General features: G+C 64.6%; 51 protein-coding genes and 1 pseudogene (1 of these 52 running past the window's edge). 33 read left to right on the top strand and 19 right to left on the bottom strand.

What is annotated here, in order from left to right; translation table 11 throughout:
- Nucleotides 1-1,331: 1,331 nt before the first annotated feature.
- From ACE103_RS35695 to ACE103_RS35680, 4 genes and pseudogenes are all read right to left on the bottom strand, one after another.
- Nucleotides 1,332-1,616, bottom strand: a complete 285-nt coding sequence (locus tag ACE103_RS35695) for a GlsB/YeaQ/YmgE family stress response membrane protein (RefSeq protein WP_223977598.1) — start codon at nt 1,614-1,616, stop codon at nt 1,332-1,334.
- Nucleotides 1,617-1,718: 102 nt separating this feature from the next.
- A pseudogene (locus tag ACE103_RS35690) lies at nt 1,719-2,042 on the bottom strand (MFS transporter); the annotation flags it as partial.
- Between the two features lie 13 nt (nt 2,043-2,055).
- Entirely contained in the window at nt 2,056-4,323 is a 2,268-nt protein-coding gene (locus ACE103_RS35685) for a tetratricopeptide repeat protein (RefSeq protein ID WP_375776842.1), read from the bottom strand.
- A 394-nt stretch (nt 4,324-4,717) separates the two neighbouring features.
- Nucleotides 4,718-6,013, bottom strand: coding sequence for an MFS transporter (locus ACE103_RS35680; protein ID WP_375776841.1), 1,296 nt, complete (start codon nt 6,011-6,013; stop codon nt 4,718-4,720).
- Nucleotides 6,014-6,107: 94 nt separating this feature from the next.
- Between ACE103_RS35680 and ACE103_RS35675 the strand changes: the two genes are divergently transcribed.
- Nucleotides 6,108-6,704 (top strand): TetR/AcrR family transcriptional regulator, encoded by a 597-nt coding sequence (locus tag ACE103_RS35675; protein ID WP_375776840.1) that lies wholly within the window; start codon nt 6,108-6,110, stop codon nt 6,702-6,704.
- A gap of 70 nt (nt 6,705-6,774) precedes the next feature.
- On the opposite strand, the gene fabF is transcribed toward ACE103_RS35675, so the two are convergent.
- Complete coding sequence (gene fabF, locus ACE103_RS35670; RefSeq protein ID WP_375776839.1) at nt 6,775-8,037, bottom strand: beta-ketoacyl-ACP synthase II; 1,263 nt, start codon at nt 8,035-8,037, stop codon at nt 6,775-6,777.
- Nucleotides 8,038-8,069: 32 nt separating this feature from the next.
- Here fabF and ACE103_RS35665 point away from each other — a divergent pair, with 32 nt between their 5' ends.
- Nucleotides 8,070-8,270 carry a hypothetical protein gene (locus ACE103_RS35665; RefSeq protein ID WP_375776838.1) on the top strand — a complete coding sequence of 67 codons (201 nt, stop codon included), beginning with the start codon at nt 8,070-8,072 and terminating at the stop codon, nt 8,268-8,270.
- Nucleotides 8,271-8,536: 266 nt separating this feature from the next.
- Here the strand turns inward: ACE103_RS35665 and ACE103_RS35660 are convergent, their stop codons facing one another.
- Both ACE103_RS35660 and ACE103_RS35655 read right to left on the bottom strand, forming a co-directional pair.
- Nucleotides 8,537-8,803 (bottom strand): HGGxSTG domain-containing protein, encoded by a 267-nt coding sequence (locus tag ACE103_RS35660; protein WP_375776837.1) that lies wholly within the window; start codon nt 8,801-8,803, stop codon nt 8,537-8,539.
- Complete coding sequence (locus tag ACE103_RS35655; protein ID WP_375776836.1) at nt 8,800-9,861, bottom strand: hypothetical protein; 1,062 nt, start codon at nt 9,859-9,861, stop codon at nt 8,800-8,802. Before ACE103_RS35655 ends, ACE103_RS35660 begins: the two co-directional genes overlap by 4 nt.
- Nucleotides 9,862-9,974: 113 nt before the next feature.
- Here ACE103_RS35655 and ACE103_RS35650 point away from each other — a divergent pair, with 113 nt between their 5' ends.
- From ACE103_RS35650 to ACE103_RS35635, 4 genes are all read left to right on the top strand, one after another.
- Nucleotides 9,975-10,325 carry a hypothetical protein gene (locus tag ACE103_RS35650; protein WP_375776835.1) on the top strand — a complete coding sequence of 117 codons (351 nt, stop codon included), beginning with the start codon at nt 9,975-9,977 and terminating at the stop codon, nt 10,323-10,325.
- Between the two features lie 189 nt (nt 10,326-10,514).
- Nucleotides 10,515-12,836, top strand: a complete 2,322-nt coding sequence (locus ACE103_RS35645; protein ID WP_375776834.1) for a molybdopterin guanine dinucleotide-containing S/N-oxide reductase — start codon at nt 10,515-10,517, stop codon at nt 12,834-12,836.
- A gap of 104 nt (nt 12,837-12,940) precedes the next feature.
- On the top strand, nt 12,941-13,984 hold the full coding sequence (locus ACE103_RS35640; protein ID WP_375776833.1) for an alpha/beta fold hydrolase: 1,044 nt from the start codon (nt 12,941-12,943) through the stop codon (nt 13,982-13,984).
- A 25-nt stretch (nt 13,985-14,009) separates the two neighbouring features.
- Nucleotides 14,010-14,885 (top strand): PhzF family phenazine biosynthesis protein, encoded by an 876-nt coding sequence (locus tag ACE103_RS35635; RefSeq protein ID WP_375776832.1) that lies wholly within the window; start codon nt 14,010-14,012, stop codon nt 14,883-14,885.
- 13 nt (nt 14,886-14,898) lie between these two features.
- Here ACE103_RS35635 and ACE103_RS35630 read toward each other — a convergent pair whose 3' ends face one another.
- A complete protein-coding gene (locus tag ACE103_RS35630) occupies nt 14,899-15,411 on the bottom strand; it encodes a helix-turn-helix domain-containing protein (RefSeq protein WP_092126007.1) in 513 nt (170 codons plus the stop codon).
- Between the two features lie 205 nt (nt 15,412-15,616).
- On the opposite strand from ACE103_RS35630, the gene ACE103_RS35625 reads away from it, so the two are divergent.
- From ACE103_RS35625 to ACE103_RS35570, 12 genes are all read left to right on the top strand, one after another.
- Nucleotides 15,617-16,255: a 2-hydroxychromene-2-carboxylate isomerase gene (locus tag ACE103_RS35625; RefSeq protein WP_375776831.1), complete on the top strand. Its 639-nt coding sequence runs from the start codon at nt 15,617-15,619 to the stop codon at nt 16,253-16,255.
- Nucleotides 16,256-16,308: 53 nt separating this feature from the next.
- Entirely contained in the window at nt 16,309-17,856 is a 1,548-nt protein-coding gene (locus tag ACE103_RS35620; protein WP_375776830.1) for a class I adenylate-forming enzyme family protein, read from the top strand.
- A 51-nt stretch (nt 17,857-17,907) separates the two neighbouring features.
- Nucleotides 17,908-18,645 carry an SDR family oxidoreductase gene (locus ACE103_RS35615; RefSeq protein WP_375776829.1) on the top strand — a complete coding sequence of 246 codons (738 nt, stop codon included), beginning with the start codon at nt 17,908-17,910 and terminating at the stop codon, nt 18,643-18,645.
- A 12-nt stretch (nt 18,646-18,657) separates the two neighbouring features.
- Nucleotides 18,658-19,839 (top strand): acyl-CoA dehydrogenase family protein, encoded by a 1,182-nt coding sequence (locus ACE103_RS35610; RefSeq protein ID WP_212313059.1) that lies wholly within the window; start codon nt 18,658-18,660, stop codon nt 19,837-19,839.
- Between the two features lie 71 nt (nt 19,840-19,910).
- The gene (locus ACE103_RS35605) at nt 19,911-21,041 is read left to right on the top strand and encodes an acyl-CoA dehydrogenase family protein (protein ID WP_375776828.1); all 1,131 of its coding nucleotides are present in this window, start codon (nt 19,911-19,913) and stop codon (nt 21,039-21,041) included.
- Nucleotides 21,042-21,056: 15 nt separating this feature from the next.
- Nucleotides 21,057-22,244 (top strand): acetyl-CoA C-acyltransferase, encoded by a 1,188-nt coding sequence (locus ACE103_RS35600; protein ID WP_375776827.1) that lies wholly within the window; start codon nt 21,057-21,059, stop codon nt 22,242-22,244.
- 21 nt (nt 22,245-22,265) lie between these two features.
- On the top strand, nt 22,266-23,276 hold the full coding sequence (locus tag ACE103_RS35595) for an NAD(P)H-dependent flavin oxidoreductase (RefSeq protein WP_375776826.1): 1,011 nt from the start codon (nt 22,266-22,268) through the stop codon (nt 23,274-23,276).
- A gap of 12 nt (nt 23,277-23,288) precedes the next feature.
- Nucleotides 23,289-24,062: an enoyl-CoA hydratase-related protein gene (locus ACE103_RS35590; protein ID WP_375776825.1), complete on the top strand. Its 774-nt coding sequence runs from the start codon at nt 23,289-23,291 to the stop codon at nt 24,060-24,062.
- Between the two features lie 40 nt (nt 24,063-24,102).
- Complete coding sequence (locus ACE103_RS35585) at nt 24,103-25,263, top strand: iron-containing alcohol dehydrogenase (RefSeq protein ID WP_375776824.1); 1,161 nt, start codon at nt 24,103-24,105, stop codon at nt 25,261-25,263.
- Nucleotides 25,264-25,289: 26 nt separating this feature from the next.
- Complete coding sequence (locus tag ACE103_RS35580; protein WP_375776823.1) at nt 25,290-26,096, top strand: glutathione S-transferase; 807 nt, start codon at nt 25,290-25,292, stop codon at nt 26,094-26,096.
- Nucleotides 26,097-26,135: 39 nt separating this feature from the next.
- Nucleotides 26,136-26,837, top strand: coding sequence for an SDR family NAD(P)-dependent oxidoreductase (locus ACE103_RS35575; RefSeq protein ID WP_375776822.1), 702 nt, complete (start codon nt 26,136-26,138; stop codon nt 26,835-26,837).
- Between the two features lie 53 nt (nt 26,838-26,890).
- Entirely contained in the window at nt 26,891-28,093 is a 1,203-nt protein-coding gene (locus tag ACE103_RS35570; protein WP_375776821.1) for an ABC transporter substrate-binding protein, read from the top strand.
- A 29-nt stretch (nt 28,094-28,122) separates the two neighbouring features.
- Here the strand turns inward: ACE103_RS35570 and ACE103_RS35565 are convergent, their stop codons facing one another.
- Both ACE103_RS35565 and ACE103_RS35560 read right to left on the bottom strand, forming a co-directional pair.
- Nucleotides 28,123-29,679: a hypothetical protein gene (locus ACE103_RS35565; RefSeq protein ID WP_375776820.1), complete on the bottom strand. Its 1,557-nt coding sequence runs from the start codon at nt 29,677-29,679 to the stop codon at nt 28,123-28,125.
- 15 nt (nt 29,680-29,694) lie between these two features.
- Entirely contained in the window at nt 29,695-30,885 is a 1,191-nt protein-coding gene (locus tag ACE103_RS35560) for a glycosyltransferase family 4 protein (protein WP_375776819.1), read from the bottom strand.
- A gap of 277 nt (nt 30,886-31,162) precedes the next feature.
- Between ACE103_RS35560 and ACE103_RS35555 the strand changes: the two genes are divergently transcribed.
- Nucleotides 31,163-33,280, top strand: coding sequence for a GumC family protein (locus tag ACE103_RS35555; protein WP_375776818.1), 2,118 nt, complete (start codon nt 31,163-31,165; stop codon nt 33,278-33,280).
- A 90-nt stretch (nt 33,281-33,370) separates the two neighbouring features.
- Here the strand turns inward: ACE103_RS35555 and ACE103_RS35550 are convergent, their stop codons facing one another.
- A complete protein-coding gene (locus ACE103_RS35550; protein WP_374708098.1) occupies nt 33,371-34,696 on the bottom strand; it encodes a lipopolysaccharide biosynthesis protein in 1,326 nt (441 codons plus the stop codon).
- Between the two features lie 514 nt (nt 34,697-35,210).
- On the opposite strand from ACE103_RS35550, the gene ACE103_RS35545 reads away from it, so the two are divergent.
- A complete protein-coding gene (locus ACE103_RS35545) occupies nt 35,211-36,431 on the top strand; it encodes an FAD-dependent oxidoreductase (protein ID WP_375776817.1) in 1,221 nt (406 codons plus the stop codon).
- A gap of 135 nt (nt 36,432-36,566) precedes the next feature.
- Here the strand turns inward: ACE103_RS35545 and ACE103_RS35540 are convergent, their stop codons facing one another.
- The gene (locus tag ACE103_RS35540; RefSeq protein WP_375776816.1) at nt 36,567-37,697 is read right to left on the bottom strand and encodes a GNAT family N-acetyltransferase; all 1,131 of its coding nucleotides are present in this window, start codon (nt 37,695-37,697) and stop codon (nt 36,567-36,569) included.
- A gap of 487 nt (nt 37,698-38,184) precedes the next feature.
- Here ACE103_RS35540 and ACE103_RS35535 point away from each other — a divergent pair, with 487 nt between their 5' ends.
- Nucleotides 38,185-38,994 (top strand): WecB/TagA/CpsF family glycosyltransferase, encoded by an 810-nt coding sequence (locus tag ACE103_RS35535; RefSeq protein WP_375776815.1) that lies wholly within the window; start codon nt 38,185-38,187, stop codon nt 38,992-38,994.
- Between the two features lie 255 nt (nt 38,995-39,249).
- Nucleotides 39,250-40,470 carry an MFS transporter gene (locus ACE103_RS35530; RefSeq protein ID WP_375781253.1) on the top strand — a complete coding sequence of 407 codons (1,221 nt, stop codon included), beginning with the start codon at nt 39,250-39,252 and terminating at the stop codon, nt 40,468-40,470.
- Nucleotides 40,471-40,479: 9 nt separating this feature from the next.
- Here the strand turns inward: ACE103_RS35530 and ACE103_RS35525 are convergent, their stop codons facing one another.
- The 5 genes from ACE103_RS35525 to clpB all read right to left on the bottom strand — a co-directional run bounded on the left by ACE103_RS35525 (nt 40,480) and on the right by clpB (nt 45,722).
- Nucleotides 40,480-40,671, bottom strand: a complete 192-nt coding sequence (locus tag ACE103_RS35525) for a hypothetical protein (protein ID WP_097672779.1) — start codon at nt 40,669-40,671, stop codon at nt 40,480-40,482.
- An 83-nt stretch (nt 40,672-40,754) separates the two neighbouring features.
- A complete protein-coding gene (locus ACE103_RS35520; protein ID WP_375776814.1) occupies nt 40,755-41,570 on the bottom strand; it encodes a family 1 encapsulin nanocompartment shell protein in 816 nt (271 codons plus the stop codon).
- The gene (locus ACE103_RS35515) at nt 41,563-42,618 is read right to left on the bottom strand and encodes a Dyp-type peroxidase (protein WP_375776813.1); all 1,056 of its coding nucleotides are present in this window, start codon (nt 42,616-42,618) and stop codon (nt 41,563-41,565) included. The genes ACE103_RS35520 and ACE103_RS35515 overlap by 8 nt, the downstream gene beginning before the upstream one ends.
- Before the next feature lie 119 nt (nt 42,619-42,737).
- Nucleotides 42,738-43,007 (bottom strand): DUF2171 domain-containing protein, encoded by a 270-nt coding sequence (locus ACE103_RS35510; RefSeq protein ID WP_173638385.1) that lies wholly within the window; start codon nt 43,005-43,007, stop codon nt 42,738-42,740.
- A gap of 102 nt (nt 43,008-43,109) precedes the next feature.
- Nucleotides 43,110-45,722: an ATP-dependent chaperone ClpB gene (clpB, locus tag ACE103_RS35505; RefSeq protein ID WP_375776812.1), complete on the bottom strand. Its 2,613-nt coding sequence runs from the start codon at nt 45,720-45,722 to the stop codon at nt 43,110-43,112.
- Between the two features lie 649 nt (nt 45,723-46,371).
- Here clpB and ACE103_RS35500 point away from each other — a divergent pair.
- The 5 genes from ACE103_RS35500 to ACE103_RS35480 all read left to right on the top strand — a co-directional run bounded on the left by ACE103_RS35500 (nt 46,372) and on the right by ACE103_RS35480 (nt 49,592).
- Nucleotides 46,372-47,760, top strand: a complete 1,389-nt coding sequence (locus ACE103_RS35500) for a hypothetical protein (protein WP_375776811.1) — start codon at nt 46,372-46,374, stop codon at nt 47,758-47,760.
- 86 nt (nt 47,761-47,846) lie between these two features.
- Nucleotides 47,847-48,029 carry a hypothetical protein gene (locus ACE103_RS35495; RefSeq protein ID WP_223977317.1) on the top strand — a complete coding sequence of 61 codons (183 nt, stop codon included), beginning with the start codon at nt 47,847-47,849 and terminating at the stop codon, nt 48,027-48,029.
- A gap of 123 nt (nt 48,030-48,152) precedes the next feature.
- Nucleotides 48,153-49,055: a DnaJ C-terminal domain-containing protein gene (locus tag ACE103_RS35490; RefSeq protein WP_375776810.1), complete on the top strand. Its 903-nt coding sequence runs from the start codon at nt 48,153-48,155 to the stop codon at nt 49,053-49,055.
- Complete coding sequence (locus tag ACE103_RS35485) at nt 49,052-49,327, top strand: chaperone modulator CbpM (protein WP_375776809.1); 276 nt, start codon at nt 49,052-49,054, stop codon at nt 49,325-49,327. The genes ACE103_RS35490 and ACE103_RS35485 overlap by 4 nt, the downstream gene beginning before the upstream one ends.
- A 40-nt stretch (nt 49,328-49,367) precedes the next feature.
- Nucleotides 49,368-49,592 carry a hypothetical protein gene (locus ACE103_RS35480; RefSeq protein WP_021081495.1) on the top strand — a complete coding sequence of 75 codons (225 nt, stop codon included), beginning with the start codon at nt 49,368-49,370 and terminating at the stop codon, nt 49,590-49,592.
- A 5-nt stretch (nt 49,593-49,597) separates the two neighbouring features.
- On the opposite strand, the gene ACE103_RS35475 is transcribed toward ACE103_RS35480, so the two are convergent.
- Nucleotides 49,598-49,831 carry a hypothetical protein gene (locus ACE103_RS35475; RefSeq protein ID WP_375776808.1) on the bottom strand — a complete coding sequence of 78 codons (234 nt, stop codon included), beginning with the start codon at nt 49,829-49,831 and terminating at the stop codon, nt 49,598-49,600.
- Between the two features lie 39 nt (nt 49,832-49,870).
- On the bottom strand, nt 49,871-51,604 hold the full coding sequence (ybaL, locus tag ACE103_RS35470; protein ID WP_375776807.1) for a YbaL family putative K(+) efflux transporter: 1,734 nt from the start codon (nt 51,602-51,604) through the stop codon (nt 49,871-49,873).
- Nucleotides 51,605-51,719: 115 nt separating this feature from the next.
- On the opposite strand from ybaL, the gene ACE103_RS35465 reads away from it, so the two are divergent.
- The 6 genes from ACE103_RS35465 to ACE103_RS35440 form a co-directional block, all read left to right on the top strand.
- Nucleotides 51,720-52,385, top strand: coding sequence for an HAD family hydrolase (locus ACE103_RS35465; protein ID WP_375776806.1), 666 nt, complete (start codon nt 51,720-51,722; stop codon nt 52,383-52,385).
- 9 nt (nt 52,386-52,394) lie between these two features.
- A complete protein-coding gene (locus ACE103_RS35460) occupies nt 52,395-53,348 on the top strand; it encodes a sugar-binding transcriptional regulator (RefSeq protein WP_375776805.1) in 954 nt (317 codons plus the stop codon).
- 345 nt (nt 53,349-53,693) lie between these two features.
- Nucleotides 53,694-55,007, top strand: a complete 1,314-nt coding sequence (locus ACE103_RS35455; protein WP_375776804.1) for an ABC transporter substrate-binding protein — start codon at nt 53,694-53,696, stop codon at nt 55,005-55,007.
- Between the two features lie 137 nt (nt 55,008-55,144).
- The gene (locus tag ACE103_RS35450) at nt 55,145-56,017 is read left to right on the top strand and encodes a carbohydrate ABC transporter permease (protein WP_375776803.1); all 873 of its coding nucleotides are present in this window, start codon (nt 55,145-55,147) and stop codon (nt 56,015-56,017) included.
- 4 nt (nt 56,018-56,021) lie between these two features.
- Nucleotides 56,022-56,852 carry a carbohydrate ABC transporter permease gene (locus ACE103_RS35445; RefSeq protein WP_092116645.1) on the top strand — a complete coding sequence of 277 codons (831 nt, stop codon included), beginning with the start codon at nt 56,022-56,024 and terminating at the stop codon, nt 56,850-56,852.
- A gap of 16 nt (nt 56,853-56,868) precedes the next feature.
- Nucleotides 56,869-56,987: the 5' portion of an ABC transporter ATP-binding protein gene (locus tag ACE103_RS35440; RefSeq protein ID WP_375776802.1), read on the top strand. The gene runs 889 nt beyond the window's last position; 119 of the gene's 1,008 nt are visible here — the first part of the coding sequence; the start codon lies at nt 56,869-56,871; its stop codon lies beyond the right edge, outside the window.

Genomic DNA, 56,987 nt, shown 5'->3' with positions numbered 1-56,987 from the left:
GGCTTATCTCCAGAGAGACTTTAGTCTCGCATTATTTTCTCAGCTGCCTTGGTTCTCACGTGGGTGAATAAGGTTCCACAGTATAACGTGCGATATAGAACGCATCCTTGGCTGTCTGGCAATTTATGTCCCATCACCGCCCGGCTCGTGGCTTATATCGGTGATGAGAACGCCCGCTTTGCGCTCCCGCCCAACAGAAACAGGGAACCGCGCAATGGCTACGAAACGAAACCGATTTAAGCAGACCCAATCGCTTGAGATCCGCCTAGCCGATGAGGCACAGCGCCTCCGCCTACAAGCTGACGTCCTCGCACCTGGGCGTGACCGGGAAGCCCTTTTGAAGAAGGCCAGACAGGCTGAAACCGGATCGCATCTGAGCGAATGGCTGCGATCCTCCGAGCTTCAACCGCCGAAGTGATCAGAATCGCCGGGGCTTGGAACAGTCGGGTCGCTGGATCATTGAAGGGTCATCATCGAACGGATGACTGAGAGCGCTTCATGCTCCTGCCTGATCTGAGCGGGTGAGCTGTGTGTGAGAAATGCGCCATTGTCGGCGCCGGGATACGTCACTTGCAACAGATGAAGATAGCCGCGACACGCGTTCAAGACGCGCGTGTTGTCCAAACTCAGCTAGTGCGATCCTCCGCATTTAACCTGGGGGCCTTTGAAACTAACTCCACGGGAGGAGTTATCCCTTATGCCGATGCTTAAATCACCATCTGCTGGCCCAATGAGCATGCAGCCTATCGAGCATAGCTCGACAGCGCCAACTCACCAGCTGGCGATGACGCCAACGGCCAGCGAACAACAGAAGACGCCACCACTGAAGAAACAAAAAACAAGGGCAGACGCCGTCCGCGCTGCGATCGCCAGGATCACGCGGCGTAATTCCCTGCGGACACAGCGTGCAGCGCAGAAGCGCTAGTCGCGGCCAGCAAATTCCGCGTTCAATTGCTGGAATCGATCCTCCGATCCAGGTCGCGAAGGTACGACATGCCGTGCACTGTCAATCGGTGCTGGTCCCTCTCGCCAGCGATGTACAGTTTCATCAGATATCGGGAAAGCTGTTCACGGGATCCCTTCGTCTCGCAACGGTCGGCGAGCACGCCGTATATCCTTAGCGCGCGATCAACAGGAAGAATGTTCATTGGGTCAACTCTTGCGATCATTTCTGAAAAGGCAAGGTTGGCTGCTTCGTATTGTTCCCAAAGAATAGCCCGTCTCACGATATGATTTTGAGCGGGGGGGTCACTGTCGCTCTCCCAGCCACCAAGTCCACGGAGGGGGCATGGCAGCTCAGGATCGCGCGAGTCGGTCGCCAGCAAGCATTGTCAAATCCAGCGGCGCCTGCCGCCAAAACCGCCCCCGACCAATCGCAGGATCAGCAGAAGCACAACGGCTCCGATGAAGGCGTTGACGATCAGTGCAACGATGCCGACGCCAAGGTGGATACCGAGTTGCGGCATGAGCCAGTCACCGATGAACGCACCGACCAGACCGACGAGCAGGTCACCGATCAGGCCAAAGCCGCCGCCCGCCATGAGCCTGCCTGCTAACCAGCCAGCCACGACGCCGACCACGAGGATGACGAGCAGACCTTGATTGGAGAGATGCATGACGTTGCCTTCCCGTAACTTGATGGTAAGCAATGCTGACTGCGGCCAATAGTTCCGCCACGATTGATGGTTTCAGTTGCGCTTGGTCCTTCCAGCACATCCTCACGCCGCGGCGAGCACGGCTCGCGCCGGCCGCCGGGTGATCATCAGTGACAGGACGGCCGCGACGATGCCCGTGACGCCGGCGATCATGAAGGCCTGCAGATAATCGCCCTGCGCCGAGCGCATGAAGTCGGCGAAGAACGTGGCGCAGGCGGCGCCGAACTGATGGCCTGCCACCACCCAGCCGAACACCAGCGGTGCGTTCTTGTGGCCGAACGCCTCGTCGGCGATGCGCACGGTCGGCGGCACGGTCGCGATCCAGTCGAGCCCATAGAACACTGCGAACACCGACAGGCTGACCAGCGAGAAGTCCGAGTAGGGCAGGACGCAGCAACGATCACGCCGGGACGACGATATGGTCCGGCGCCATGCCCGCCCCGTGACGTTCATGCATCGCGGTGTAGGCGGCCTCGATATGCCGGGTGAACCGCCTGGTGTCGAACAACGGTGCCGTTAGCCGATTGGCCGCCAGCCTGGTCTTGAGCGCAGCGAGCCTCGAAGGATCGGTCGCGAGATCGACCGCCATGCGCTCGTAGTCCTCCGGCGATTCCGCAATGAGCTCGGGCAGGCCGATCGCATGGAGCAAGCTCGCCGCGACACGGCTGGCAAACGTGTCGCCGAGAATGGTCAGCACCGGCAGGCCGGCCCATAGCGCATCGCTGGCAGTCGTGTGGGCGTTGTAGGGAGTGCTGTCGAGGAACAGGCCGGCGAGGCGATGGCGTGCGAGATGGTCGGGTATCGACAGGCGCGGTGCGAACACAAGGCGCTCCGCAGCGACGCCACGCGTGACAGCCTCTCTTCGCAGATTTGCGGCAGCGCGGGCGTTGCCTTCGAGCAGCCACAACATGCTGCCCTCGACGCGGCCGAGAATCCTCATCCACCGATCGAACATCTCAGGCGTGATCTTGTGGTTATTGTTGAAGCAACAGAACACGAAGCCCGTCGGTGCCAACCCGACCTCGCCGCGCGTAAACACGCGATCGGCAATGCCCCGGTTGTCGTCGTTGGCCTGATAGCTGTTGGGCAGGGCGACCACCTTTTCGCTGTAGAATTCGCGATGATGATCCGGGATCACGGTACGGTCGGCGATGACGTAGTCGATGAACGGAGCACCGAGCGTTCCCGGATAACCCAGATAATTGACTTGGATGGGGGCAGGCCGGCGGCCAAGCACTCTGGTGCGGGATCCCGCGGTAAAGCCCTTCAAATCAACCAGGATGTCGATTTCCAATCGTCTGATCAGGTCGGCGACCTCATCGTCGTTCATGTCCCGGACCTCGACAAATCGATCGAACGACACCTCCAGCCGACGGCGCATCTCCGTAGGGTCGTTGGGCGACCATGAGATTGCCACCGTCTCGAATTTCGACCGGTCGTGGCACTCGAACATTCCTGCCATCAAAACCGCTGTCGCGTGGTTGCAAAAATCCGACGAGAAATAGCCGATCCGAATTCGATCGTGATGGTAGCGCTCGCCCCGCCAGCGCTGTCTGTCAGACGGAGGATGATTCTTGGCGGTCCATCGCGTGGCGCAGAGCAGTTGGTCGGTGACCGATGAAGGAACGCTACAAAACAGGAATGGCGGCGTCGTCGCGTCCCGCTTCCTGATCGACTCGATCAATTGGCTGCACTCGGCATCGAAGTCGACCCAGTCGCACATGTGGGACTTGGCGTGCAGACGATAGCCTTCGATGTCGGCCTGGTCCGGTTTGAGCGCGATGGCCCTGTCATAGGCAGCGAGTGCCTCGTCATAGCGCGCCAGAGTAGATAGAACCTTGCCGCGGTTGGCGTAGGCAGCCGCATCGTCGCCCTTGTGCTGGATCGCCTTGTCGATGCTGGCGAGCGCCGCCTCATGATGCATGAGCTTCAACAGCGCCGTGCCGCGGTTGTTGTAGGCCTCGGCATAGTCGGGCCGCAGCGCGATCGCCTTGTCGAAACCTGCAATTGCCTCTTCGAGACGATCCAGTTTGATCAGCACGTTGCCGCGGTTGTAACACGCGCCGGCCAGTCCCGGCGCCCGGTCGTAGCTCGCGAGCGCATCATCGAACCTTTCGAGGTCATTGAGCACGTTGCCACGATCGTTGTGTGCACCGCCATCGTTGGGCTTCAGCGCGATCGCCCGGTCCAGGCTCGCCAGGGCCTCCTCGAGCCGCTCCAGCTTTCTCAGCGCGGCGCCCCTGTTTCGATGGGCATCTGCATGCTCGGGCACGAGCGCGATCACGCGATCGTAGCTTGCGAGCGCCTCCTCGTGGCGTCCAAGCTCGGCGAGCGTAAGTCCGCGATTGTAGAGTGCAGGCGCAAGGTTTGGCTTGAGCGCGGTCGCCCTGTCGAAGCTCGCGAGCGCGTCGTCGAAGCGACGCAAATCGCGTAGCGTGTTGCCGAGGTTGTTGTGCGCGTCCGCGACGTTGCCGTTGAGCCTGATTGCTCGCCGGATCAGGTCAACGCCGCGCTCGCTGCGGCCGGTCTGGGCGGAAACCAGGCCCAACAGATGCAGCGCATCGAAGTTGTCTGGTTGCTGTCGGAGCATGTCTTCGTAGATCTTCTCTGCTGCCGTCAGCTGCCCCCGCTGATGCAGCGCGACAGCCTGCGCGAAGGCGAGCTGCAAGGCGTTCGAATTGGATTTTTGAGGTTCGCCTGTATCGGGCATCCGACTTCTTCAAACGCTCCAGGTCCGATCCGGGGTTCCAAAAGCAGTTGCAACAAGCGGGTGAAATAGCCTCAGGTCTTGGCCCTCACGTGACCAGACATGTCAGATGCCCCGCGATGTGGATCGCCCGTCCATGAAAGGCTGAAAATTGGCAGATCGCCCTCGGTTGCGCAACGGGTCCCAGGAATAGTCGGGCAATAGTCGGGCTCAAACGGGTGGTCCTTGGCCGCGTCTGCAAGCCGTTTGATATCTGCTTTGCCTCGAAGCCAACCGGCGGACGGGGGACTCCCACTCGCAATGGGCGACCTGCGCGTCCGCCGGAAAGCCGGGCTGCTTCTCAATCGGCGCGTGCTCACGCCGTGGCGAGGACCGGTTGCGCCGGGCGTCGGGTGATCATCAATGACAGCACGGCCGCCACAATGCCGGTCAAGCCTGCGATCATGAAGGCCTGCAGATAATCGCCCTGGGCCGAGCGCACGAAGCCGGCGAAGAACGCGGCGCAGGCGGCGCCGAGCTGATGGCCTGCCACCACCCAGCCGAACACCAGCGGCGCGTTCTTGTCGCCGAATGCCTCGTTGGCGATGCGCACCGTCGGCGGCACGGTCGCGATCCAGTCGAGACCATAGAACACCGCGAATACCGACAGGCTGACCAGCGAGAAATCCGAGTAGGGCAGGTAGATCAGCGACAGGCCGCGCAGCCCGTAATACAGAAACAGCAACTTGCGCGGATCGAAACGGTCGGTGAGCCAGCCCGACAGTGTGGTGCCGAACAGGTCGAAGAATCCCATCAGCGCGAGCAGGCTCGCCGCCTGCACCTCGACGATGCCATGGTCGCCGCAGAACGCGATCAGATGCGTGCCGACCAGGCCGTTGGTGGTGAAGCCGCAGATGAAGAAGGTGGCGAACAGGAACCAGAACGCCCGCGTCTTCGCCGCGCGCGCCAGGTTGCTGAATGCGGCGGTGAACGGATTGCCTTGCGCCGGCGGCGCGGCATGATCGGCATGCTGGCTGCCGTACGAGCGCAGGCCGACCGAGGCGGGCCGCTCGGGCACCAGAAAATACACCAGTGGAATCAGCGCCGCGCAGCATGCGGCCACCGTCAGCACCACCGGCTGCCAGCCGCCCCATTCCACCAGCGCCGCGAGGCCCGGCATGAAGATGAGCGTGCCGGTCGCGGTGCTTGCCGTCAGCAGCCCCATGACGAGGCCGCGATTGGTGGTGAACCAGCGATTGACGATGGTGGCGCCGAGCACGTTGGCGACGGCACCCGAGCCGATGCCGGAGAGCAGTCCCCAGCTCATGAACAATTGCCACGGCGCGGTCATGAAATAGCTCATGCCGGTCGAGGCCGACATCAGCACCAGCGCGCCCAGCACCGTGCGGCGGATGCCGAAGCGCTGCATCACGGCCGCGGCGAACGGGCCGGCGAGGCCGTAGAGGAAGATGCCGACCGCGGCGGATGAGGAGATCACGCCGACGTCCCAGCCGAAGGCTTTTTGCAGGGGCAGCATCAGCACGCCCGGCGTTGAACGCAGGCCGGCTGACGCGAGCAGCGCAAGGAAGATCACGGCGACGACGACGAACGCGTAATTCTGGCCGAACGGCCGTCTCGAGGTGGGGGCGGCTTGAATGGGAGTGTCTGGCATGTTACTTACCGGTACGTATTGCGATGGACCGTGTATACGTACCGGTAAGTAACATTGTCAAGCGTGTCGCGCTGGGAGGATCTGGATGGCTGCAATGAAGAAATCAGTCGAACCGTCGGCGGAGCGCCCGGTCCGCGCCGCCGACCGGATCCGCGCCTCCGCGGCCGAGCTGTTCTATCGCGAGGGCATCCGGGCCGTCGGCGTCGACGAGGTGGTGGACCGCGCCGGCGTCACCAAGCCGAGCCTCTATCGCAGCTTCGCCTCCAAGGACGATCTCGCCGCCGCCTACATGCGCGACTACGAGGCGAACTTCTGGGAGAAGTTCGAGAAGCCCGGCGGCAAATCATACAACGATCCGCGCGAGCATATGCTGGCCTATATCCGCGTGCTGTCGGCCAACGCCGTGGCCGAAGGCTATCGCGGCTGCGGCCTCAGCAATGCCACCGTGGAATATCCGGCGCGGGACAATCCCGCGCGGCAGGTCGCCGAAGCGCACAAGAAGATGTTTCGCAAACGCCTGCGCGAGCTCGCAGCCGGCATGGGCGCGCGCCACCCCGCGGTGCTCGGCGATGCGCTGCTGCTGCTGATCGAAGGCATCTACGTCACCGGCCAGCAGTCGGAGGAAGGGCCGGCGCAGTCGGCGCTCGCGGTGGCCAGGCTCGTGATCGATGCGAGCGTGGCGAAGGCGTGAGGCGGATGACCGACGGCAACGCCCGCCCGAATTCGCGCACGCGCTGCGCCTTGCCGAGCCGCCGGCCGCCTCAGGACCAACGTCGAAACACCAGACTGGCGTTGACGCCGCCAAATCCAAAACCGTTCGAGATCGCGTGCTCGATTTCCATCGGCCGCGCGAAATTGGCGACGAGGTCGATGCCCTGCGCGGCCGGATCGGCGTTCTCCAGGTTGAGGGTGGGCGGCGCGACCTGGTCGCGCAGCGCCAGGATCGTGAAGATCGCCTCGACGCCGCCGGCAGCGCCAAGCAGATGTCCCGTCGCCGACTTGGTCGCGCTGACGGCAATCCTTCCCTCGCGCCCGAACACGCGCTTGATGGCTTCGATTTCGCTGAGATCGCCGACCGGCGTCGAGGTCGAATGCGCGTTGAGATGCTGGATATCGCCGGGCCGCAACCCGGCCTGCCGCAGCGCCGCCTCCATCGCCCGTCGCGCGCCGTCGCCGTCTTCGGGACCCGCGGTGATGTGATAGGCGTCCGCCGTCGTGCCGTAGCCGATGAGCTCGGCGATCGGCCTCGCGCCGCGCCGCAGCGCATGCTCCAGCTCCTCGATCACGAGCACGCCGGCGCCTTCGCCCATCACAAAGCCGTCCCGGTCGCGGTCGAACGGCCGCGACGCCCGCGTCGGCGTGTCGTTGAACGACGTCGACAGCGCCCGCGCCGCCGCAAAGCCGCCGAGGCTCACGGGATCGATGCAGGCCTCCGCGCCGCCACAGATCGCCACATCAGCCTCGCCCGACCTGATCAGGCGCGCGCCGTCGCCGATCGCCTGCACGCTCGCCGCACAGGCGGTCACCGGCGCGCCGATCGGCCCCTTGAAGCCGTATCGAATCGTGATGTGCCCGGCCGCGAGATTGGCCAGGAAGGAGGGAACGGTGAACGGCGACAGCCGGCGCAGCCCGCTTGTCGCCGCGGTGCGCACCGCGTCCGCGATCGCGGGAAACCCGCCGATGCCGGATGCGATCACGGTCGCGGTGCGCTCCTGCGCATGCGCCTCGGCCGGCATCCAGCCGGCCTGCGCCACGGCCTCCGTTGCGGCGAGCAGCGCGAACAGGATGAACCGGTCCATCTTCTTCTGGTCCTTGCGCGGCGCCGCGAGATCCGGATCGAACCCGCCCTCGGCATCGGCGGCCTTGTCAGGCACCTGTCCAGCGACGCGCGCCGGCAGCGCGGCGGCCCAATCAGGCAATGCACTGAGCCCGGACCGCCCCGCCAGCAGCCGCGACCACACCAGTTCGGTGCCACAGCCCAGCGGGGACACTGTGCCCAGGCCCGTCACAACGATTCGACGCATGGTCCTCCTGTCGCGCTTTTCCGCGAGCCGGCATGGCCGGACTCGAAACTTCTCGGGCGGCGCGTTCGTTTTATATGACGATCATCATTTATTGTCTTGATGGGCCGGGCGTCAAGGTGGCGGCCTGCGCTTTTGCGATGGCGGACGCGTCGCGCTGTCATCGTCATGAGCCGCAGCCTCACGCCCGGACGCCCGTGATCCGGAAACGCGATGCCGGCCTGCTCGCCACCTGAAGGGGAAGACACTGGCCAATCTAATGCTTGACGCCATTGCGTTGACGCAGCGCTCCAGCATCCAGTTTCGAAAGTCGGAAGGGCTATTGGGAACGACATGGGTTTGTCATGGCTGCACTAGGCAAGCGGTGACAATCTCGTGCTGGCTGGCAGAGACATCTAAGCTTATTAAGGCGCAGTCTTGAATTAGCCGAAGAATCGAATTCTCGATCGTGCAGACGGGCTTATGCGCGCAAGTGAGAGGCCATTCGGGCGCGATCCGTCAATCACTTCATCCCCTCCAACACCTTCCGCACGTCTCCCAGCAACGCCCGTATCTCCCTCCGCTCTTCGATCGCATCCCTGGTGAACCGGCCGTGCTTGCGCGCGTTCCGGTTTGCCCGTGGCGCGCCGGATCCCTTGGCGCCGCCGTGCATGCGGCAGCGCGTCTTGCCGTGCACCGCCGGCGCCCGGCACGCGCCGCCGGTGCGGGTCCTGGCGCCGCAGCGCGGGCTCGCCCGTATCGCCCCGGTGGTTCTGATGTGATCGTTCATGCCTGCGCGTTTTGCCCGGCATCGGCGGCATCGTGCCGCCTGGCGCCCGCGGGCCTCATGGCCCGCGCCGCCGCCGCCGGGGTCTGGTCGGAGACGATCACGCTCGCATGCTGGGTGACATTGCCGACGATGGCGTTGCCGCCGTCCTCCACCTTCACATTCTGCACGGTGATGGCGGGCTCGCGCTGGCTGCGATAACGATCCAGCGCGTCGATCTGGGCGGGGAAGGTGCGGGTGAGCCGGCCGAGCGCGCGCGCCGCGCTGTCGTGCTGGGCGAAATCGTCGGCATGCGCAAGGTGATGGGCGCAGCGCATCGCCATCACATGCACCGACACCATCTGCGCCACCAGCATGGCCTCGACGGAATCCCGTGGGCCAATGCTCTTCACCATCGAGATCATGAAGGCGAGGTTGACTTCGCAGGGCTTGCCGCCGCTCACGCTGGCCTTGACCAATTGCCGCAGGATGCCGTCCATCGCATCGCGATCGGCGGCGCCCAGCGCGTTCGCCATCAGCGCTTCGCCGAGCTTCCGGTCGGGATGGTCGATCGCGAATCCGCGCCGCGAGAGTTTTATCCGCGGGGTCGCGGTGGCGTGGCTCTGGGCGGTTGCGACGGGCATCGTCGGCGCGGTGGTTTCAAGCACAGGTGTCATGTCGATGGTCTCCGGAACACGCGCGGCGCGCGCAGGCGATCGCTCGCTGCGGCAGCTGGTGCGATGTCGATGATGGGGAGGGGTTTGGGTCGCAAGCGCAATCATCACGCCGCTGTTGCGGCGAGGGGGGGCGCTTGCACGATTTCGGAATATTGGAAATGTACCCCTGAGTTGCCCGATGAGTCTAGTTGCCTTGTCGAGCGCCGGCAGCCGGCCACTTACTGTGCATGGGGTTGTTTTCGATATTTTGGCTGGCGTGCGATCCACATTGTCGCAGGTCCCGCACGCATGGCCTGCATGTCCGGCGACCCTGAATCCGCCGGCATCGCCGCGCAGCGACACGACTGTGTGTGACATCACAGGTGACGCGCCGCGCACGCCGTTCCGCATCGGTTGTATTTTCATCGAATTCGCCCACGGGTAGTCAGCGCGGAGGTTGCCGACTAAGATCGCTGTCCGCGGCGCGCCTTTACGCGTCGTCCGGAAGATCCAGTCAATTTCATCAATGGAGGATTGCCATGCAAGTGAAGGAAGGACGTGCGAATTTCGAATCGTTGGGGCCGGGGACGATGGTCGTCGACATGACGCTCGAGGACGGCAGCAAGTGGAAAGGACGCTTCTTCGTCACGCCCGCCGTTCGAACCAGTCTTTCCGGCGCCGTCTTCAATGGCGATTTTGATGCCGGCCGCCTGAAGGGCGGGAACCTGGTCGGAATCGGCTCGATCGTGGCGGCGATCGGACCGAACGGTCCCGTATTCCTCAGTTTTTCCGATGACGACAACCAGCAGGCTGGACGCTTCGAGGTCGGCACTGATCTCCAGGGAATTGTCGACGCCCAGGGAGGCGGGACCTGGGAGCGGATCGGCTGACGAAGGCGGCGATTGAGCGGCGGATCGGCGGATTTGATCGCGCAGGCCGGATTGGGCGCGGGGCGTCACGCCGCGCGTGGTCGCCTGCGCTTTCTGCAGCCCTGAACCGGGCGACATCGCAGCGCGGATCGTTATACTGGCGACAGATTTGTGACCGGGCTCGATCCCCGCTGCGAAGGACGCCGCTGAATGTCTGAGACCATTGGCTACCCCGATCCCGACCTCGATCTGTCCGATGGTTTCAAGCCGCACACCTCGCATTGGGGCGTGTTCTCGGCGCGGCTCGGCAAGGAGGGTCTCGAGGTCCGGCCCTATGGCGGCGATCCCGATCCGAACGGCATCATCAACAACTTCCCCGGCGCGCTGCGCCACCAGGCGCGCATCGCCCAGCCTGCGATCCGCCGCGGCTGGCTCGAGCGCGGGCCCGGTCCGGACGATCGCCGTGGCCGCGATGAGTTCGTCTCGGTCAGCTGGGAGCAGGCGCTCGAGCTGCTCGGCGGCGAGCTCGCGCGCATCCGCGACACGATCGGCCCGGGCGCGGTGTTCGGCGGCTCCTATGGCTGGTCGAGCGCGGGCCGCTTCCACCACGCGCAGAGCCAGGTGCACCGCTTTCTCAACGTCGCACTCGGCGGCTATGTCCGTTCGGTGAACACCTATTCCTCGGGCGCGTCCTCGGTGCTGCTGCCGCAGATCCTGGCCGGCTACGAGGACATCACCAAGCGCAACGTCACCTGGGAGCAGATCGCGGCCGAAACCGACATCGTGCTGGCGTTCGGCGGCATGGCGCTGAAGAACTCGATGGTGGCTGGCGGCTCGATCAGCAAGCATGTCGAGCGCGGCGCGATGGAGGCGGCGCAGCGGCGCGGCTGCCAATTCATCCTGGTCAGCCCGCTGCGCGACGATCTGCCGGTCGAGGCCGGCGCCGAATGGCTGACCGCATTGCCCGGCACCGACACCGCGCTGATGCTCGGCATCGTGCACACCCTGGTCAGCGAGGGCCTGCACGACCAGGCGTTCCTCGATCGCTACACCGAGGGCTGGCCGGTGTTCCTGCGCTATCTCATGGGCGAGGCCGACGGCGTGCCCAAGAGCGCCGAATGGGCCGCCGCGATCTGCGGCATCGATGCTGAGGCGATCAGGACGCTGTCGCGGCGGCTTGCCGGGCGGCGCGCGCTGATCACCGTGTCGCACTCGTTGCAGCGCGCCGAACATGGCGAACAGCCGGTGTGGATGGGCATGGTCCTGGCGGCGGCGCTCGGCCAGATCGGCCTGCCCGGCGGCGGCTACGCCTATTCGCTCGGCGCGATCGGTTACTACGGCCGTCGTGTCAATGCCGTGCCCGGACCGACGCTCGGGCAGGGACGCAACGGCGTCGCCGACTTCATTCCGGTGGCGCGCATCGCCGACATGCTGCTCAATCCCGGCACCACCTATCGCTACAATGGCGAGACGCGGACCTATCCGGATATCCGCCTCGTCTATTGGGCCGGCGGCAATCCATTCCACCACCACCAGGACCTCAACCGCCTGCGTAAGGCGTTTGCGCAGCTCGACACGCTTGTCGTGCACGAGCTCGCATGGACCGCCACCGCGCGCCATGCCGACATCGTGCTGCCCGCGACCATGACGCTGGAGCGCGAGGACATCGGCTATTCCAGCAACGATCCCTTGATGGTCGCGATGCACCGGATCGCCGAGCCGTTCGGCCTCGCCCGCGACGACTACGACATCTTCGCCGATCTCGCCGAGCGGCTAGGCGCCCGCGAGCCCTTCACCGAAGGGCGGACGTCGCGAGAGTGGCTGGCGCATCTCTACGAGCCGACCCGCAAGGCGCTCGCCGCGCGCGGGCTCGAGGCGCCGAGTTTCGAGGAATTCTGGGAACGCGGCAGCCTGGTCGTGCCGCAGCATCTCGACGACGGCGGCTCGCTGCGCCGTTTTCGCGAGGACCCGGTCGCGCGGCCGTTGCCGACACGAAGCGGCCGCATCGAGATCTTCTCGCAGAAGATTGCGGATCACGGCGATGCGGACTGCCCGGGCCATCCGGTCTGGCTCGAGAAGACCGATACGCCAAAGCCGGATACGCCGTGCTTCCTCGTCGCCAACCAGCCGGTGACCCGCCTGCACAGCCAGCTCGACTTCGGCGGCCACTCACTGGATGCCAAGCATCGCGGCCGCGAGGTCGCGCGCATGAACCCGCGCGATGCGAAAGCGCGCGGTATCGCCGACGGTGACATCATCCGCATCTTCAATGCGCGCGGCGCCTGTCTCGCCGCGGTGCATGTCACCGACGGCATCGCGCCCGGCGTGGTGCAGCTGCCGACCGGCGCCTGGTACGACCCGATGGATCCCGAGGAGGAGGCGCCGCTCTGCGTGCACGGCAATCCGAACGTGCTGACCCGTGACATCGGCACGTCATCCTTCGCGCAGGGCTGCACCGGCCAGCTCACGACCGTCGAGGTGGAGCGGTTCAACGGCAATCTGCCGCCGATCCGTGCGTTCGATCCGGCGTAATTTCACCGCCGGATCACGAACAAATCATCGCCGGGCGCTGGATGGCGCCCGACCGTTCGGCTACGGCATCACGACGTCGTCCCTGAGTTCTGGATTTTGCCGAGATGCACCTGAAAACCCTGTTTCATCTTGCCGTCACTGCGACCGTCGCGCTCGGTTCGTCCAGCGCATGGGCGCAATCCGCCGCCGAACCGGCCTATGGGCCGGAATTGCAGGGTTTTGACTATCCCTATCCCGTCGAGCACTACCGCTTCAGCTCGCAGGGCCAGGAGCTCGACATGGCCTATCTCGACGTCAAGCCGGCGACGCCGAACGGGCAGACCGCGGTGCTGCTGCACGGCAAGAACTTCTGCGCCGCCACCTGGGACGGCACCATCAAGGCGCTCAGCGGCGCCGGCTATCGCGTGATCGCGATCGACCAGATCGGCTTCTGCAAATCCAGCAAGCCGGAGCGCTATCAATTCACCTTCCAGCAGCTCGCCGGCAACAGCCGCGCGCTGCTGGCTTCGCTTGGAATCGAACACGCGATCATGGTCGGCCACTCGACCGGCGGGATGCTGGCGATGCGTTACGCGCTGATGTATCCGGAGGCCACCGACCGACTGGTGCTGGTCGATCCGATCGGGCTCGAGGACTGGAAGGCCAAGGGCGTGCCGTGGCTCAGCCTCGACGGCTGGATGCAGCGCGAGACGCGCGTCAGCGCGGACAGCATCCGCGCCTATGAACGCGCGACTTACTATGCCGACACCTGGGATCCGTCCTACGAGACCTGGGTGCAGATGCTGGCCGGCATGTATCGCGGGGAGGGCCGCGCCGCTGTGGCGTCGAGCTCGGCGCGACTCTACGACATGATCGCGACCCAGCCGGTGTTCTACGAGTTCGAGCAGATCAAGCCGCCGACCCTGCTGTTCGTCGGCGACAAGGACACCACCGCGATCGCCAAGGACACCGCGCCGCCGGAGATCCGCAAGACCCTCGGCAATTATCCGGTGCTCGGCAAGGAGGCCGCGAAGCGGATTCCGCATGCGCAGCTGATCGAATTCCCCGACCTCGGCCATTCGCCGCAGATCCAGGCGCCGGCGCGCTTCCACGCGGCGTTGCTCGGGTGGTTGCAGCATCCGGAAACCGGTGCGACGCAGGTCAAATAGCAACGCGAGACGAGCGGGCGACATCATGACGACAGCCGAGATGGTCAGCGTGTTCACGGTCGATGGGCAGGGCGGCAATCCCTGTCCGATCGTGGTCGATGCAAGCGGCATGAGCGCGTCCGAGATGCAGGACGTTGCCCGCCGCCATGGTCACGAGTCCGGATTCGTATTGCCGGCGCAGAGCGACGATTTCGACGCCACGTTCCGCTTCTTCGTTCCGAACCACGAAATGGAGATGTGCGGCCACGCCACCATCGGCGCGCTCTGGCTGCTGGCGCGCCATGGCAAGCTGCCGGGCGATACGGTCCGGATCTCGACGCGCAGCGGCCCCGTCACCGGCTTCATCAGCCGGGATCGCAACGGCGAGCCGAACGTCGAGATCACCCAGCCGGCCGGGAAGACCGTTCCGCTCACCGATGCGCAACGCGATGATGTGCTCCGCGCGCTCGCGGTCGGGCCGGATGCGATCGGCGGGGCTGCGCCCTGCAATGCGGTCACATCGCGGATCAAGACCCTGATCCCGATGCGCTCGCCGGAGGCGCTGAATGCGCTTGATCCCGCGACTGATGCCGTCGAAGCGGTCTGCGGCCGGATCGGATCGACCGGGCTTTATCCCTTCGCGGTGATCGACCGCGAGGCGCGCCTGTTCGAGGCGCGGCAATTCCCGCGCTCGTCCGGTTATCGCGAGGATGCCGCAACCGGCATCGCGGCCGCGGCGCTGGCGTTCGGCCTGCTCGATGCCGGCCTGGTCGCGCCGAACGACGACGAGATCCGAATCCTGCAGGGCAGGGCGATGGGGCGTCTGTCGGAGATCCGCGTCCGCATCGGCTTTGCCGGCGGCCGCGCTGTCGGCTGTTTGCTCGGCGGCAATGTCGCGCTGATGGCCGCGCCGTCGCACTGAAGCGAGCTGATATCTAGGTCGATTCCGCGGCGCGCTTGGCCCGCTCCCGCGCGCTGGCGTGCACCGGCGACGATTTCCGGGCACCGGGGCCTGGATGCACATGGACCGCCTTCGCGCTCAGCGGCTCGCCGCATTCCGAGCAAACCATGACAGGATCGAACATCTTCCCGCAGGTTTTGTGTTCGTGCAGCAACGGCCGGCCGCGCGCATCGACCATGTGGATGTTGCCCCAGTGCACGATCGACATGATGATCGGATAGAGATCGAGGCCCTTCTGCGTCAGGATGTATTCGTAGCGCTTCGGCGCCTCCTGATAAGGGATCTTGCGCAGCACGCCGAACCGCACCAGCTTCTTCAGCCGGTCGGCGAGCAGATGCCGGGTGATTCCGAGCGATGCCTGGAAGTCATCGAACCGGCGGATGCGCAGGAAGCATTCGCGCAGGATCAACAGGCTCCAGCGGTCGCCAATCACAGCGACGGTGCGGGCCAGCGAGCACGGCTCCTCCTCGAGGGTATCCCATTTCATCGGCGTCTCCTGCGATCTGCGACGGCATCGCACGTAAAATTCTAAAACAGAACTTACGTCATTTCAATAGGATGCCGACGCAATGGCTGCCGCTCAGCCATTGGATGACAAATATCATATTGACAGTTCTAAAATAGAACTTATGGTCCGGGCTACGATCAACCGGTGGCAGACGATGGCCGCCCATCGAAAGGAAGGGCGTTCCATGGCTGCTCCGCTCAAGGTCGAATTCCATTTCGATTTCGGAAGCCCCAACGCCTATCTGGCCGAACTCGCGCTGCCCGGGATCGAGAAGCGCACCGGCGTCAAGTTCGACTACATTCCGGTGCTGCTCGGCGGCGTCTACAAGGCGACCGGCAATATGTCGCCCGGCGAGTCGCTGCGCGGGATCAAGAACAAGCCCGAATACAACGCGCTCGAGACCGAGCGTTTCCTGCGCCGCCACAACGTCACGAAGTTCACCATGAACCCGTTCTTCCCGGTGAACACGCTGGCCTTGATGCGGGGCGCGGTGGCCGCACAGTTCGAAGGTGTGTTCGAGCCTTATTTTCGCGCGGCCTACAACCACATGTGGGCCGAGCCCAAGAAGATGGATGACCCGCAGGTGTTTCGCGAGGCATTCCTGTCCTCGGGTATCGACATCGATCGTCTGATCGCCCGCGCCCAGCAGGATGACGTCAAGAAGAAGCTGATCGACAACACCAGCGACGCGGTCGCGCGGGGCTCGTTCGGCTCGCCGACTTTCTATGTCGGCAACGAAATCTTCTTCGGCAAGGACAAGGTGCGCGAGGTCGAGGAAGAGATCGTCGCACAGCTCGCTGCCGGGCAGCGCAAGACCGCCTGAGCGGAAAATTCCTCAACACAACAAGCCCGAAGGGCAGCGACAGGGAGGTTTCAGTGCAGGCGCCGATCCGGATTATCGAAGGAAGTGTGGAAGGCTTGCCGAACCGCATCCACGAGGTGATCGATCATCACGTCGCGGCGACGCCGGATCATCCGGCGCTGATCGACGACAAGGGGCAGCTGACCTATCGCGAACTCGATCGAACAGTCGGCCGTGTCGCCGAGGCATTGCAGGCGCTGGGCATCCGCGCCGGCGACCGCTTGATGATCGTGAGCGAGAATTCGATTCCGCTTGCCTGCCTGCTGCTAGCGGCGAGCCGGCTCGATGTCTGGTCAATCGTGGTCAATCCGCGGCTGTCGCCGCGTGAGCTGGATCAGATCAGGGATCACAGCGGCGCCCGCCGCGTGCTGCTCACCGCCGACGTGTCGCAGGAGGCAGCCGCCCATGCCGCGCGCTATGAGGCCATCGTGCAGGATGTCGGCTCGCTCCGTGGCGTTGCCGTCACCGGCCTGAATCTGGCGACTACGGCCGAACCGGTCGAGGCCGACGGCGCCAACCAGGTCGCGGTCCTGATCTACACGTCCGGCACCACGGGCACGCCGAAGGGCGTGATGTTGACCCATCGCAATCTGCTGTTCAGCGCCCGCGGCACTGCGGGCTTCCGCAAGATGGCGGCCGATGACGTGCAATACTGCGTGCTGCCGATCTCGCATATCGTCGGCATCTCGCTGCTGACGATGACCTTGATGGTCGGCGCCACCGTGCGGCTGGTCGCCAAGTACGATCCAGCCGCGTTAGTCAAGGCGATGGCCGAAGAGGGCATCACCATCCTGAACGGCGTCCCCGCGACCTATCAGCGCCTACTCGAATACCGGCGCAACGCCGGCCTGCCGAAGCTCGATCGCGGCCGGTTGCGCGTGATCTCGGTGGCCGGTGCGCCGCTCGACCTCGAGCTTAAATCCCGGGTCGAGCAGGAGCTCGGGCTGCCGCTGCTCAATGGCTACGGCATCACCGAATGCTCGCCCGGCATCTCCGGTGTCCGGCCCGATAACCCGCGAGCCGACCACGCGGTCGGCACCGTGATGCCTGGTCTCGAGGCAAAGCTGGTCAGTCGCGACCTGACGCCGGTTGCATCAGGCGAGGTCGGCGAACTCCATGTCCGCGGCCCCAACGTGATGCGCGGCTACTACCGCGCGCCCGATCTGACCGCGAAGGCGATCGATCCCGACGGCTGGTTCAACACCGGCGATCTGGCTCGCTTCGAGAATGACGTCCTCTACATCGTCGGGCGCACCAAGGAGATGATCATCCGCTCCGGGTTCAACGTCTATCCTGCCGAGATCGAGGCGGTGCTGAGCACGCATGATGCCGTTGTGCAGTGCGCCGTGGTCGGCCGGCCGGTCGAGGGCAATGAGGAGGTCATTGCCTTTGTGCAGCTGATCAAGGGCTCGACCGCCACCGTGCAGGACCTGATGGCCCATATTGCCCCGCAACTCACCTCGTACAAGCGCCCGTCGGAGATTATCCTGATGGACGCGCTGCCCGCGACATCGACGGGCAAGCTGCTGAAGCACAAGCTGGCGGAGTCGCTGCGCAGCTGAAGCTGAGCCGACGCCGCAAGCCAGTTCACTCAAATACAACCGGAGTACACCATGCAGAAGAGAAACAAGACGGTGGCCGTCATTGGTGCCGGTGATTTCATCGGCGGCGAGATCGCCAAGAAGTTCGCTTCCGAAGGCTTCACCGTCTTCGCCGGCCGCCGCAACGGCGACAAGCTCGCGCCGCTGGTCAAGGAGATCGAGGCCGCCGGCGGCGAGATTCACGCGCGCTCGCTCGACGCGCGCAAGGAGGAGGAAATTACCGCATTCCTCAACGACGCCGACAAGCATGCGCCGCTGGAGGTCTGCATCTTCAACATCGGCGCCAACGTCAATTTTCCGATCCTGGAGACCACCGAGCGCGTGTTCCGCAAGGTCTGGGAGATGGCCTGCTACTCCGGCTTCCTGGCCGGACGGGAGGCGGCGCGGCTGATGACGGCGCGCGGCGAGGGCAACATCTTCTTCACCGGCGCCACCGCATCGCTGCGCGGCGGCAGCGGTTATGCTGCGTTTGCCAGCGCCAAGTTCGGCCTGCGCGCCGTGGCGCAGGCGATGGCGCGCGAGCTGGGGCCCAAGAACATTCACGTCGCGCATCTGATCATCGATTCCGGCGTCGACACCGAATGGGTGCGGCAGCGCCGCATCGAGGCGCTTGGCCCGAACGCGCTCGACGATCCCGATCTGTTGATGCCGCCCGCTTCGGTCGCCACGTCCTACTGGCAGCTCTACCAGCAGCCGAAAAGCGCCTGGACCTTCGAGCTGGAAATCCGCCCCTTCGGCGAGAAGTGGTAGGGAGCGTTACAGATGGAGCTCGCGCTATCTCCTGAAGACGCGGCGTTTCGCGACGAAGTCCGCGCCTTCATCAAGGACAATTATCCGGCGGAGATGCGCGTCCCCAATCCGGAGACCGATCTCTCCAAGGAACAGATGCTGCTGTGGCATCGCATCCTGCACGAGAAGGGCTGGATCGCCCCGCTCTGGCCCAAAGAGTATGGCGGACCGGGCTGGTCGATCACCCGCCGCTTCATCTTCGAGCAGGAGACGACGCGCGCCGGCACCATGCCGCCGCTGGCGTTCAGCGTCACCATGGTAGGCCCCGTCATCTACACGTTCGGCAACGCGGCGCAGAAGGCGAAGTTCTTGCCGCGCATCCTGTCCGGCGAGGATTGGTGGTGCCAGGGCTATTCGGAGCCGGGCTCCGGCTCCGATCTTGCCACCGTCCGCACCAAGGCGGTACGCGACGGCGACCACTACATCGTCAACGGCCACAAGACCTGGACCACACTGGCGCAGCATGCCGACTGGATCTTCTGCCTGGTCCGTACCGATCCGGCCGCGAAGCCGCAATCCGGCATCTCGTTCCTGTTGATCGACATGAAGTCGCCGGGGGTCACCGTGCGCCCGATCATCACCATCGACGGCTCGCACGAGGTCAACGACGTCTTCCTGGAGAACGTCCGTGTTCCGGCGGAGAACCTGATCGGCGAGGAGAACAAGGGCTGGACTTACGCGAAATTCCTGCTCGGCAATGAGCGCACCAGCATGGCCGGCATCGGCCGCTCGACGCGCTACATCGCGCGGCTGAAGAAGATCGTGAAGGCCGAGATCCCGGAAGACGATCCGGCGCATCTTGAATTCATCAGGGACATCGCCCGCGTCGAGCTCGACGTGCTGGCGCTGGAGGCGACCGAGCTTCGGGTCGTCGCCCAGATGGCGCGCGGCATCGATCCGGGGCCGGCGGCCTCGCTGTTCAAGATCCGCGGCACCGAGATCTTTCAGAATATCACCGAGCTGACCCATCGGGCGATCGGCAATGACGGCCTTGCGATCCGCGAGCATCCGGTCAGCGCCAACCGCTTCATGCCGGGCCCGGACTACGGCCACACGGCGTCGGAGAAGTATCTCAACTCGCGCAAGCTCTCGATCTACGGCGGATCGAACGAGATCCAGCGCAACATCATCGCCAAGGCGGTGCTTGGTCTCTAGAGCATGATGCTCAAACAAGGCGTTGGAGCGCATCGCATCGCGCTCTAGCAGCAGCGGCACGAGAGGATCGGATGGATATCCAGTTCACGGAAGAGCAGGAATTGTTGCGGTCCAGCGTGCAGCGGCTGCTGCGCGACCGGTACGATTTCGATGCGCGCCGCAAGATCGTCGCCAGCGAGGACGGCTTCAGCCGCAAGCATTGGGCCGAGTTCGCCGAGCTCGGCCTGCTCGCCGCGCCATTTTCGGAAGCCGCCGGCGGGCTCGGCGGCGGACCGCTGTCGACCATGATCATCATGCAGGAGTTCGGCCGCCATCTCGTGGTCGAGCCGTTCGTCGAGACTGTTGTCGTTGCGGGTGGCCTGCTCGAGCAGGCAGGTTCCGACGCGCAGCAGCAGGCCTATATCGCCGACATCGTCGCGGGTTCGAAGCTCTGGGCGCTGGCCTGGACCGAGAGGGGCTCGCGCTTCGATCTTGCCACGGTCACCACCGCGGCCCGCCGAGAGGGCAACGACTATGTCCTCACCGGCGAGAAGACGGCGGTGATGACCGCACCCTGGGCGGATTATCTGATCGTCTCCGCCCGCACCTCGGGCCATCGTCACGATCGCGGCGGCGTCAGCCTGTTCGTGGTCGATCGCCGCGCCGCGAATCTCGACCTGCAAAGCTTCAGGACCATCGATGGCCGGAGGGCTGCCGAGATCAGCCTGCGCGGCGTACGCGGCGAACTGCTTGGTGGGGAAGGCGAGGGCGTCGCCGCGCTGGAAGCCTGCCGCAACCGGGCGATCGGCGCGCTCTGTGCCGAGGCGGTCGGCGCGATCGGCGAACTGAACGACGCGACACTCGACTACTCCAAGACGCGCAAGCAGTTCGGCGTCACGATCGGCAGCTTCCAGGTGCTGCAGCACCGGATGGTCGACATGTTCATCGCACATCAGGAGGCGCTGTCCCTGATGCAGCATCTCAGCCTCAGCCTCAGCGACGACGAGGCCGGCATCTCCCGGCTGGCTTCGGGCGCCAAGTCCAAGATCGGCTATGCCGGCAAGTTCGTGGCTGATCAGGCGGTGCAGCTGCACGGCGGCATGGGCATGACCGACGAGCTCAATGTCGGCCACTACTTCAAGCGGATTTCCTCCATCAACATCCAGTTCGGCGATCCTGCCTATCACGTGCTGCGCTTCGCGCAGCTCGACGCGGTCGCATAAGCCAGAGAGGCAAGCATGTCACAGGATGCAGTCATCGTTTCCACCGCGCGCACCGGCGTCGGCAAGGCCTATCGCGGCGCGCTCAACAACACCGACGGCCCGACTTTGGCCGGCCATGTGATGGCCGAAGCCGTCAAGCGCGCCGGCATTGCGCCCGGCGAGGTCGAGGACGTGGTGATGGGCTGTGCCATGCAGCAGGGCACAATGGTGATGAATGTTGCGCGCAAGGGGGCGATCCGCGCCGGCCTTCCGGTCACGGTTGCCGGCACCACCATCGACCGGCAATGCGCCTCCGGGCTGCAGGCGATCGCGGTCGCCGCCCGTTCGGTGATGCTCGACGGCGTCGAGATCGCGATCGGCGGCGGCATCGAGTCGATCAGCCTGGTGCAGAACGAGCACATGAACCGGTTCCACGCCGTCGACGACGAGCTGATGGCGATGAAGCCCGAGATGTACATGTCGATGCTGGAGACCGCCGAGGTCGTCGCCGAGCGCTACGGGATCGGCCGCGACAAGCAGGACGAGTACAGCCTGGAGTGCCAGCGCCGTGTCGGTGCCGCATTGCAGGGCGGCCGCTTCAACGACGAGATCGTGCCGTTCACGACCAAGATGGCCGTGGTCAACAAGGACACCAAGGAAGTCAGCTTCCAGCAGGTGACGCTAACGAAGGATGAGGGCCCGCGGCCGGATACCACGGCGGATGGCCTTGCCAAGATCAAGCCGGTGTTCGAGGGCAAGACCATCAGCGCCGGCAATGCCAGCCAGCTCTCCGACGGCGCCTCGGCCTGCGTGATCATGAGCGACAAGATCGCCGCGCAGAAGGGGCTGAAGCCGCTCGGCATCTTCCGTGGCTTTGTCGCCGCCGGCGTCGAGCCCGATGAGATGGGCGTCGGCCCGGTCGCGGCGATCCCGCGGCTGTTGAAGCGGCATAACCTCAAGATCGACGACATCGATCTCTGGGAGCTCAACGAGGCCTACGCGGTGCAGGTGATCTATTGCCGCGACAAGCTCGGCATCGATCCGGACAAGCTGAACGTCAATGGCGGCTCGATCGCGATCGGCCATCCTTATGGCATGACCGGGGCTCGGCTCACCGGCCACCTCCTGATCGAGGGCCGGCGGCGCAAGGCGAAATACGGCGTGGTGACCATGTGCATCGGCGGCGGCATGGGCGCGGCTGGGCTGTTCGAAATCGTCCACTGATCGGAAACGCGGGAGAGACTTGTGAAGACAGCAATCACTGAACTGTTCGGTATCCAGCATCCGATCATCCAGGGCGGCATGCATTATGTCGGCTTCGCCGAGATGGCGGCCGCGGTGTCCAACGCCGGCGGCCTCGGCATCATCACCGGCCTGACTCAGCGGACGCCGGAGCTGCTGGCCAAGGAGATCGCGCGCTGCCGCGACATGACGGACAAGCCGATCGGCGTGAACCTCACCTTCCTGCCGAGCTTCACCGCGCCGCCCTATCCCGAATATATCGCTGCTATCCGCGAGGGCGGCGTCAAGGCGGTGGAGACCGCGGGCCGCAGCCCGGAGCAGTACATGCCGGCCCTGAAGGCGGCCGGCATCAAGGTGATCCACAAATGCACGTCGGTGCGGCATTCGCTGAAGGCCGAGAAGATCGGCTGCGATGCGGTCAGCGTCGACGGTTTCGAGTGCGGCGGCCATCCCGGCGAGGATGACATCCCCAACATGATCCTGCTGCCGCGCGCGGCGGACGAGCTCAAGATTCCGTTCGTCGCCTCCGGCGGCATGGCGGATGCGCGCAGCCTCGTCGCGGCGCTGTCGATGGGCGCTGCCGGCATGAACATGGGTACGCGCTTCATTGCGACCAAGGAAGCGCCGGTCCATGCCAACGTGAAGCAGGCGCTGCTCGACGCCGACGAGCTCGACACCCGCCTGGTGATGCGGGCGCTGCGCAACACCGAGCGGGTGCTGAAGAACAAGGGCGTCGACGAGCTGCTCGAGATCGAGCGCGAGAAGGGCGGCAAGCTGAAGATCGAGGACATCCACGAGCAGGTCGCCGGCGTCTACCCGAAGGTGATGATCGACGGCGAGATGGATGCCGGCGCCTGGAGCTGCGGCATGGTGGTCGGTTTGATCCACGACATCCCGACGGTCAAGGAGCTGATCGACCGCATCATGAGCGAGGCCGAAGCGATCATCCGGCAGCGGCTGACCGGCTTCCTCGACGGCAAGTTCGAAACCACAGCGGCCCGCGCGGTCGCCTGACGGGAGCGTGCCATGACCGAGCATGTCAAAGTGGAAGTCGCGGCCGGCGTCATGACGCTGACCTTGCAACGGCCCGAGAAGAAGAACGCCCTGACCGGCGCCATGTATGATGCGATGTCGAATGCGCTGAAGCAGGCGGAGGCGGATCCATCCGTCCGCGTGATCCTGTTCCAGGGTGACGGCGACAGCTTTACCGCGGGCAACGACCTGGCTGATTTCGCGAGCCAGGCGCGCGGCGAAAGCGCGGTCGATAGCCCCGCGCATCGCTTCATCGAGACCATCAGCAAGGTCGGCAAGCCGCTGGTCGCGGCCGTGCAGGGCAATGCGGTCGGCGTCGGCACCACCATGCTGCTGCATTGCGACCTGGTTTATCTCGCCGAGACCGCGCGGCTGATCACGCCCTTCGTCAATCTCGCTCTGGTGCCGGAGGCAGCGTCGAGCTGGCTGCTGCCGTTGCGGATCGGGCACGCGCGCGCCTATGCGATGTTCGCGCTCGGCGAGCCGATGGATGCGCAGGGCGCGGTGGCATCCGGCCTCGCCAATGCCGTGGTGCCGCAGGCCGATCTGCGCAAGAAGGCGCATGACGCGGCGGTCGCGCTGACCAAGCGGCCGGCCGGTTCGCTCAGCATGACCAAGCAGCTGATGCGCGAGCAGCAGCGGATCGCGGCGCAGATCGCCGAGGAGGGCGTGTTGTTCAAGCAGCGGCTGACGACACCGGAAGCGCGCGAGGCCTTTGCCGCCTTCGCCGAACGGCGTCAGCCGGACTTCACCAAGCTGTCGGCCTGACCGGCAGCGGAACTCACGGACACATCGAGGGAGTGAAAGCATGGGCGTCATCGGCAGCCATCAGTACCCGACCATGGAATCCGTGATCTACGGCAAGCCGGCGGCCGAAGCGCTGCGTGAGGAGGCCGAGCGGCTGGGTGCCAAGCGCGTCTATCTGATCGCCAGCCGGACGCTGAACACCACGACCGACGAGATCGAGAACATCCGCAAAGCGCTCGGTGATCGCCATGCCGCGACCTTCGACGGCGTGCCGCAGCACACAACGCGGGATGTGGTGACCCAGATCGCGCGGCAGGCCAGCGAATCCAAGGCGGACCTCGTGGTCGCGATCGGCGGCGGCTCGGTGGTCGATGCGGCGAAGATTGTGCTGATGTGCATGGAGCACGAGATCTTCGAACCCGCGGGGCTCGACGGTTTCGAAACCACGCCGGACCGCCGGTTCGGACCGTTCCGCACGCCAAAAGTCCGGATGATCGCGATCCCCAGCACGCTTTCGGGCGGCGAGTACAATTCCGGTGCGCTGGTCACCGACACCAGCCGCAAGCTGAAGCAGATATTCAATCACCCGATGATGATGCCGCGCAGCATCATCCTCGATCCTGCGATCACCAAATACACGCCGGAGAAGCTCTGGCTCGGCTCCGGCACGCGCGCGATGGATCATGGCATCGAGGCGATCTGCTCCAGCCGCCCCAACGTGCTGGTCGATGCGGTGTGCCAGCAGGGACTGCGCTATCTGCATGACGGCCTGCTGCGCACCAAGGCCAATCCCGACGACGAGGCGGCGCGGCTGAACTGCCAGCTCGGCTCGTGGCTGTCGGCCTTCGGACTGCAGTCGCGGGTGCCGATGGGCGCAAGTCACGCGATCGGCCATGTGCTCGGCGGAACCTGCGACGTTCCGCACTATTTCTGCACGGCGGTGATGATGCCGAGCGTGCTGCGCTACAACCGTCCCGCGACGGAAACGGCCCAGCGAGCGATCGCCGCCGCGCTCGGTGCGCCCGGCCGTGACGCCAGCGAGGCATTCGCCGGCTTCATCGCGGAACTCGGCCTGCCGCGACGACTTGCCGATGTCGGCGTCGGCGAAGACCGCTTCGAGCTGATCGGCAAGAACGCCATGCTGTCGATCTTCACCCGTGCCAACCCGCAGCCGATCCGCGAGCCCGGCGACGTCGTCAAGATCCTGAAGCTGGCCGCCTGAGGCAACAGCACCCGGAGCAGCCCATCATGGCCGCCTTGCGCATCTTCTCCTATCTGCCGAACCCGCGGGTCTGGAAGGCAACCATTGCGGCGCGGTTCTGCGGCGTCGACGTCGAGGTCAGGGGCGCCTCCGGCAAGGAATTGCGCGACTGGCTGTGGGACTACGATGCCCATCCTCTTACCGAACAGGAACGCGCCGCGCTGTCGTCGCTGGCGCGGACCGGTCGGGTCGGCCTGACCGGCGCGCAGCTGTTCAAGACCGATGCGTTCATGGCGGCGCAGCCGTTCGGCAATGTGCCGGCGGCGTTCGGCGCCGACGGCAAGTTCGGGATCTTCGAATCGAACAGCATCATGCGCGCGGTGGCGCGGCTCGGTGAGGCGAAGTTCCCGCTTTATGGACGTGACGCCTATGAGGCGTCGAGGATCGACAGCTTTCTCGATGTCAGCCTGGTGTTTGCGCGGGACACGCAGATCTATCTGCTCGCGCTGTCGGCCGGCACGGTCGACGCGGCGATTCACGCGCGGGCGAAGGACGCGTTCGCGATCTATGCCTCGGGGATTGAGCAGGCACTGTCGCCCCGGCGAGAGGCGTTGGTCGGAAACGGCATCTCGATTGCCGACATCTGCCTTGCCGCCGAGCTCGCGCTGTTCATGAACGAGCATGCGCGGACCGAGCAGCTGCAGAAGCAGGGGCTGGACAAGATCCTGCATCCCGGGGTGCAGGATGCGTATCCGCTGATGTTCGCGCACTTCGCTCGGCTGGTCGAGCACGCGCATTTCAGGCCGGAACTTAAGCCTTACGTCGAGAAGCTGCTGTCGAAGGCGGCCGCCTGATCTTGAAAATTGTTGGCTGCAACGCGGAGGATTGACTGCATGAGCGCACCCGTCTGTCTGATATCCGGCGTTGGGCCCGGCACCGGTTCGGCGCTCGCCCGGAGGTTCGCTGAAGGCGGCTATCGGGTCGCGCTTCTCGCCCGGAACGAGGAGCGCCTCGCCGCGCTCGAGCAGCAACTGCCGGGCGCGAAGGCCTATCGATGCGATGTGTCCGATCCTGTGCAGGTCGAGACGGTGGCGACGGCCGTGGAGCGCGATCTCGGCCATCCCAGTGTCGTGATCCACAACGCCGTCGGCGGCGCGTTCGGCACCTTCCGCGAGATCGATCCGCAGATTCTCAATCGCAACTTCCAGGTCAACACGATGGGCCTGTTGTACCTGGCGCGGCGGTTTGCTCCGGCGATGATCAGCGCCGGCAAGGGCGCTATCGTTGCGACCGGCAACACCTCGGCCTTGCGCGGCAAGGCAGGCTTCGCGGGGTTCGCTCCGACCAAGGCGGCGCAGCGCATTCTGGCCGAGGCGATGGCGCGCGACCTCGGGCCGCAAGGCGTCCACGTCGCCTATCTCGTGATCGATGCGGTGATCGATCTGGAATGGACGCGCAAGCGCTGGCCGGAGCGGCCGGACGACTTCTTCATCAAGCCGCGAGCGATCGCCGACGAGGTCTGGCACGTCGCCCATCAGGACCGCAGTGCGTGGTCGTTCAACGTCGAGATCAGGCCGTTCGGCGAAGCCTGGTAGGCGCCGTGCGGCGGTCGCAAGCGCCGGTTAATTCATAAGCTCAGGGGGAATTCATGTTGGTGAAGACGTTTGCTGTGTCCATTGCGATGCTTGCGGCCGTTGCCGCTACTGCGGTCCGCGCGGAAACGCCCGGCATCTCGGAATCGGAAATCAGGATCGGGGCGACATTCCCGTTCAGCGGCCCGGCGTCCCCGCTCAGCAATACGGGCAAGGGCCTGATCGCCTACGTGCATTCAATCAACGATCGCGGCGGCATCAACGGTCGCAAGATCAACCTCATCACCTATGACGATGCCTATTCACCGCCCAAGGCGGTGGAGCAGACCCGCAAGCTGATCGAGAGCGACGAGGTGGCGTTCCTGTTCAGCCCGCTGGGCACGCCCGGAATCGGCGCGACCATCAAATACGTGACCGCGAAGAAGGTGCCGCACCTGTTCGTCGTCAGCGGCGTGACCAAGTTTGCAAACTTCGCCGAGTTCCCGCTGACCACCACCGGGCTGCCGAGCTACAACACCGAAGGAAAGGTCTACGCCAAATACATTGCCCAGACCGCGCCCGACGCCAAGATCGCAATCCTCTACCAGAACGACGATCTCGGCCGTGACTTCGTGGCGGCGTTCAAGGAAACCCTGAAGGGCGAGTTCGACAAGAAGGTGGTGACATCTCCCTATGAGGTCACCGAGCCGACCATCGAATCCCGCGTGGTGACGCTGAAGGCGTCGGGCGCCCAGGCATTCCTGATCGCCGGCACGCCGAAATTCGCCGCGCAGGCGATCAAGAAGGCGAGCGAGATCGGCTGGACGCCGCTCACCATCGTGAACTACGTGTCGAGCTCGGTCTCCTCGACCATCGTGCCGGCCGGGGCGGACAAGGCGGTCGGCGTCGTCGTGGCGACCATCGCGAAGGATCCGAACGACAAGAGGTGGGCCGACGATCCCGGCATCAAATGGTATCGCGCCCACTTCGAGAAATATCTTCCGGGTGCCGATATCGGCGACAGCAACTATCTGTTCGGGACCCAGCAGGGCCAGATTCTGGAACAGGTGCTGAAGCAGTGCGGCGACGACCTGTCGCGCGAGAACATCGTGAAGCAGGCGCGCAACATCAAGGGACTTGTGCTGCCGACCCTGATGCCGGGCATCACAGTCAACACCGGGCCGGACAACAGCATGGCCTATACGCAGCTTCAGCTGCAGCGCTGGACGGGGAGCTCCTGGGAGCAGTTCGGCGGCGTGCTGAGCGCGGGGCCGAACTGAGCCGTCGCCGGGATAACTAACGCAGCGCGCTAGTGGAGCCGTCGTGCGATCGGCTTCGCCAGCGGGCTATGCCAGCCCCAGTGCGATGAGCGGTCGCTCGACCGCAGGCTCGCCAGGAACGCCGTGGTCTTCGGCTGCACCCGCGAGCCGTCGATCACCTCGAGCTGGCCGCACCGGTTGAGCGTGTGGAGCTTGCGTCCGCTCCATAGCGGCCCGGGCTTGAGCAGATGTCGAACGGCCTGCTTGTAGGTCGTCGGCGACAGTTCGAGCACTTCCGCAAGGCCGAGCGCGGCGCCGTATCCGTTGGTGCAGTCCTGCACCGGCCGCCACAGCTTCCCATTGACGGTGACGAAGTTTCCGGCCGGCCGCGTGGTCGCGCGATCCATCAGGATCGGATTGGCCGCGTGCGGTTGCCAGGGGCCAAGCAATTGCCCGGCGTAATAAATCGCGAGCGTGTCGGAATATCCGCCGGTGCCATCGCGCCAGGCCCCGAACATGTAGTGGAGGCCGTTGTGCTGCGTGATCGTCACGTCGGCCAATTCGAGGCCGGACAGCAGCGTTGAATGCCGCTCCCACTTGTCCGGAAAGCGGATGCATTTGTAGATCGGAACGTCGCGGTGCGCAGTGCTTTCCGGGATCATCCAGAGCTCGCCGCCATCCTCGATCAGGAACGGGTAGGACAGATGCCAGGGCTCCTCGAGCACCGGCATCACCGTGCCGATCGGCCCGCTGCCGTCGAATTCGATCGTGGAAATGATGCCCTTGCCGGTCCGGTGGTCGAGGTCCTCGAAGAACACGAACGTCCTGCCCTGCCATTTCACCGGGACGGGATCGGCATAGAAGTGGTTGCCGGGATCGCCGAGCACGTTCCAGGCCGGCCCCGACAAGTCGCCGGTGCGCCAGATATCCGTGTTGTCGGCAAAGCGCCAGCCGACATGCCAATGCGGCGCGTAGCAGCACAGGCGATAGATTTCCTTCGCGATCGAAGTCGCCACGCCGCGCATGACAAAGGGCGCGGGATTTCGCGGTACGCTGCCATTCGCCGAAGCAGCCAATTGCGGCACCAGCCGCGGAGCTCCCGACAATATCGGCGGCAGCATCGACAGCGTGCGTGCCATCACCGTTTCGAGCCCGCCGCTTAGGCCGGCCGCGATTTCCGCGGAGGGATGGCCGCGGTCCATCACCGCGCCGTCGAGCTCATTGACGATTTCGATCACCGGCAGATCGCCGGCGAGAATGGCCGAAAGTACCGCACTTTCTCCCGCGTGCCCGTTGAACCGCGGACGGAGATAGAGCCTGGCGGAGCAGTTCGGATCCAGCGCGGCAGTGGTGAAGTCGACCACCACGTCGGGGTTGCCGGCGCGCGGACGCTCCGGGATCGTCTTCGGCCGGTCGGCCTCGCCGGTCTTGCCCTTGCGCAGGACGATGCGCTCGAGCTCGAACAGCATGTCGAGGCCGGCGGGTCGAGGCTCCGGCGTCGTGGTCCAGGCGATTTGAACGGGAATATCTTGATCGTTGACGCGCAGCGACTCGCGGCTCATCCAGAGCCGCGGCTGCGCGTGATCGCAGCGAAACTCGATAATCATGGCCAGCCCAACTTCCTAGTGCGCGTCCGCCCCCACAGCGTCGCCGAGAATGCGGACGTATTCCTCTATCATGGCATCCAACGAATAGCGCGACTTCAGGCCCACGGCGCTTTGCCGCAGCCGGTCGCTCAACACGCGATCGGTCAGGACCTTCGACACGGCGGCCGCGAATTCTGGTTCGTTCGACGCGTCGACGAACACCGCGGCAGGCTGTCCCTGGTAGGACAGCACCTCGCGCAGCACGGGGAGATCGTTGACGACGCAGGGAATGCCGGCGCTCGCGGCTTCGACCGCGGCAAGGCCGAAGGTTTCGGCCTGCGTCGGGAATACGAAGACGTCGAGGCAGGTCAGAAAATCGGCCACCTGGCGCGGTGGAATCTCGCCGATGAAGTGCAGCCGGTCGGATACCTTCAACTCGTCCGCGAGCGCCCTCAGCCGCCCTTCATCCGCGCCCTGGCCGGCGAGCGCAAGGTGCCAGGAGGGATCGGCAGCCAGCAGGCGAATGGCCGCATCGAGCCGCTTGTGCGGGTGCAGGCGTGCCGCGCAGCCGAGCAGGGTACGGTCCGGCGGCAGCTTGAACTGTTGCCGCGCCGCGTCCTTCGGCAGGCTATGCGACTTGTCGTCGAAGCCGTGCGGGACGTGCTTCATGCGCGATCGATACGGAGCGGGATAGCGCGCATATTCGCGCTCCATGTCGCGCGAGTTCAGCGTGATGCAGTGGAAGAAGCCGGTCGAGCCCATGATGATGTCGGCGGCGCGTACCGGCATGCTCATCGACAGCGCCGAGGATACCTGGTTGGCAATCACGGGGGCGCGGCTGACGAGGCGCGACACGCCGCCGCCGATCACATTGCCGAAGTGCTGGAAGGTCAGGACGACGTCGGGTTTGATGGTCCTGAGATGACCGGCGAGCGCCCACAGCATCCGCAGCAGCGCCACCGGGTTTCCCGGACGGGTCTGCGCGCAGTAGAACGTATTGGGCGGCTCGTCGAAGGAATCCGATTTGCGGAAGAAGAACAGGTTGGCGACGTCATAGCCGCGCGCGGTGAGGCCGGCGCCGAGCAGCCGCGAGATCTCCTGCGCGCCGGCGTTCTCGGCCTGGGTCTGCACCAGGACAACGCGCAGCTTTCGCTTGCGCTCGTTCGGTCGATCGCGTGATGCGGTCGATGCCTCGCGCAATTCTGTGCTTGGCGTCTGCTGGAGCACGGATTCCTCACCCGTTGAAGGAGTGGATTCGCCCCCTTCATTTTTGCGCGCGTAACTACCACGCGAAGCGCGCTCGTGCATCGAGTAGCGCGTGTTGAGGTTACTGCTCATTTAGCAATCAGACATGTGTCGGCAATCGAGAGCTATTATCTCACGGACAGGGTACCGCCGGCTCGTTAACTAATTGGTTACGGCAACGCGAAGAGGGGGTAACCGGCGATTAACCATAGATATTTACGTTGGAGCAGTACTGTCAGTTGAATTTGAGTCAGAGCCCATGAAGTTCGGTAGCCGCATAGGCCCGAGACGTTCCGAAGTCACGGAACCCGCAGCGTCGTGGGAAACTGCCGGCGTGCCGGCCGGCCAATCTTCGGCGGAAACTACCAAGGGCGTGCTTAGCATTCCCGGCGTGCTGGCCTTTTTTCGTGAGAAGGGTCAACGGATCCTGATGCTGGCCGCGGTCATCTTCGCGGTCGGTATCATCCTGTTGATGCTGATCCCGGCGCGTTACGCCGCGACGGCGCTCGTCGTCGTCGACCCGCGCGAGCAGCGCGTCACCGCCGATCAGGACGTCCTGCCCGGGATCGGTCAAGATGCCGCAGCACTGCAAAGCTACGTCGAGATCGCCAAGTCCGATGGATTTCTCGGGCCGCTGATCGATCAGCTCAAGGTCGCCGAGGACAACGACATCTCCGGAGGCAAGACCGACACGACGCGCCTGCTCGACCGGTTTCGCAACCGGCTCGATATCTCAAGGCGCGGGCTAACCTATGTGATCGCCATCAAGTTCACATCCGACAACCCGCAGCGCGCGGCGTACTACGCCAATGCGGTGGCCGAGGCGTTCGTCGCCAGCCAGCGCGGGACGCGTAGCGTGGCAACCGACGAGGCCGCCGACTGGCTGAAGAGCCGGCTGAAGACCTTGAACGACCGGCTGCGGACGTCGGAAGATGCCGTTGCCAAGTTCAAGCTTGAGCACCGGATCGTCAACGCCGGCAAGGAATCCACCACACAGCAATTGCGCGTCACCGACCTGACGCAGCAGGTTGCCGCGGCGCGCGCCCGCACTGAAGAAGCCAAAGCGCGCTATGAGCAGTTGCAACGCGACCTGAAGGCCAATGTCGACGGGCCGGTCAAGCAGGACCTGCTGAGCGCGCTGCGGGCCCAGCGCTCCGCGCTCAACGACCAGATCGCGCAAAAGCGCGGCGTGCTCGGCGATCGTCATCCCGACCTCGTGATGGCGCTCAGCCAGTTGAGCGATCTCAACCGGCAGATCGAGATCGAGCGCAAGAAGAACATCGACACCGCGAAGTCGGAATACGAGGCGCAGCGCGATCAGCAGAAGGCGCTCGAGGACCAGCTGAAGGCAGCCGAGTCGCAGATCCTGGTCGACGGCCAGGCGTTCGTTAAGTTGCAGGAATTGCAGCGCGACGCCGACGCCAACAAAAACATCTACGAGCAGTTCCTGTCGCGCTACAGGACGACCGACGAGCAGCGCGGGCTTCAGAATTCGCAGACCAAGATCGCATCTCCGGCGACGCCGCCGATTCGTTCGACGCTTCCGCCGCTTCCTTTGTTGCTCGTCGCGCTTGCGATCGTCTCGCTGCTGACGTCGACGGCGATCGTCGCTGTTCCCGGTCTCGATCTGAAGCAGCTCCCGATCAAAAGCATTCCGCCGCTTCGCCGCGCCGAGGCGCCTGCGCCCGCACCGGTGCCGGCTCCGGCCGCGCCGCAATCTGCGCTGCCGCCGGGCCTGCCGGTGCTGGCCCGCATTCCGAACTTGGTGTCGCCAGATGCGGTCAGGAGCGTCTGGCAGACCCCGATTTCGACGACGGCCGAGCCCGATCTCAGTCCGCATCTTCAGTTGCTGATCGAGAACATCGAGCAGCTTCCGGGTGAGCACGGCAAGGTGGCGCTGCTGCTGTCGGTCGAGACCGGTGCGGGCGGCAGCACCGTCGCGCGGTCGCTCAACCGGTCCGCCGTCAAGAACGGGATGCTCAGCGTCCTGATCGAGATGGAAACCAGCCGCGCCGAAGCCGCGCCGCCGCAAGGTGCTGGGATCATCAAGGCCGATCTGCCGTCGGTCGTCGAACTGCTGGGCGCCAGCAGCAAGGCGCCGCCCTATCCGCAGGACGACATTCGCGCCGATTTCGGCTTGATCATCGTCGACGCATCGTCGCTTGCCATGCAGCCGGCCGCCGTCGCGCTGGCCGCCCATGCCGACCTCGTGATCCTCGTGGTTCGCGAGGGCGCCGCCAACACGGCTGCGATCGGCAAGGCGCGGGCCGATCTGTCCAAGTTCGGTTCGGTCCCGATTGCGCTCGTCGTCAATCGCGTGGCGGGCAACGCCGCGGTCAGCAATCCCCAGCGCGAAGCCCTGGGATTGGCAAGCTGAAGCTCGGGATTCCTGTTCGACGCGTTTTCTTCACGCGAACCGGCGTCCATCCCACATCAAGTGCGGGACAGGCTTTCGCTTGAAGACGCTCTAGTCCTTGCCATCCGCAACACGGACGGCGTAAGCGCCGGCCTTCGACGACGAGAGATGCGACAGCACCAGAATTGACGGGTCGACGCCGGTCCGCCGGCGGCACAGCACATTGAGTGCGATGGTGGCGAGCACCAGAGAAACCGTCGCCGAGATCGCCGCCCCGAGCACGCCGAGCCAGGGGATCAGCACGACAAATCCGACCAGCCGCAACGCCACGTTGGCGGCGACCACAGGAACATAATCGCGCTCATGCCCCGTCAGCTGCAGGACCGCGGCCGACGGCCCGCCTGCCGCCTGGAAGGCCGTTCCGATCGCGAGCACGATCAACACCCACTGCTGCGCGGCGAAGTGCGGTCCGAACAGGCCGAGCAGGTAGGGAGCGCCGACCCAGACGATGACGAGCCCGCTGAGCACGCAGAGCGCGGTCACCTCGGCCATCAGCTTCAGCGTATGTTCGAGCTCGCGGTGATTCTTGCTGAAATACAGCGACGGCAGCCGGCGCGCGCCGAACGTGTAGAGCGCAGCGGAAAGCATCGCGAAGATGTTCGCCAGGCGCGAGGCGGCGAAATAGACGCCGGCAGTGGCCGGATCCAGCATCCAGTAGACCAGGATGACGTCGAAATACTGGTTCGCTGCTTCGAGAATCGAGGCGAGCCAGAAGCGGAACGCGCTGCGGTTCCAGCGCGACGTCTCGAAGCGCGCTGTGACCGCACGCAGGTTTGGCAGCACGCGCATGATCGACACGATCTGCACGACCAGCCCCAACGCCATCGCGACCGTCATCGCGGTGAACAGTTCGGCCGGGGTGAGCTGGCGGTGGCTGAACAGCACCGCGATCAGGACCAGGACGACGGCAACCCGCCAGAAGAATTCGCGATTGCCTTCGCCCATCAGGATGCTGACCAGTGATCGTGCGATCTGGCTGCCAAGCATCAGCCCGGCATTGACGGCGGTGAACGCCGAGACCGAGAGGATCAAGAGCCACCATTCGCCGCGAATGCCTGCCACCGCGGCAATCGCGGCGATCGAGATCAGCATCCCGATCGCCGAGTACTTCAGGCTCGACAGCAGCACACCCTTGGTGAGCTCGGCCTGGCCGCGCACCTCGTACTCATTGAGGAAGCGAACCAGCAGCAGCTCCTGACCGACCAGGCCCACGACCGCCGCGATCTGGGCGACGGAGAGCAAGGTTGCGAAGTCTCCGAACGCGTCGGGCGTCATCGTCCGCGCCGCCAGCGAGAACAGGGCGAACGCGAGTCCGCCGCTGCCAACCTTGAGGAGGATGGTGCCGGCAACGCCGCGCGTGACATCGCGCCGTAGCATTTGAAGAACAGAGGCAATCACAAGCGAGGTCTCAATATCCTGTCAGGCTGCTGACCCTAGCAATCGGTGAGGTCAGGAGTGTTAATGTTCTCTTGCTAAAATTCCGTTCCTTTCAGCCTTCAGGCGCCACGCAGCCGTGAACCTGGCCAATATGTCGCGCTGCTCCATTCTGGAACGCTGCCGTCCTTGCTGTGTCCAAACGGTGCAGATTGGATTGTTCCCCGCCGCTCGGTTCAACAGCGTGGACCCTGCTGGTTGAAACCGCGTTAGCGCGTCAACCGCACCCGCCGAAGCTCCACGGCCAGCCGATCGTCCCGCCAGCCTGCTGTGAGCGTCCAAAACATCAGTTTCACGACCTCTGTGGCTGCAAGCCACGTGCCGGGAAGGGGCTGATCGCGGTGCGGGCGGTGTCGTTAACCTCAATACTGGAACTCGTCGTGTCCGTTCTGCGCTGCGGCAGGGCAGGCAAGGAAATTGCAGTTCCGTGACCAATTAGCCGTCGGAGCGGACAAAGATGATTGCCGAGGAAAGCATGACCCAGCCGATCGCAACCTGCGAGGCTGAAACGATCGAAGCGGATGTCGCCATTGTCGGCGCCGGTTTGGCGGGCTCGCTCGCGCGTGCCGTCCTCTCCCGGGCCGGCTATCGCGTCGTCCTGATCGACAAGCGCTCGATCCCGCCGGATGAATTTCGGGTCGAAAAGATCGCCGGGCGGCAGATCGATATCTTCCGACGCCTGGGCTTCATCGATGACGTCGAGGCGGTCGCCGCGCCCTATGACCGCGTGCTCAACATCAGGGACGGCAGACTGGTCGATATTGGTGTGGGCCGGTCCTACGGGATTTCCTATTCCAACCTCGTCAATATGGCCCGCGGCCTGACGCCGGATACATCCAGCTTCCTGCTCGATCAGGTGACCAATGTCAGCTGCAGCGAAGATCGCCAGCAATTGACGCTGGCCTCCGGAAAGCGCGTCGTCTCGCGCCTGGTCGTCCTGGCGACCGGCATGGCGGGCGCGCTTGGCTATAATCTCGGAATGCGCCGGCAGATGCTTGCCGAGCGCCACTCGATTTCGTTCGGGTTCACCATTGCAAAGCCGGACAACGCGCCGTTCGGCTTCGACGCGCTAACCTGCTACGGCAAGCAGGCGGCTGACGGCGTCGACTATCTCAGCCTGTTTCCGATGTCGGGTGGCATGCGGGCGAACCTGTTCATGTTCCGCGATCCGACCGATCCGATCATGCGCGAGCTGCGCCGCGACACAAGACGGACGCTGCTTCGCCTGATGCCGGGACTGGAGCGCTACCTCGGCGATTTCCAGATCGTCGGCCAAGTGCACAATTGGGTCATGGACCTGTCGGTGACCGAGGGCCATCTGCAGCCCGGCGTCGTGCTGATCGGCGACGCCTACCAGACCAATTGTCCCGCGGCCGGTACCGGCGTGAGCCGCCTCCTGGTGGATGTCGAGCGTCTCTGCACCGAATATGTGCCGCGCTGGCTCGAGACCGACGGGATGGGCACGGAGAAGATCGCGCAGTTCTATTCCGATCACGACAAGCTCGCCGCCGACCGGCATTCGCTGCAACTGGCGCGCTTCCGCGAGGCTTTGACCTCCAACACCGATGTACGCTGGACCATGCAGCGGAAGCTGCACTTCCTGCGCCGCATGGTCACGCATCAGGTGGACCGGATTCATCCGGGATGGGTCATGCGCGTCCGCAGCGCACTCCGCTAAGGGGGCGCGCGTCTCAAACGGCTCTAAAGCCGGATGAGTTTTGATTGAAATCGGCTTGGTGCGGTCTCGGTTCACCTCTCCCAAAGGAGAGGTGAACTTTCGACGCGGTCCAGCTCAATCTGATCTCATCACGATCTAGCGTGTACCGGTCGAAGTGCGGATCGGCCTGAGGTCGGTCACCCGCTTCGCCGCCTGCTTGATCCAGGGCGCCTGCTTCAGCGCAAACAATGCAAGCGATCCGGCCGCGCTGCCGGCCTGCGTCACGCTCGACATCGGCGTGGGCTGGCCGCCGAACTGCATCTTGTAGGGCTCGTCACCGATGGTGAAATCCAGCACCCGGTCTCCACGCTCAATGCAATCCTTGGCAACACTTTCGAACGTCAGCGCGCCGATCGACTGGCTCTTGTATCCCTCGATGTCGAAAGCCGTCATGACGATGAGCAGGCGGCCGCTGTGGGCGAGGCCAAGTGCCGTGGCGATGACCTCGCTATCCATCTTCATGGTGTAGAGCCGGGTAAAGGAGCCCATGCCGCGAAGCGCCACGCTCGAGTAGAAATCGAAGTACTCCGGTCGCTGCAGCAGGTCACCATCGCCGTGTGCGTGGAACCGCGGACCGCGAAACTTCCTCATCACGTCCATGGCTTCGCCGATGGAAGCGCTGTCGGTGCAACATGCGAAGGTGAGTGTGCCCTTCTTGTGGATCTGGCGCCACTTCTTCGCCAGCTCTTTCACATAGGACTTGCCCAGCGCGTTGATCTGCCATTGCTCGAACGGCGCGGACAGGACCGTCGCATAGGCATTGGTATCCATCAGACTGCGGTGAGGCGCCCCGAGCAAATTCTCGATCGGCATCCTGGCATCGAGCAGCTTGGGAATGCGCAGCAGGTCGAACGGCCGGACCAGCTTGCGCAGCTTCTCGCAGGCCTGGCGGTCCTGCAGCAGTTCGGCGAACGTCGTGGCGGCGCAAACCGGCGACAAATAGTCGGACACGCGAAGGTCGGCGAATTCGATCGTCCGCATCGGCCCGCGGCGCACGCGCAACAGCGGCAGCACGGCCGCCAGCGCCTTGTTGGCGCGATGACGGACGACGACGACCAGCGGCTTCGCTGCCGCGGCGGGAGCGAGCTTGCGATAGAGGCTGTCGAGCCACAGCGGATGCTGAAAGGCGGTCGCGTCCGAGCCTTCGAACAATGTCGCGTATTCTTCAGACAGGAAGTCGAATGCGTCGTCGATGCAGACATCGAACGCGTCATCATTCTTATTCATGTGAAACCAAACAAACGGGTTTTCAAAAGCGTCGGTCGAGCCGCCGTGATCTCCTTATAGCAAAGGCTGACGACCTCGGGCACCGGGAGAATGCGATTTGTATTAATGCAGTCCCTCGACCTTTGCACAGTGTTGCTGCTCGAACGTCGCCGGCCCGGCGGGATCCAGTGTGATGCTGTCGCGGTGCCGCCAGATTTCGTTAACAATCTCTTGCGGCTCGTCTTACATCAAACGGCCACGCGAGATCGCAAGCGGTCTGGACTGGATATTGCAGTTTAGGGCTCGTAAGGACTGGAGCCCTGCCGAAATGTTGACTAACAGCCAAAAAGCCCGTGTTTCCGACGCAATTTCGCCCCTACAGGCCGATCGCGAGCGGCCTCGGCGTCTCGATTCGGATGTGGCTGCTCCATCTGTCCGGATTTGCGACACTTCGAGCGCCGGGCAACCGGTTTCCTCCGCAGATGTGCCAGCCGGATCATCGAGCGGCGTGGAGCGTCGCATCAATCCTGTCGGCAGGGCTGCGACTGCCAGCGTTCTCCGGGCGACCATCGGCGGGCTGCGGCTCGCCGTGCTCGATCGCGAGCAGACCGCGGACTTCATGGTCGAGGCGGTGCATCCGAACCGGCGTATCAATCGGCCGCTGTATCTGACGTCAGCCAATGGCGAGGTGCTGTCGCGCTGCTCCACCGAGCCGATGACCGATCGGCTGTTCCGAGCCGCCGACCTGATCAATGCCGACGGTCAGCCGCTGGTCATGGTGTCGAAGCTGCGGTCGCCGAATCCGCTTCCCGAGCGCGTTGCGACCACGGATCTGTTCCACGACGTCGCGCGCAAGGCGGAAGAACTCGGGCTGACCTTCTATCTGTTTGGTGCGAACGAGGCCGAGAACAAGGCGGCCATCGCCAATGTTCGCCGCGCCTATCCGGCTCTCAAGATCGTCGGCCATTCGCACGGCTATCTGCGCGGCGACGCGCTTCGGGCCAAGGTGGATGAGATCAATGCCCTGGCGCCGGACTTTCTCTGGGTTGCGCTTGGCGTGCCCTACGAGCAGGCCTTCGTCGACGAATTCATGTCGCAGCTTGGCAATGTCGGCGTCATCAAGACGTCGGGCGGATTGTTCAACTTCCTGTCCGGATCGCGGCCGCGCGCGCCGAGATGGATGCAGATCGTCGGGCTCGAATGGGCCTGGCGTGTTTGGCTCGAGCCGCGCCGGCTGTTCTGGCGCTATCTGACGACCAACCCACACGCCCTGTATCTGCTGTTCAACGGTACCGGGTCCTCGTCGACAAGGGACTGAACTCGCTAGCGCGCGCAAGCTGCGTTCCGGGCCGATCCTCCGCCGTTGCAAGCCCATTCGATGCGCGCAGCACAACCGATATCATTGCTCGCGTTGCATGCGGACGCGCGATCGGCCATGGCTTGCCTTGCATGGCCTGAGGAATGATACTCGCTCCGGACAGCCAGCCCCAAGGAACCGAGAGCGTTGCCGGACATTGCGAGCAGGGAACAGTTCGATGTCAAGCGCGCAGCCTTTGCCGCGACCATCGGCAACATGCTGGAGTTCTACGACTTCATCACCTACAGCTTCTTTGCGACCGAGATCGGACGCACCTTCTTCCCCGCGCACAGCGAATACGGCAGCCTCATGCTGTCGCTTGCAACCTTCGGCGCCGGTTTCCTGACGCGCCCCATCGGCGGCGTCGTGCTCGGCATCTTCTCCGATCGGGTCGGCCGGCGGCCGGCGATGCTGCTGAGCTTTGCGCTGATGGGAGGCGCGATCCTGACCATCGCGCTGACGCCGTCCTATGCCGCGATCGGCGTCGTGGCGCCGATCATCGTGATCCTGGCGCGGATGGTGCAGGGGTTCGCGCTCGGCGGCGAGGTCGGACCGACCACGGCCTATCTCATCGAGATCGCGGCACCCAGGAATCGCGGCCTGGTGGTGGCCTGGCAGCCGGCCAGCCAGGAGATCGCGGCGACCGTCGGCGCCCTTGTCGGCGTCATCCTGAGCAGCACGATGGCGCCCGACATGCTGCAGGCCTACGGATGGCGCGTCGCATTCCTGCTCGGGGCGGTCTGCCTGCCGTTCGGCATCTGGATGCGCCGGACGCTGCCGGAAACCGTGCCGCACGGCGAGCGCGCCGCGGCGGGCGTAGAGCGCGCGAACCATGTCGTGCTGGCGCGCCGGCACAGTCGCGTGATCCTGCTGGCCGTGATGATCCTGGCCAGCGGCACGATCTCGACCTACGTGACGCAGTACATGACGACCTACGCCAAGAATACGCTGCATGTGTCGCCGTCGCTTGCGTTCACCGTATCGCTGGTGAGCAACGGACTTCAAATTATCGGCGCGGTGCTGGGCGGCTGGCTTGCCGACCGGCTCGGGCGCAAGCCGATCATGATCTGGCCGCAGCTCGTCGTGCTGGTGCTGACCTATCCGGCCTTCCTGTGGATCGTCCGGGACCCCGGCGCGTGGTCGCTGCTGTTCGGCTTCGGCATCCTGTCATTCATCGGATCGCTGCCGTTCACGGCGTTCTACGCCGCCTTCACCGAAGCGCTGCCGCAGAATATCCGCGGCGGTGTGTTCGCGACGATCTACGCGGTCGCGATCGCGACCTTCGGCGGCACCGCGCAACTCGTGGTCACATGGCTGCTGCACGTGACCGGCGATCCGCTGGCGCCGTCCTGGTACCTGCTGCTCGCGGCGGCGGTCGGCATCCTGGCCATGAGCCTGATGCCCGAGACCGCGCCGGTGAAGGTCGGCGAGAAGTAACCGCTGAACTCAGTCCATGTCGCGAAAGGCGTGGCCGTTGGCCTCGATCTCTTTCACGAGCTGTGGCGGCAGGTTGGCCTGCGCCGAGGTGCCGTCGAACACCCAGTCCTTGGCATCGCCGAGATCGGGCAGGCCGGCGCCCTTGCGAACATAAAGGCCGACCGATGCCTTCTTCGGGTTGATGTAGAGATCGTAGTCCATTGCGCGCCTCCTCTTCGTTGAAGTCAACGGAGCTCCGGCACGGATCGGCCGGAGGCTTCCTGGAAGAGTCAACGCCGGTACGACTAGGCGGGTTTCTTCGCCTCCGGCGCAAGCACCACCGACGCTTCGCTGGTCAGCATCAGGAAGGTGATGGTCTCCTGGAAATACAGCTGAACCGAGGTCGCCGAGTGGCTGAGATAGCCGATCGAAAGGTCCTGGCCGATCGAGAGCTGGAAGTCGCCGCCGCGGGTGGTCAGCAGCACGCCGCCCTCGATCGCAGGCGCCCAGATGATCTTGCCGTCGATCAGGCGCTGGATGTGCTGCAGCACAGGATAGCCGTCGTCGGTCGCACCGCCGATCGCGGTGTAGGGCTCGGTGCCGAGCAGCAGCGTGTAGGGACCGTTGACGCCGGCGAGCCGCAACTGGCTGACCGCCTGCGCGACAACGGTGGGATAGTTCTTGATGCTCGAAGGTAGCTTCAGGACCGGGTTGCTGGTGCCCTGGCGGATGCCCTGAATCCCGGCGGCCGCGTAGCCATCGAACACCGCGCGATCCTCGGCGAAGGCGATCTTGCGCGCAGCGTCCTTGAGCGGATCCCAGTCGGAATCATTGGCGCCGCGTTCGACATCGTCGATCGCCTGGCGCGACAGCTCGAACGGCACGCGCAGCTCCACCAGCGCGCGGACGTCGCGTTGCGTTGCCTCGACGCCGTCGCCGGGTGTCGCGATTTTCTTCAGATGGCCGGTGCCGACCGCGGAGAAGTCCGTGCCCTTCGGCCCATCGACATCGACGACACGGCGCGCGGCCAGATGGCGCTTCAACGTCCGCGAGGCTTCCTCTTCGATCTGGGCCCATGCCGCGTCCGAGATGGGGGCCAATCCCCGATGAAGATTATTCATGTCCAGCCTCTCCTTTGAGTGAGCCGATCCCGAGCGAGCCATCGGACGGCGGTATTCTTTGTGCAGGTGCCTCGTCAGCCCCGGCGTCATCCAGCGACGGCTCAGCCGGCGCGGGTGGCTCGCCGGTGACATCTTCCAGGAAGGTCGCCGACGGAATGAAGAACAGCGTGCCGGTCACGGCGCGGCTGAAGTCGAGCAGGCGGTCGTAATTGCCCGGCGGCTTGCCGACGAACATGTTCTCCAGCATCTGCTCGATCCGGTGCGGGGACTTGGCATAGCCGATGAAGTAGGTGCCGAACTCGCCCTTGCTGATGTTGCCGAACGGCATGTTGTCGCGGACGATGTCGAGCTCCTCGCCATTCTCGACGATCGTCGTCAGGGCATTGTGCGCGTAGCTCGGCTTCACGGCATCGTCGAGCTCGATGTCGGACAACTTGGTGCGGCCGATGATCTTCTCCTGCATCTCGACCGGCAGCTCGTTCCACTTCTTCAGATCGTGCAGGTATTTTTGCACGATCACATAGCTGCCGCCGGCGAAGGCCGGGTCCTCGTCGCCGATGATGGTGGCGTCGGTGGCCGCCTGGTCCTCCGGATTCTCCGTGCCGTCGACGAAGCCGAGCAGGTCGCGCTCGTCGAAATATTTGAAGCCGTGCACCTCATCCGAGGTCGCAACCGCATCGCCGAGCCGCGACATGATCTGTGTCGCGAGCTCGAAGCACAGGTCCATCGGCACTGCGCGGATGTGAAACAACAGGTCGCCCGGTGTCGCAACGGCGTGGTGGACGCCGTTGATCTCGCGGAACGGATGCAGACCTTTCGGCTTCGGCGCACCGAACAGCCGGTCCCATGCATCCGAGCCGATGCCCATGACGCAGGACAGCCGGCCCTCGAGATCGCGAAAGCCGACCGCGCGCACCAGCGCGGCCACGTCCGCACATAGCGACCGCACCACAGTATCAAATTCCGGATTGGGCTTGATCGTGACCGCAAGGAAGATGGCCGCGCGCGTCAGCTTCGCAGCGACCGGTTGCGGAACGGCTGATGGCACGCATCTCTCCTTAACTAACGGCACTTTAACGCGAAAAAGGTCTCGACTGGACGCCGGATCGACGTCCAGACACGGGGCAGAGGAGCATGCCATCGGAGCCTTTACAAGAGCCCGGATTGCTAGGCTTCCGCGGACGGACCAACCGGCTTGCCGGACTTCTCCTCCTCGAGGGTCACCGCGATGGCGGCGTTGGCGGAGAGCCGCACCTTGGTGCCTTCGACACCGGCGACGAAGCCGAGCTCGATATAATGATGGTGACCCTTGTGGAAGCCGTCGCTTTCGCTCTTCTTGAGCTTGATGCGGTTGCCTTCAACGTGATCGACGGTGCCGACATGCACGCCGTCGGCGCCGATGACCTCCATGTTGTCCTTGATGTTCTGCTGCGTCATGACGCTCTCCCTGGTTGCAGGTCGGCTTGCACATTCAGCTTGCATATGATGCGCCCAGACGACGCGGCGATGACGGCGCGTCGTCGGCAATCCCGGCTTCTCTCACACCGGTTCGAATTCGTCCGCGGCGGCGTTCTCGGGCTTCTTGCCGTTGAAGGTGAGGCCGGCCTTGGTGGCGGAGAGCTTCACCTGCGAGCCGTCGCGCACGTCGCCGGCGAGAATCATTTCGGCGAGCGGATCCTGTACGCTGCGCTGGATCACCCGTTTCAGCGGGCGGGCGCCATAGGCTGGATCCCAGCCCTTCTCCGCCAGCCAGTCGCGCGCCTTCGGATCGAGCTCGAGATCGATCTTGCGATCCTCGAGCAGCTTGCGCAGGCGCGAGAATTGAATCTCGACGATGCGGCCCATGTCGCTCTTCTGCAGCCGGTGGAACAGGATGATCTCGTCGATGCGGTTGAGGAATTCGGGGCGGAAGTGCGCCCGCACCATGTTCATCACCTGCTCGCGCACTGCGCTGGTCGGCTGGCCCTCCGGCTGATTGACGAGATATTCCGCGCCGATATTCGAGGTCATGATGATCAGTGTGTTGCGGAAATCGACGGTGCGGCCCTGGCCATCGGTCAGGCGGCCGTCGTCGAGCACCTGCAGCAGCACGTTGAAGACATCGGGATGCGCCTTCTCGATCTCATCGAACAGCACGACCTGGTAGGGCCGCCGCCGCACCGCTTCCGTCAATGCGCCGCCCTCGTCATAACCGACATAGCCCGGAGGCGCGCCGATCAGCCGGGAGACCGAGTGCTTCTCCATAAACTCGGACATGTCGAGCCGGACCATCGCGGTCTCGTCGTCGAACAGATATTCGGCGAGCGCTTTGGCGAGCTCGGTCTTGCCGACGCCGGTCGGACCTAAGAACATGAACGAGCCGATCGGCCGGTTCGGGTCCTGGAGGCCGGCGCGGGCGCGGCGCACCGCGGTCGATACCGCGCGGACCGCCTCGGCCTGGCCGACGACGCGCTTGCCGAGCATCTCCTCCATGCGCAGCAGCTTGTCCTTCTCGCCTTCCAGCATCTTGTCGACGGGGACGCCGGTCCAGCGCGACACCACCTGCGCGATATTGTCGGCGGTCACGGTCTCGCTGGCGGACGAGGTCTCGCTGGCCTCGACCGATACGAGCTTCTTCTCGAGCTCGGGAATGCGGCCATAGGCCAGCTCGCCCGCCTTCTGGAATTCGCCCTTGCGCTGCGCATTGGCAAGCTCGGTGCGCAACTGCTCGAGCTCGCCCTTCATCTTCTGCGCGTCGGAGAGTTTGCTCTTCTCCGACCGCCATCTCGACGTCATGTCCGCCGACTTCTTCTCAAGATCCACGAGGTCCTTCTCGAGGGTCTGCAGGCGGCTCCTGGAGCCGAGATCGGTCTCCTTCTTCAGCGCCTCCTGCTCGATCTTGAGGCGGATGATCTCGCGGTCGAGCGAGTCAAGCTCTTCAGGCTTGGAATCGACCTGCATCTTCAGCCGCGCCGCCGCTTCGTCCATCAGGTCGATGGCTTTGTCGGGCAGAAAGCGGTCGGTGATGTAGCGGTTCGACAGCGTCGCGGCGGCGACCAGCGCCGAATCCGCGATGCGCACGCCGTGATGCTGCTCGTATTTGTCCTTGAGGCCGCGCAGGATCGAGATGGTGTCCTCGACCGTCGGCTCCGAGACGAACACCGGCTGGAACCGGCGGGCCAGCGCCGCGTCCTTCTCGACATGCTTGCGGTATTCGTCGAGCGTGGTGGCGCCGATGCAGTGCAACTCGCCGCGGGCGAGCGCGGGTTTCAGCAGGTTCGATGCATCCATCGCGCCGTCGCCCTTGCCGGCGCCGATCAGCGTATGCATTTCGTCGATGAACAGGATGATGCCGCCCTCGGCGGACGTCACCTCCTGTAGCACCGCCTTGAGCCGTTCCTCGAACTCGCCGCGATACTTGGCGCCGGCAATCAGCGCGCCGAGGTCGAGCGCGAGCAGCGCCTTGTCCTGCAGGCTTTCCGGCACGTCGCCATTGACGATGCGCAGCGCCAGCCCCTCGACGATCGCGGTTTTGCCGACGCCGGGCTCGCCGATCAGGACGGGATTGTTCTTGGTGCGGCGTGACAAGACCTGGATGGTGCGGCGGATCTCCTCGTCGCGGCCGATCACCGGATCGAGCTTGCCGTCGCGCGCGGCCTGGGTCAGATCGCGGGCATATTTCTTCAGTGCGTCATAGGCATTCTCGGCCGATGCGCTGTCGGCGGTGCGGCCCTTGCGCAGGGCGTTGATCGCCGCATTCAGATTCTGCGGATTGACACCGCCCTTGGCGACCAGCTTGCCGGCTTCGCTGTCCTTGTCGGCTGCCAGCGCCTGCAGCATGCGCTCGACCGAGACAAAGCTGTCGCCGGCCTTGTCGGCCGCCTGCTCCGCGGCGGCGAAAGTGCGCGCGGTCTCGGGAGCCATATAGATCTGTCCGGAGCCGGCGCCGCTGACCTTCGGCACCTTCGCCAGCGCGTCTTCGGTCGCCTTGAGGATCGCGCGCGAGTTGCCGCCGGCTCGGTCGATCAGGCCAGCCGCGAGGCCTTCGGGGTCATCGAGCAGCACTTTCAGGATATGGAGCGTCGAAAACTGCTGGTGCCCCTCGCGCATCGCGAGCGATTGTGCCGACTGAATGAAGCCGCGGAGGCGATCGGTATATTTTTCAATGTTCATGGTGGCACCTCAAGGCAGCACAGGCTCATCGAGATCAAGTACGCCACGCATTGCCGCCGGCGACAGATGGCGGAACGATGACATCCATCAAGCGGCAGCCGAGTTGCAATCGCGCCGGCGGAAAACCGCGGGCCTGGCGCTGCCGCAGGCCGTATCGTGTGGTCGTTTCAGGGGTGTGTCAATCGCCGAGCGCGGCTGCCGACGTACCGCTTTCGAGGTGTTGCGGTGTTCGCTTCTGGCACTCATCCGGCGGTACTGCTACGGACGCGCCGACAAATCGGGGTCCGCATCACGCCGGTGGTGGCTCGGCTGATCGCGGTGCGTGCAAAGCGAGCGGCGCGACGATCCCGGATCGTTGTAATCGTGCGAGAGCCGAAGTCATGTTTGCGATTTCAGTAACTGTCGTCTCGCACCTCGCGGAATGCACGCGATGATGCAGACGTGCGTCGCGCGCTGTTCCACTGAATCGCGCGATGATGAGTCACTGCACACTCTGAACCGTCGATGAATAGCTGCGTGATGCGTTTGGCGCTGTTTCAGGTTGATGTAAGGTCAAGGCGCTAGCGATGAAGTGTGTCGGTGCATTGCCGATGCACCGGAACTTTTGTTCCGGTTCTCACGTTGAACGTGCTCATCGAAGAGGCTCCCAATGATCACTCGTCTTCTTTCGACCGCGTCGTGCGCCGCGATCGCCACGGCGCTGTTCACTGCGACGGCCGTGCCGGCAATCGCGCAGGATGCGGCATGCGCGCCGGTCTCTGCCGTCGATACCGCGCCGCCGCCGCTGCCGACCTACGATCAGCCGCCGGTGCCCGGGCCCGGTTACATGTGGTCACCGGGCAATTGGTCGTGGGACGAGGATCGGGGCGATTACTACTGGGTGCCGGGCACCTGGGTGCAGCCGCCGCGGGTCGGACTGCTCTGGACTCCCGGCTACTGGGGCGCGTTCGGTGGCGGCTTCATTTTCCATCAGGGCTATTGGGGTGATCTCGTCGGCTTCTACGGCGGCGTCAATTACGGCTTCGGTTACGGCGGTTCAGGCTATGAAGGCGGCCGCTGGGATCACGGCAACTTCTTCTACAATCGCACCGTGAACAATCTGCAGGGCGCGCGCATCACCAACGTCTACGAGAAGAACGTCACGATCAATCAGACCACCATCAACAACGTCAGCTACAATGGCGGCCGCGGCGGCATCGAGGTGCGGCCGACTCCCGCCGAACGTACGATCGCCAAGGAACAGCATTTCGCGGCGACGCCGTTGCAACGCAAGCAGGTCGAGACCGCAAGCCAGGACCCGAGCCTGTTCAAGCGAACCAATAATGGCGTGCCCGCCGTTGCCGCAACGGCGCGGCCCGGCGAGCTGAAGGGACCGGGCGTGGTCCGCGCGCGGCCGGCCGGCGAGGTGGTGCCTGCCAACGCTGCACGGCCGGCGGCCGGGGAGCCGGCGCGGCCGGGAACCGCAGCTGCACCGGCCGACTCCCACGCGCTTCCCGTGCCGGGCAAGGAGCTTCCGGCGGCGCAGCAGAACAAGCCGGCAGCCGAGGAGAAGCGTGCAGCTCCGGCTCCCGAGACGAAGGTCGAGCCGCGTCCCGCCGCACCGGCGCCCGCCGAATCCCATGCGCTTCCGGTCCCCGAGAAGGGCGTTGCGGCACATCCGCCCGCCGAGGTGAGCAAGCCTGCGGTCGAGGAGAAGCGCGCAGCGCCAGCCGCCGAGCCGAAGGTCGAGCCGCGGCCTGCAACGGAAGCGGCGCGGCCTGCCGCGCCGGAGAGGCGGCCCGAGGAGGTGCGCAAGGAGGAACCGCGGCCGGAGCCTGTCGCACGGCCGGAGCAGGCAGCACGGCCCGAACCACGACCGGAGCCTGCGGCAAGGCCGGAAGCGCGGCCGGAGACGATGGCACGCCCTGAGGCGCATCCGCAGCAGGCGGCACGGCCGGAGCCGCCGCACGTTCAGGCCGCGCCGCACGTTCAGGCGCCGCCGCATGCTGCGCCGGCCGCAGGTCACCCCGCAGAGGAGAAGCGGCAGGAGCAACGTTGAGGTAAGATCGCGCTCCGCCGGCTCGTTCCGGCGGAGCGCGCACTCTCTTCTGCCCGTGCGCAAGCGATCATCATTGGAGGTCGGTCATGGCACAGAGTCACGGTGGGAGCGGACAGCTTGACGACGGCAAGCCGCGCCTGAGCGAAGACGATATGCAGCGAGCCCTGCTCGGTCCGCGGGGCGTGCCGGGCAAGCCGGATCCCGCCAGGATGACGCCGCAGCAGAAAAAGAACATTCCGAATTATCTCGACCCCGGACACACCTCGTAGCGGGCCGCGATCCGAGCGCATGCTGGCTCGCCCATGGCCGGGCGATGGGCGAGCGCACTTGCAAATCGGCTGCTTTTGCGCCCTCATGATTGCAGGTGCCCTCACGGTGTTGCGGAGCAGGTTGTGAGAAATCCGTACGAGGTTCTTGGCGTTGCCCCGACGGCGTCTTCGGCCGATATCCAGAAGGCCTATCGCAAGCTGGCGAAGAAGCTGCATCCGGATCTCAATCCGGGCGACAAGGCGGCCGAAGAAAAGTTCAAGGAAGTCGCTGCGGCGAACGATTTGCTCTCGGATGCCGACAAGCGCAAGCGCTTCGACGCCGGCGAGATCGATGAAAGCGGCGCCGAGCGGCCACAGCATCGCTACTACCGGGATTTCGCCACCGCCGATGGGGGGCATCCCTATGCCGACAATTCCGGTTATGCCGATTATATGGACCAGGACGACGCGTTCGCCGAATTGCTCCGGCGCAGCGAGCAGGCGCGCGCCAACCGGCGCGGCCGCGACCCGCACTACAGCCTTGCGATCGATTTCGCGGAATCGATCACCGGCGCGAGCAAACGCCTGACGCTTCCTGATGGCGGTACGCTCGACGTCACGATCCCGCCGGGCCTCGTCGACGGCCAGGTCATTCGCCTGCGCGGCAAGGGCATGCCGGGCAGCGGCAAGGGCGGCCCCGGCGACGCGCTGATCGAGGTCGAGGTTCGCCCCGATCCGCGCTTCACCCGCGAGGGCGACGACATCACGCTGGAATTGCCGATCTCCCTGTCAGAGGCTGTGCTCGGCGGCAAGGTCAACGTTCCGACGCCGACGGGTGCGGTCACCATGACGGTTCCGAAGGGCGCGAACACCGGCACGACGATGCGGTTGCGTGGCAAGGGCGCACCCAAGGTCGGCGGCGGTCACGGCGATGAGTTCGTCAAGCTCAAGGTGGTCCTGCCCAAGGGACCCGATCCCGCGCTCGAGGCGTTCGTATCGAACTGGGATCGCAAGGGATTCAATCCACGCGATGATGGTGCATCATGAACAGGCAGCAGTTCCTCATCGATGCGGGTCTCGAAGTGCAGACCTTGGAGTTCTGGATCGAGCAGCAATGGCTGGTTCCGGACGAGACTACGCAGGAGATCAGCTTTTCCGAAACCGACGTGGCGCGCGCCCATCTGATCCGGGATCTGAAGGGCGATTTCGGCGTCAACGACGAGGGGATCGACGTCATCCTGCATCTGGTCGACCAGTTGCACGGCCTGCGCCGTGCGTTTGAAGAATTGCACAAGGATATCGCGTCATCGCCGCGCTAGCCGCCTCGCTAGCGGCGATCATCAGTCCCGGGAGACGATCATGACGGACAAGCCGACGCCGCTGGCCCATGGCGAGATTGACGTTCTGATTTTGCAGGCGCTGGTGCGCAAGCTGATCGCAAAGGGCGTGCTGACGCCGGACGACGTCCGCGCGATGCTGTTCGAGGCCGCGAAAAACCTGGATCTCGTCGGCAGCGAGCTGACGACGGAGGCCGCCAACATCATCGTGCAGGAAGATCTGGCGCCCGCATTCCTCGGCGGTTGATTTCTTCAGGTCTGACCGCTGCGGTTGGAGACCAGCCGGATTTGCGTGATCTGGTCGGCATTGCCGGCAAGATAGGCCTGCGCGTCGCACACCAGACGCTCGATTGCCGCAGCGTCATAGCTCGGATGGCGCGTGTTCAGATGCAGGTCGGTCTCGATCTGTATTACATTGGTCGCGGCATCGGCGCCGATCTCGATCGAGAACGACACCAGTGAAACGTGCGGGCTCTTGAATGCCACGTCTTGATCTCCTTTCGTCGCGCAGTGGACGCCGTTATCTCAGGCCGCAGAATCTTCCCTCGCGGTCGTCGCAGTCTGCACGGCAATGCCAGCGTGCCTGCGGTCGAGTTCCTCGATCATGCCGCGGGCAATCTCGCGCTCGCCCATGATCACGATGTCGGCGCCGAGGCCCTTCAGATGATCGACCTCGGCGTCGGAATGCGCGCGTGCGATGATCCGGATATCGGCATTGGCGGCGCGCGCCTGCTCGACGATCTGTCCGGCCTCGAAGGCTTCGGGAATGGCGATGACCAGCGATCGTGCGCCGGCCGGATTGGTCGCGCGCAGCACGCTGGCGCGCGCGGCGTTGCCCATCAGGGCTTCGATGCCGCGCTGCCTGAGCTTTGCGACGGTGTCGTCGGACGCCTCGACCGCGAGGAACGGCGCGTTGCGCTGATGCAGGGCATCACCCACGAGACTGCCGACCCGGCCGTAGCCGATCAGGATGGTGTGATCCTGCAAGTCGGTGATCGGGATCGGTTCAGCGGTGGCAGCGGTTGGCGAGGAAGCCTGCGGCTTCTCGAGCCGCGAGGTCAGCCAGTCGACCACCGCGAACACCAGCGGGTTGAGCATGATCGAGAAGATCGCGCCCGCCAGGATCAAGTCGCGGCCAGCCTTCGGCAGCAGATTGAGCGCAACGCCGAGTTCCGCGAGGATGAAGGAGAATTCGCCGATCTGGGCAAGGCTCGCCGAGATCATCAGGGCGGTCGCCATCGGATGACGGAACAGCACGACGATCAAAAGCGCCACCAGCGACTTGCCGACCCCGATAACGAACAGTGTCGCGAGAAACGGCCACGGCTCGCGCACCACGCTGAACGGATCGAACAGCATGCCGACTGAGACGAAGAACAGCACCGCGAATGCGTCGCGCAGCGGCAGGGTCTCCTGGGCGGCGCGCTGGCTGAGCGGCGATTCCCGCAGCATCATCCCGGCGAAAAAGGCGCCGAGCGCAAGCGAAACCCCGAACAGCTTGGTCGCGCCGAACGCGATGCAGAGCGCGATCGCGAGCACGGCCAGCCTGAACAGTTCGCGCGAGCCGGTGTGCGCGATGTAGTGCAACGCCCATGGAATCAGCCGGCGTCCGACCACCAGCATCAGCGCGATGAACACGGCGATCTTGACCAGCGTCAGCACCAGCACGCCGGTCAGCCCAAGCCCGAAGCGGGTGGCGAGCGGATCGGAGGTGATTGCGGCGCCATCGCCGCCCTGGAAGCTCGCCACCGCCGGGAACAGCACCAGCGCGAGCACCATGGCGAGGTCCTCGACGATCAGCCAGCCGACCGCGATCTTGCCGCGTTCGGTGTCCATCAGGCGGCGCTCCTGCAACGCGCGCAACAGCACCACGGTACTTGCGACTGACAGCGCGAGCCCGAACACCAGCCCGGCACCGATGGTCCAGCCCATCATGAGCGCGAGGCCGAGGCCCAACAGTGTGGCGACCGCAATCTGCGCAATGGCGCCGGGCACCGCGATCGCGCGCACCGACAGCAGGTCGTTCAGCGAGAAGTGCAGGCCGACGCCGAACATCAGGAGAATGATACCGAGCTCGGCGAGCTCGGTTGCCAGCGCCTGATCGGCGACGAAGCCGGGCGTGAACGGACCCACGGCAACGCCCGCGATGAGATAACCGACCAGTGGCGGAACCCGGAAGCGCTGCGCGATGGTTCCGAAGACGAAGGCAAGTCCAAGGCCCACGACGATGGTCGCGATCAGAGGTGTGTCATGCGGCATTTCGCCTTGTCGCACAGCATGGTTGGCAGTGCACCGCGACCATTTGAGGCGCGGCATTCCGCGCGCGGAACTGTGATCTATTGCTCATGGCGTGAGCATATGATCTCATGCCGGGATGGATCCGCGGCTGCCAGGGACCGATCTGGTCATCTTCGACTGTGACGGCGTGCTCGTCGACAGCGAGGAATTGAGCTGCCGCTGCCTCGCCGAGGCGATGACGAAGGCCGGCATCGCGATGAGCACCGAGCGGGCGCTCGAACTCTTCCTCGGGCGCAGCACCACGGCTCTGGTCGCGTATTGCCGGAGCGTGGGCAAGCCGTTGCCGGCGACCTTCCTGCCTGAATTGGCGCAGCAGGTGCGCGAGACCTTCCGCTCGCAGCTCAAGCCGATTGCGGGCATCGCCGCCGTGCTCGCGGCATTGCAGCTGCCGCATTGTGTCGCCTCATCGAGTGATCTCGAGCGGGTGAAGTATTCGCTGGAGCTGACCGGTCTTGCCGCGAGCTTCGGACAGCGGCTCTACACCGCGCAGATGGTCGAGCATGGCAAGCCGGCGCCGGATCTCTTCCTGTATGCCGCCGGCAAAATGGGAGCCGAGCCGCACCGCACGCTGGTTATCGAGGACAGCATCAGCGGGGTAACGGCGGCAAAGGCCGCGGGCATGAAAGTGTGGGGATTTGTCGGCGGCGCCCACTATCGGCTGGCGGACGGCAGTGCTCTGCTAAAGCAGGCCGGGGCGGATCGAATCTTCGCCGCGATGACGGATTTCTGGAACGAAGGCTGACGCACGATCATGGCTGCGCCCGACAACGAAAAGTCTCGCCTCGACGATGCGGCGCGCGCCGGCTGGCTGTATTTCATCGCGGGCCACACCCAGGACGAAATTGCAAAAATGCTGCAGGTGTCGCGCGCCTCGGCGCAGCGCCTGGTGTCGCTGTGTCTTGCGGAGCGGCTGATCACGTTTCGTCTCGAGCACCCCATTGCGGCCTGCATGGAGCTGGCATCGCGGCTGAAGGACCGGTTCGATCTGGTCCATTGCGACGTCGTGCCGACTGATCCGGCGGCGCCGCTGTCGAATGCCGGGATTGCCGAACGCAGCGCCAATCTGCTGGAGCTGACGCTGCGCTCGGAGACGCCGGTCATCGTGGCGCTGGGCACCGGCCGCGCGGTGCGCGCCGCGGTCGAGCGGGTCTCGCCGATCGAGCGACCCGACCATCAGATCGTGTCGCTGGTCGGCAACATCTCCGCCGACGGCTCGGCGAGCTTCTACGACACGGTCGGACGGCTCGCCGACCGCACCGGTGCGCGGCACTACCCGATGCCGCTGCCGTTCCTGATGTCGAGCGAGGACGAGCGCAACCGCATGATCCGGATCGATCCGATCGCGCGGGTGAGGGCGGTCGCCGCCAAGGCCGATCTGCGGCTGATCGGCATCGGCCAGATGGACCAGAAGGCCCAGGTCCATGTCGACGGCTTCGTCACCCGCGAGGAGTTGCTGGAGATGATGCGGCTCGGCGCGGTCGGCGAGGTGACCGGCTGGGCCTATGACGCCAAGGGCAAACTGATCAAGGGTGGCACCAACAAGCGGCTGACCAGCATTCCGCCGCAGATCCCTGCGGTGTCGACCACGATTGCGGCGGCCGTCGGCGTCGCCAAGGTGCCGTCGATCAGGGCCGCGCTGGCGGGCCGAGTGATCAACGGCCTCATTACGGATGAGGCCACCGCACGCGCGGTGCTGGATCGCTAGCAGTCACGAATTGGGTGCGCTCCCTCTCCCGCTTGCGGGGGAGGGTTGGGGTGGGGGTCTATCCTCGAGTCGTGTCCTGGAGAGAGCCCCCACCCGGATTACATCTTCGATGCAATCCGACCTCCCCCGCAAGCGGGAGAGGTAAACCTTCGATGCCGCTCCAGCTCATCCATTTCACTTCCAGCCGTTTCCCGTTCGCCCCCGCAAACACCCTCCATCCCAAGCTGTGATGGAACCCGCAATCGCGCGGGACGGCGCACCCGCGTGCTTGACAAATTTTTACGGCGGGATGAACATACGCTCAACACGTGGGCATATGCTCAACGTGACATAAGGGAGGTCACCTTGAAAAACGTCCTTTGCGCCGTTGCGGGCGCGGCCAGTCTTTTGATCTCTGCCCCCTCGATCGCCCAGACCACGTTGACGGTGGCGACCGTCAACAACAGCGACATGATCCGCATGCAGGGGCTCACCAGCGAATTCACCGCGAAGAACCCCGACATCACCGTGAAATGGGTGACGCTCGAGGAGAACGTGCTGCGCCAGCGCGTGACCACCGACATCGCCACCAAGGGCGGCCAGTTCGACGTGCTCACCATCGGCACCTACGAGGTGCCGATCTGGGCCAAGAAGAGCTGGCTGGTGCCGCTCGACAAGCTCGGCGCCGACTACGACGTTGGCGACCTGCTGCCTAAGATCAAGGATGCCGTCTCGGTCGACGGCAAGCTCTATGCCGCACCCTTCTACGGCGAGAGCTCGATGGTGATGTATCGCACCGATTTGTTCGACAAGGCCGGCCTGAAGATGCCGGAAAGCCCGACCTGGGACTTCGTGGTCGATGCAGCCAAGAAGCTGACCGACAAGGCTGGCGGCGTCTACGGCATCTGCCTGCGCGGCAAGGCCGGCTGGGGCGAGAACATGGCGTTCCTGACCGCGATGTCCAACTCGTTCGGCGCGCGTTGGTTCGACGAGAAGTGGGAGCCGCAGTTCAATTCGCCGGAATGGAAGAAGACGCTCACGACTTATGTCGACCTGATGAAACAGGCCGGACCTCCCGGCGCCTCGTCCAACGGCTTCAACGAGAACCTCGCGCTGTTCAGCGCCGGCAAATGCGCGATGTGGATCGATGCCACGGTGGCGGCGTCCATGGTGACCAACCCGAAGGATTCCAAGGTTGCCGACAAGGTCGGCTTCGCGCTGGCCCCGAACACCGGGCTCGGCAAGAACGCCAACTGGCTGTGGGCATGGAGCCTCGCGATCCCCGCCGGCTCGAAGAAGGTCGATGCGGCCGAGAAGTTCATCGCGTGGGCGACCAGCAAGGATTACACCAAGCTCGTCGCGGACAAGCAGGGCTGGGCCGCCGCACCTCCCGGAACACGCACCTCGCTCTACAAGAATCCCGACTATCTGAAGGCGGCACCGTTCGCCAAGATGACGCTGGCCTCGATCGATGCGGCTGACCCCAGCCATCCGACCGTCAAGCCGGTGCCTTACGTGGGCGTGCAGTATGCGGCGATCCCTGAATTCCAGGGCATCGGCACCCAGGTCGGCCAGCAGTTCTCGGCCGCGTTGTCCGGCTCGACCACCGTCGATGCGGCGCTCTCGGCTGCGCAGTCCGCGACCGAGCGCGAGATGAAGCGCGCGGGCTATCTGAAGTAAGCCACCCGCGACCCGATAGCCAAAGCGTGTCAAACGCCTTGGCCGCCCGACCAGCTTAGACCTCCCGAGCTGGGCTACTTGCGACCATCCTGTCCCGCAGCGGGGTGGTCGCTCCTTTCATTAAGAAGGAGGCGGGGATGGCGACCCAGCAGACCCAACTGCTCGCACGCACGCTGCTCACGCCGGCCGTGGCGCTGCTGTTCATCTGGATGATCGTGCCGCTGGCGCTCACGATCTACTTCGCGACCCTGCATTACAATCTGCTCGATCCCGGCTCCGAGTCCTTCGTCGGGCTGGAGAACTTCCGTTACTTCCTGACCGATCCGGCCTTCCTTGCCTCGTTGCAGAACACCCTGGTGCTGGTCGGCTCGGTGCTCGCGATCACGATCCTGCTCGGCGTGCCGCTGGCGCTGTTGCTCGACCAGCAGGTGGTCGGGCTCTCGATTGTCCGCTTGATGGTGATCGCACCATTCTTCGTGATGCCGACGGTGAGCGCGCTGGTCTGGAAGAATCTCCTGATGCATCCGGTGTCGGGCCTGTTCGCCTGGATCGCACAACTGTTCGGGCTGCCGGCGATCGACTGGTTCAACGACGCGCCGCTGTTCTCGGTGATCCTGATCATCTCCTGGCAGTGGTTGCCGTTTGCGACGTTGATCCTGCTCACCGCGCTGCAATCGCTCGACGAGGAACAGAAGGAGGCCGCCGAGATGGACGGCGCGAGCGCGATCTCGACCTTCATCTACATCACGCTGCCGCATCTCGCGCGCCCGATCACGGTGGTGATCCTGATCGAGACCATCTTCCTGCTCACGGTGTTCGCGGAGATCTTCGTCACCACCGGCGGCGGCCCCGGGCTGCAGACCACCAACATCGCCTTCCTGATCTATTCGCAGGCGCTGATCCAGTACGACGTCGGCAGCGCCTCGGCGGGCGGCCTGGTCGCAGTGGTGCTCGCCAACATCGTCGCGTTCTTCCTCGTTCGCATCGTCGGCCGGAATCTGGAGGCGTAACGTCATGGCACGGATGGTCACGACCCGGAACAAGGTGATCTCGACGGCGGCGGCCTGGCTGGTCGGCTTCCTGATCTTCTTCCCGATCCTCTGGATGGTGCTGGCGAGCTTCAAGACCGAGCTCGAGGCTTTCGCGATCCCGCCATCGTTCCTGTTCTTCCACTGGACGACGGAGAACTACGTCACGGTGCAGGAGCGCAGCGACTACCTCCACCACGCGCTCAACTCGATCATCATCGCCGGCGGCTCGACATTGATCGCGATGCTGATCGCGATTCCCGCGGCATGGTCGATGGCGTTCTCGCCGACCAAGCGGACCAAGGATGTGTTGCTCTGGATGCTGTCCACCAAGATGATGCCGCCGGTCGGCGTGCTGGTGCCGATCTACCTGATCTACCGGACGTTCGGCCTGCTCGACACAAGAAGCGGCCTGATCTTCATCCTGTGCCTCGGCAACCTGCCGATCGTGATCTGGATGCTGTTCACCTATTTCAAGGAGATCCCGAAGGACATCCTCGAGGCGGCCCGGATGGACGGCGCCACGATCGGCCGCGAGCTGATCTACGTGCTGACGCCGATGGCGGTGCCGGGGCTCGCCTCGACCCTGCTGCTCAATCTGATCCTGGCGTGGAACGAGGCGTTCTGGACCCTCAATCTGTCGACCCTCGAGGCCGCGCCGCTCACCGTGTTCATCGCATCCTATTCCAGCCCGGAAGGATTGTTCTGGGCGAAATTGTCGGCGGCGTCGACGCTCGCGATCGCGCCCATTCTCGTGCTCGGCTGGTTCAGTCAGCGGCAACTCGTCCGCGGCCTGACCTTCGGCGCGGTCAAGTAGCAGAAAGGCTTGTCCCATGGGTCAGATTACGCTGCAGGGTGTGCAAAAATCGTTCGGGCCGGTCCACATCATCAAGGGCGCCGACCTCGAGATCACCGACGGCTCCTTCGTCGTTTTCGTCGGCCCGTCCGGTTG

This window comes from Bradyrhizobium sp. ma5, assembly GCF_042258955.1.
GTDB lineage: Bacteria > Pseudomonadota > Alphaproteobacteria > Rhizobiales > Xanthobacteraceae > Bradyrhizobium.
This window is presented reverse-complemented; position numbering and strand designations above follow the sequence as displayed.

Excerpts from the sequence above, each read along its gene's own strand:
- ACE103_RS35695 (WP_223977598.1), bottom strand. The coding sequence starts at position 1,616 with ATGCATCTCTCCAATCAAGGTCTGCTCGTCATCCTCGTGGTCGGCGTC.
- ACE103_RS35680 (WP_375776841.1), bottom strand. The coding sequence starts at position 6,013 with ATGCCAGACACTCCCATTCAAGCCGCCCCCACCTCGAGACGGCCGTTC.
- ACE103_RS35675 (WP_375776840.1), top strand. The coding sequence starts at position 6,108 with ATGAAGAAATCAGTCGAACCGTCGGCGGAGCGCCCGGTCCGCGCCGCC.
- fabF (WP_375776839.1), bottom strand. The coding sequence starts at position 8,037 with ATGCGTCGAATCGTTGTGACGGGCCTGGGCACAGTGTCCCCGCTGGGC.
- ACE103_RS35665 (WP_375776838.1), top strand. The coding sequence starts at position 8,070 with ATGGCCGGACTCGAAACTTCTCGGGCGGCGCGTTCGTTTTATATGACG.
- ACE103_RS35660 (WP_375776837.1), bottom strand. The coding sequence starts at position 8,803 with ATGAACGATCACATCAGAACCACCGGGGCGATACGGGCGAGCCCGCGC.
- ACE103_RS35655 (WP_375776836.1), bottom strand. The coding sequence starts at position 9,861 with ATGAAAATACAACCGATGCGGAACGGCGTGCGCGGCGCGTCACCTGTG.
- ACE103_RS35650 (WP_375776835.1), top strand. The coding sequence starts at position 9,975 with ATGCAAGTGAAGGAAGGACGTGCGAATTTCGAATCGTTGGGGCCGGGG.
- ACE103_RS35645 (WP_375776834.1), top strand. The coding sequence starts at position 10,515 with ATGTCTGAGACCATTGGCTACCCCGATCCCGACCTCGATCTGTCCGAT.
- ACE103_RS35640 (WP_375776833.1), top strand. The coding sequence starts at position 12,941 with ATGCACCTGAAAACCCTGTTTCATCTTGCCGTCACTGCGACCGTCGCG.
- ACE103_RS35635 (WP_375776832.1), top strand. The coding sequence starts at position 14,010 with ATGACGACAGCCGAGATGGTCAGCGTGTTCACGGTCGATGGGCAGGGC.
- ACE103_RS35630 (WP_092126007.1), bottom strand. The coding sequence starts at position 15,411 with ATGAAATGGGATACCCTCGAGGAGGAGCCGTGCTCGCTGGCCCGCACC.
- ACE103_RS35625 (WP_375776831.1), top strand. The coding sequence starts at position 15,617 with ATGGCTGCTCCGCTCAAGGTCGAATTCCATTTCGATTTCGGAAGCCCC.
- ACE103_RS35615 (WP_375776829.1), top strand. The coding sequence starts at position 17,908 with ATGCAGAAGAGAAACAAGACGGTGGCCGTCATTGGTGCCGGTGATTTC.
- ACE103_RS35610 (WP_212313059.1), top strand. The coding sequence starts at position 18,658 with ATGGAGCTCGCGCTATCTCCTGAAGACGCGGCGTTTCGCGACGAAGTC.
- ACE103_RS35605 (WP_375776828.1), top strand. The coding sequence starts at position 19,911 with ATGGATATCCAGTTCACGGAAGAGCAGGAATTGTTGCGGTCCAGCGTG.
- ACE103_RS35600 (WP_375776827.1), top strand. The coding sequence starts at position 21,057 with ATGTCACAGGATGCAGTCATCGTTTCCACCGCGCGCACCGGCGTCGGC.
- ACE103_RS35590 (WP_375776825.1), top strand. The coding sequence starts at position 23,289 with ATGACCGAGCATGTCAAAGTGGAAGTCGCGGCCGGCGTCATGACGCTG.
- ACE103_RS35585 (WP_375776824.1), top strand. The coding sequence starts at position 24,103 with ATGGGCGTCATCGGCAGCCATCAGTACCCGACCATGGAATCCGTGATC.
- ACE103_RS35580 (WP_375776823.1), top strand. The coding sequence starts at position 25,290 with ATGGCCGCCTTGCGCATCTTCTCCTATCTGCCGAACCCGCGGGTCTGG.
- ACE103_RS35575 (WP_375776822.1), top strand. The coding sequence starts at position 26,136 with ATGAGCGCACCCGTCTGTCTGATATCCGGCGTTGGGCCCGGCACCGGT.
- ACE103_RS35570 (WP_375776821.1), top strand. The coding sequence starts at position 26,891 with ATGTTGGTGAAGACGTTTGCTGTGTCCATTGCGATGCTTGCGGCCGTT.
- ACE103_RS35565 (WP_375776820.1), bottom strand. The coding sequence starts at position 29,679 with ATGATTATCGAGTTTCGCTGCGATCACGCGCAGCCGCGGCTCTGGATG.
- ACE103_RS35555 (WP_375776818.1), top strand. The coding sequence starts at position 31,163 with ATGAAGTTCGGTAGCCGCATAGGCCCGAGACGTTCCGAAGTCACGGAA.
- ACE103_RS35550 (WP_374708098.1), bottom strand. The coding sequence starts at position 34,696 with ATGCTACGGCGCGATGTCACGCGCGGCGTTGCCGGCACCATCCTCCTC.
- ACE103_RS35545 (WP_375776817.1), top strand. The coding sequence starts at position 35,211 with ATGATTGCCGAGGAAAGCATGACCCAGCCGATCGCAACCTGCGAGGCT.
- ACE103_RS35540 (WP_375776816.1), bottom strand. The coding sequence starts at position 37,697 with ATGAATAAGAATGATGACGCGTTCGATGTCTGCATCGACGACGCATTC.
- ACE103_RS35530 (WP_375781253.1), top strand. The coding sequence starts at position 39,250 with ATGCTGGAGTTCTACGACTTCATCACCTACAGCTTCTTTGCGACCGAG.
- ACE103_RS35525 (WP_097672779.1), bottom strand. The coding sequence starts at position 40,671 with ATGGACTACGATCTCTACATCAACCCGAAGAAGGCATCGGTCGGCCTT.
- ACE103_RS35520 (WP_375776814.1), bottom strand. The coding sequence starts at position 41,570 with ATGAATAATCTTCATCGGGGATTGGCCCCCATCTCGGACGCGGCATGG.
- ACE103_RS35510 (WP_173638385.1), bottom strand. The coding sequence starts at position 43,007 with ATGACGCAGCAGAACATCAAGGACAACATGGAGGTCATCGGCGCCGAC.
- clpB (WP_375776812.1), bottom strand. The coding sequence starts at position 45,722 with ATGAACATTGAAAAATATACCGATCGCCTCCGCGGCTTCATTCAGTCG.
- ACE103_RS35500 (WP_375776811.1), top strand. The coding sequence starts at position 46,372 with ATGATCACTCGTCTTCTTTCGACCGCGTCGTGCGCCGCGATCGCCACG.
- ACE103_RS35495 (WP_223977317.1), top strand. The coding sequence starts at position 47,847 with ATGGCACAGAGTCACGGTGGGAGCGGACAGCTTGACGACGGCAAGCCG.
- ACE103_RS35485 (WP_375776809.1), top strand. The coding sequence starts at position 49,052 with ATGAACAGGCAGCAGTTCCTCATCGATGCGGGTCTCGAAGTGCAGACC.
- ACE103_RS35480 (WP_021081495.1), top strand. The coding sequence starts at position 49,368 with ATGACGGACAAGCCGACGCCGCTGGCCCATGGCGAGATTGACGTTCTG.
- ybaL (WP_375776807.1), bottom strand. The coding sequence starts at position 51,604 with ATGCCGCATGACACACCTCTGATCGCGACCATCGTCGTGGGCCTTGGA.
- ACE103_RS35465 (WP_375776806.1), top strand. The coding sequence starts at position 51,720 with ATGGATCCGCGGCTGCCAGGGACCGATCTGGTCATCTTCGACTGTGAC.
- ACE103_RS35460 (WP_375776805.1), top strand. The coding sequence starts at position 52,395 with ATGGCTGCGCCCGACAACGAAAAGTCTCGCCTCGACGATGCGGCGCGC.
- ACE103_RS35450 (WP_375776803.1), top strand. The coding sequence starts at position 55,145 with ATGGCGACCCAGCAGACCCAACTGCTCGCACGCACGCTGCTCACGCCG.
- ACE103_RS35445 (WP_092116645.1), top strand. The coding sequence starts at position 56,022 with ATGGCACGGATGGTCACGACCCGGAACAAGGTGATCTCGACGGCGGCG.